This is a genomic window from Bradyrhizobium sp. P5_C12, assembly GCF_054049735.1.
Map to the genome: position 1 here is coordinate 1 of NZ_JBFULU010000048.1, position 52,858 is coordinate 52,858.

42 protein-coding genes are annotated in these 52,858 nt (G+C 63.6%); 11 read left to right on the forward strand and 31 right to left on the reverse strand.

Translation table 11 applies throughout. The features are described 5' to 3' along the window. From ACXJMY_RS30825 to ACXJMY_RS30835, 3 genes are all read left to right on the forward strand, one after another. The coding region (locus ACXJMY_RS30825; protein ID WP_456623113.1) for an ABC transporter substrate-binding protein at positions 1 to 1,079 on the forward strand (1,079 nt) is incomplete at its 5' end. Between the two features lie 31 nt (positions 1,080 to 1,110). Beyond that, positions 1,111 to 2,052 carry an ABC transporter permease gene (locus tag ACXJMY_RS30830; protein WP_456623114.1) on the forward strand — a complete coding sequence of 314 codons (942 nt, stop codon included), beginning with the start codon at positions 1,111 to 1,113 and terminating at the stop codon, positions 2,050 to 2,052. Between the two features lie 3 nt (positions 2,053 to 2,055). Further along, on the forward strand, positions 2,056 to 2,943 hold the full coding sequence (locus ACXJMY_RS30835; RefSeq protein ID WP_456623115.1) for an ABC transporter permease: 888 nt from the start codon (positions 2,056 to 2,058) through the stop codon (positions 2,941 to 2,943). Between the two features lie 97 nt (positions 2,944 to 3,040). Here ACXJMY_RS30835 and cnbZ read toward each other — a convergent pair whose 3' ends face one another. From cnbZ to ACXJMY_RS30880, 9 genes are all read right to left on the reverse strand, one after another. Beyond that, entirely contained in the window at positions 3,041 to 3,787 is a 747-nt protein-coding gene (cnbZ, locus tag ACXJMY_RS30840) for a 2-amino-5-chloromuconate deaminase CnbZ (RefSeq protein ID WP_456623116.1), read from the reverse strand. Positions 3,788 to 3,796: 9 nt separating this feature from the next. Next, positions 3,797 to 5,047 carry an adenylate/guanylate cyclase domain-containing protein gene (locus tag ACXJMY_RS30845; RefSeq protein ID WP_456623117.1) on the reverse strand — a complete coding sequence of 417 codons (1,251 nt, stop codon included), beginning with the start codon at positions 5,045 to 5,047 and terminating at the stop codon, positions 3,797 to 3,799. Next, the gene (locus ACXJMY_RS30850; protein ID WP_456623118.1) at positions 5,044 to 5,433 is read right to left on the reverse strand and encodes a response regulator; all 390 of its coding nucleotides are present in this window, start codon (positions 5,431 to 5,433) and stop codon (positions 5,044 to 5,046) included. The genes ACXJMY_RS30845 and ACXJMY_RS30850 overlap by 4 nt, the downstream gene beginning before the upstream one ends. Next, the gene (locus tag ACXJMY_RS30855; RefSeq protein WP_456623119.1) at positions 5,430 to 7,475 is read right to left on the reverse strand and encodes a sensor histidine kinase; all 2,046 of its coding nucleotides are present in this window, start codon (positions 7,473 to 7,475) and stop codon (positions 5,430 to 5,432) included. The genes ACXJMY_RS30850 and ACXJMY_RS30855 overlap by 4 nt, the downstream gene beginning before the upstream one ends. A 166-nt stretch (positions 7,476 to 7,641) precedes the next feature. Next, on the reverse strand, positions 7,642 to 10,737 hold the full coding sequence (locus ACXJMY_RS30860) for a MexW/MexI family multidrug efflux RND transporter permease subunit (protein ID WP_456623153.1): 3,096 nt from the start codon (positions 10,735 to 10,737) through the stop codon (positions 7,642 to 7,644). Between the two features lie 75 nt (positions 10,738 to 10,812). Further along, the gene (locus ACXJMY_RS30865) at positions 10,813 to 12,006 is read right to left on the reverse strand and encodes an efflux RND transporter periplasmic adaptor subunit (protein WP_456623120.1); all 1,194 of its coding nucleotides are present in this window, start codon (positions 12,004 to 12,006) and stop codon (positions 10,813 to 10,815) included. Between the two features lies 1 nt (position 12,007). Next, positions 12,008 to 12,709: a TetR/AcrR family transcriptional regulator gene (locus tag ACXJMY_RS30870; RefSeq protein WP_456623121.1), complete on the reverse strand. Its 702-nt coding sequence runs from the start codon at positions 12,707 to 12,709 to the stop codon at positions 12,008 to 12,010. A gap of 134 nt (positions 12,710 to 12,843) precedes the next feature. Continuing rightward, a complete protein-coding gene (locus tag ACXJMY_RS30875; protein ID WP_456623122.1) occupies positions 12,844 to 13,434 on the reverse strand; it encodes a thiamine pyrophosphate-dependent enzyme in 591 nt (196 codons plus the stop codon). Beyond that, complete coding sequence (locus tag ACXJMY_RS30880; protein WP_456623123.1) at positions 13,431 to 13,973, reverse strand: phosphonopyruvate decarboxylase; 543 nt, start codon at positions 13,971 to 13,973, stop codon at positions 13,431 to 13,433. The genes ACXJMY_RS30875 and ACXJMY_RS30880 overlap by 4 nt, the downstream gene beginning before the upstream one ends. 107 nt (positions 13,974 to 14,080) lie before the next feature. On the opposite strand from ACXJMY_RS30880, the gene ACXJMY_RS30885 reads away from it, so the two are divergent. The 3 genes from ACXJMY_RS30885 (at position 14,081) to ACXJMY_RS30895 (ending at position 19,837) form a co-directional block, all read left to right on the forward strand. Further along, positions 14,081 to 15,301 (forward strand): cytochrome P450, encoded by a 1,221-nt coding sequence (locus ACXJMY_RS30885; RefSeq protein WP_456623124.1) that lies wholly within the window; start codon positions 14,081 to 14,083, stop codon positions 15,299 to 15,301. A gap of 176 nt (positions 15,302 to 15,477) precedes the next feature. Continuing rightward, positions 15,478 to 16,692, forward strand: coding sequence for an ornithine--oxo-acid transaminase (gene rocD, locus ACXJMY_RS30890; protein ID WP_456623125.1), 1,215 nt, complete (start codon positions 15,478 to 15,480; stop codon positions 16,690 to 16,692). Between the two features lie 340 nt (positions 16,693 to 17,032). Then, positions 17,033 to 19,837: a hypothetical protein gene (locus tag ACXJMY_RS30895; RefSeq protein WP_456623126.1), complete on the forward strand. Its 2,805-nt coding sequence runs from the start codon at positions 17,033 to 17,035 to the stop codon at positions 19,835 to 19,837. 67 nt (positions 19,838 to 19,904) lie between these two features. Here the strand turns inward: ACXJMY_RS30895 and ACXJMY_RS30900 are convergent, their stop codons facing one another. The 3 genes from ACXJMY_RS30900 to ACXJMY_RS30910 form a co-directional block, all read right to left on the reverse strand. Continuing rightward, positions 19,905 to 21,095 (reverse strand): hypothetical protein, encoded by a 1,191-nt coding sequence (locus ACXJMY_RS30900; protein WP_456623127.1) that lies wholly within the window; start codon positions 21,093 to 21,095, stop codon positions 19,905 to 19,907. Positions 21,096 to 21,166: 71 nt separating this feature from the next. Beyond that, positions 21,167 to 21,490, reverse strand: a complete 324-nt coding sequence (locus tag ACXJMY_RS30905) for a hypothetical protein (protein ID WP_456623128.1) — start codon at positions 21,488 to 21,490, stop codon at positions 21,167 to 21,169. Positions 21,491 to 21,553: 63 nt separating this feature from the next. Further along, positions 21,554 to 23,353, reverse strand: a complete 1,800-nt coding sequence (locus ACXJMY_RS30910; protein WP_456623129.1) for an adenylate/guanylate cyclase domain-containing protein — start codon at positions 23,351 to 23,353, stop codon at positions 21,554 to 21,556. A 227-nt stretch (positions 23,354 to 23,580) separates the two neighbouring features. On the opposite strand from ACXJMY_RS30910, the gene ACXJMY_RS30915 reads away from it, so the two are divergent. Together ACXJMY_RS30915 and ACXJMY_RS30920 are read left to right on the forward strand one after the other, a co-directional pair. Beyond that, a complete protein-coding gene (locus ACXJMY_RS30915; RefSeq protein ID WP_456623130.1) occupies positions 23,581 to 23,781 on the forward strand; it encodes a Spy/CpxP family protein refolding chaperone in 201 nt (66 codons plus the stop codon). A gap of 423 nt (positions 23,782 to 24,204) precedes the next feature. Then, entirely contained in the window at positions 24,205 to 25,896 is a 1,692-nt protein-coding gene (locus ACXJMY_RS30920) for a Spy/CpxP family protein refolding chaperone (protein ID WP_456623131.1), read from the forward strand. Between the two features lie 221 nt (positions 25,897 to 26,117). On the opposite strand, the gene ACXJMY_RS30925 is transcribed toward ACXJMY_RS30920, so the two are convergent. The 16 genes from ACXJMY_RS30925 to ACXJMY_RS31000 all read right to left on the reverse strand — a co-directional run bounded on the left by ACXJMY_RS30925 (position 26,118) and on the right by ACXJMY_RS31000 (position 46,444). Next, on the reverse strand, positions 26,118 to 27,764 hold the full coding sequence (locus ACXJMY_RS30925; protein WP_456623132.1) for an efflux transporter outer membrane subunit: 1,647 nt from the start codon (positions 27,762 to 27,764) through the stop codon (positions 26,118 to 26,120). A gap of 47 nt (positions 27,765 to 27,811) precedes the next feature. Continuing rightward, a complete protein-coding gene (locus ACXJMY_RS30930) occupies positions 27,812 to 28,993 on the reverse strand; it encodes an HlyD family secretion protein (protein ID WP_456623133.1) in 1,182 nt (393 codons plus the stop codon). After that, entirely contained in the window at positions 28,990 to 29,328 is a 339-nt protein-coding gene (locus tag ACXJMY_RS30935) for a DUF3302 domain-containing protein (RefSeq protein ID WP_456623134.1), read from the reverse strand. Before ACXJMY_RS30935 ends, ACXJMY_RS30930 begins: the two co-directional genes overlap by 4 nt. A 361-nt stretch (positions 29,329 to 29,689) precedes the next feature. Beyond that, positions 29,690 to 31,411, reverse strand: a complete 1,722-nt coding sequence (locus ACXJMY_RS30940; protein WP_456623135.1) for a SulP family inorganic anion transporter — start codon at positions 31,409 to 31,411, stop codon at positions 29,690 to 29,692. A 458-nt stretch (positions 31,412 to 31,869) separates the two neighbouring features. Further along, positions 31,870 to 32,211, reverse strand: coding sequence for a hypothetical protein (locus tag ACXJMY_RS30945; protein WP_456623136.1), 342 nt, complete (start codon positions 32,209 to 32,211; stop codon positions 31,870 to 31,872). Between the two features lie 459 nt (positions 32,212 to 32,670). Further along, positions 32,671 to 36,045, reverse strand: coding sequence for an AAA family ATPase (locus ACXJMY_RS30950; RefSeq protein ID WP_456623137.1), 3,375 nt, complete (start codon positions 36,043 to 36,045; stop codon positions 32,671 to 32,673). 42 nt (positions 36,046 to 36,087) lie between these two features. Then, positions 36,088 to 36,486, reverse strand: a complete 399-nt coding sequence (locus ACXJMY_RS30955) for a YybH family protein (RefSeq protein ID WP_456623138.1) — start codon at positions 36,484 to 36,486, stop codon at positions 36,088 to 36,090. A gap of 261 nt (positions 36,487 to 36,747) precedes the next feature. Then, complete coding sequence (locus ACXJMY_RS30960; protein ID WP_456623139.1) at positions 36,748 to 37,611, reverse strand: sugar phosphate isomerase/epimerase family protein; 864 nt, start codon at positions 37,609 to 37,611, stop codon at positions 36,748 to 36,750. Then, positions 37,611 to 38,816: a dihydrodipicolinate synthase family protein gene (locus ACXJMY_RS30965; RefSeq protein WP_456623140.1), complete on the reverse strand. Its 1,206-nt coding sequence runs from the start codon at positions 38,814 to 38,816 to the stop codon at positions 37,611 to 37,613. The genes ACXJMY_RS30960 and ACXJMY_RS30965 overlap by 1 nt, the downstream gene beginning before the upstream one ends. A 10-nt stretch (positions 38,817 to 38,826) precedes the next feature. Then, positions 38,827 to 39,978, reverse strand: a complete 1,152-nt coding sequence (locus ACXJMY_RS30970; RefSeq protein WP_456623141.1) for a Gfo/Idh/MocA family protein — start codon at positions 39,976 to 39,978, stop codon at positions 38,827 to 38,829. Further along, positions 39,975 to 41,372 carry a hypothetical protein gene (locus ACXJMY_RS30975; protein WP_456623142.1) on the reverse strand — a complete coding sequence of 466 codons (1,398 nt, stop codon included), beginning with the start codon at positions 41,370 to 41,372 and terminating at the stop codon, positions 39,975 to 39,977. Before ACXJMY_RS30975 ends, ACXJMY_RS30970 begins: the two co-directional genes overlap by 4 nt. A gap of 226 nt (positions 41,373 to 41,598) precedes the next feature. Continuing rightward, the gene (locus ACXJMY_RS30980) at positions 41,599 to 42,444 is read right to left on the reverse strand and encodes an ABC transporter ATP-binding protein (protein WP_456623143.1); all 846 of its coding nucleotides are present in this window, start codon (positions 42,442 to 42,444) and stop codon (positions 41,599 to 41,601) included. Between the two features lie 151 nt (positions 42,445 to 42,595). Continuing rightward, the gene (locus ACXJMY_RS30985; protein ID WP_456623144.1) at positions 42,596 to 43,588 is read right to left on the reverse strand and encodes an ABC transporter substrate-binding protein; all 993 of its coding nucleotides are present in this window, start codon (positions 43,586 to 43,588) and stop codon (positions 42,596 to 42,598) included. Between the two features lie 62 nt (positions 43,589 to 43,650). Next, the gene (locus ACXJMY_RS30990) at positions 43,651 to 44,460 is read right to left on the reverse strand and encodes an ABC transporter permease (RefSeq protein ID WP_456623145.1); all 810 of its coding nucleotides are present in this window, start codon (positions 44,458 to 44,460) and stop codon (positions 43,651 to 43,653) included. A 228-nt stretch (positions 44,461 to 44,688) separates the two neighbouring features. After that, positions 44,689 to 45,396 (reverse strand): TetR/AcrR family transcriptional regulator, encoded by a 708-nt coding sequence (locus ACXJMY_RS30995; protein WP_456623146.1) that lies wholly within the window; start codon positions 45,394 to 45,396, stop codon positions 44,689 to 44,691. Between the two features lie 199 nt (positions 45,397 to 45,595). Next, positions 45,596 to 46,444, reverse strand: a complete 849-nt coding sequence (locus ACXJMY_RS31000; protein WP_456623147.1) for a VOC family protein — start codon at positions 46,442 to 46,444, stop codon at positions 45,596 to 45,598. A gap of 208 nt (positions 46,445 to 46,652) precedes the next feature. On the opposite strand from ACXJMY_RS31000, the gene ACXJMY_RS31005 reads away from it, so the two are divergent. After that, entirely contained in the window at positions 46,653 to 47,546 is an 894-nt protein-coding gene (locus ACXJMY_RS31005) for a sugar kinase (RefSeq protein WP_456623148.1), read from the forward strand. 19 nt (positions 47,547 to 47,565) lie between these two features. Then, positions 47,566 to 48,483, forward strand: a complete 918-nt coding sequence (locus ACXJMY_RS31010) for a ribokinase (protein ID WP_456623149.1) — start codon at positions 47,566 to 47,568, stop codon at positions 48,481 to 48,483. 150 nt (positions 48,484 to 48,633) lie between these two features. Here ACXJMY_RS31010 and ACXJMY_RS31015 read toward each other — a convergent pair whose 3' ends face one another. Then, on the reverse strand, positions 48,634 to 49,854 hold the full coding sequence (locus tag ACXJMY_RS31015) for an NAD(P)/FAD-dependent oxidoreductase (RefSeq protein ID WP_456623150.1): 1,221 nt from the start codon (positions 49,852 to 49,854) through the stop codon (positions 48,634 to 48,636). Between the two features lie 237 nt (positions 49,855 to 50,091). Between ACXJMY_RS31015 and ACXJMY_RS31020 the strand changes: the two genes are divergently transcribed. Further along, positions 50,092 to 50,886, forward strand: a complete 795-nt coding sequence (locus ACXJMY_RS31020) for an enoyl-CoA hydratase/isomerase family protein (protein WP_456623151.1) — start codon at positions 50,092 to 50,094, stop codon at positions 50,884 to 50,886. Between the two features lie 9 nt (positions 50,887 to 50,895). On the opposite strand, the gene ACXJMY_RS31025 is transcribed toward ACXJMY_RS31020, so the two are convergent. Beyond that, complete coding sequence (locus tag ACXJMY_RS31025; RefSeq protein WP_456623152.1) at positions 50,896 to 52,236, reverse strand: TRAP transporter large permease; 1,341 nt, start codon at positions 52,234 to 52,236, stop codon at positions 50,896 to 50,898. Then, on the reverse strand, positions 52,233 to 52,811 hold the full coding sequence (locus ACXJMY_RS31030; protein ID WP_456623154.1) for a TRAP transporter small permease: 579 nt from the start codon (positions 52,809 to 52,811) through the stop codon (positions 52,233 to 52,235). The genes ACXJMY_RS31025 and ACXJMY_RS31030 overlap by 4 nt, the downstream gene beginning before the upstream one ends. Positions 52,812 to 52,858 lie beyond the last annotated feature (47 nt).

Sequence of the window (52,858 nt, forward strand, 5' to 3'; positions counted from 1 at the left end):
ACTCGCACTCGCCGCTGATTGCCCAGCTCACCGACCGCTCCGGCATGATGGTGTCGCCGAAGGCTGCGAAGGAGGCTGGCGACAAGTTCGGCCTGCATCCGGTTTGCGCCGGCCCCTACAAATTCGTCGAGCGCGTGCAGCAGGACCGCATGGTGTTCGAGAAATTCGCCGACTACTGGAACAAGGACAACATCCACATCGACCGCGTCGTGTTCCTGCCGATCGTCGACGCCACGGTGCGCCTTGCGAACCTCAAGTCCGGCGGGCTCGATTTGATCGAGCGCGTGCTCGCCACCGACATCAAGGACGTGCGGGCCGATTCCCGGCTCGTGCTGTCGACGGCGCCGGAGCTCGGCTATCTCGGTCTGACCGTCAATATCGGTAACGACAAGACCAAGGGGCCGCTGAGCCAATCGGCGAAAGTCCGTCAGGCACTCGATCTGTCGATCGATCGCGAAGCCCTCAATCAGGTCGTGTTCAACGGTGAGTTCACGCCCGGCAATCAGTGGGTCAGTCCGACGCATCCCTATTATCAGAAGGCGTTCCCGGTTCGGGGACGCGATATCGCGAAGGCGAAGGCGCTGTTGAAGGAAGCGGGCGTCACCTTGCCGGTGACGGTGGATTACATGATCCCCAAGGGCGCGGAGAACGAAGCTGTCGCCCAGGTCATCCAGTCGATGGCCGCGGAAGCGGGCTTCGACATCAAGATCCGCGCCGTCGAATTCGCAACCACCTTCAAGCAGGCCCAGGCCGGCGAGTTCCAGATCTTCCAGATCAACTGGAGCGGCCGCATCGATCCCGACGGCAACTCCTACATCTTCATGCGCAGCAAGGCACCGCAGAACGATGGCGTCTATTCGAATCCGGACGCCGACAAGCTGATGGAAGACGGCCGGCTGACGGCCAATGTCGATGAGCGCAAGGCGATCTACGAAAAGCTGACCAAGATCCTGCTCGACGATTTGCCGATCATCTACATCTACCACCGCAAGCTCCTGATCGCGCATACGACCAAGCTCCAGGGCTACAGGCAGATGCCCGACGGACTGGTGCGTGTGGTCGGGCTGAAGTTCAAGTGATCGCGGCATCACCCGGGAAACGCGTGGGGCCATGCTGAACTTCCTTGCACGCCGCATCGTTCAGATCGTGCCGACGCTGTTCTTCGTGTCGGTACTGATCTTCTCGCTCCAGCAATTGCTGCCCGGCGATCCGGCGCTGGTGATGGCCGGCGAGGAACGCGATCCCGCCGCGATCGAGCAGATCCGGCAGCAGTACAAGCTCGATCAGCCGATCCCCGTGCAATACGTCTATTGGCTCAAGGGAGTTCTCACCGGCAATTTCGGCGAGTCCTTGCGCAACAAGATGCCGGTGCGCGAGCTGATCGCGCAAAAGCTGCCCGTGACGCTCCAGCTCGGCTCGATGGCGATCCTGATCGCGTTCCTGATCGGCATTCCCGCCGGCATCGTCTCCGCGGTGAAGAAGGGCACGGCGTGGGACTATGGCGCCAATTTGTTCGCGCTCTGGGGAATCTCGACGCCGAATTTCTGGCTCGGAATCCTCATGATCTTCCTGTTCTCGATCGAGCTGGGCTGGCTGCCGGCTTCCGGCTATGTGCCGCTCACCGAGAACTGGCGCGCGAGCCTGGCTGCCACCATCATGCCGGCCTTCGTGCTCGGCAACGCGATCTCCGCGATCCTGATGCGGCACACCCGCAGCGCCATGCTCCAGGTGCTGGAGAGCGACTATGTCCGCACCGCGCGCGCCAAGGGCCTCTCGGAGCGTTCCGTCATCCTCAAGCACGCGATGCGCAACGCGCTCACGCCGATCATCACGCTCGGCGCGCTCGAGCTCGGCACGCTGTTGTCCGGCGCGGTGCTGACCGAGCAGATCTTCTCCATTCCCGGCTTCGGCAAGCTGATCGTGGACGCGGTCTTCAACCGCGACTATGCGGTCGTGCAGGGCGTGGTGCTGGTGACGGCCACGGTCTATATCACGCTGAACCTCGTTGCCGACGTCGCCTATATCCTCGTCAATCCACGGCTGCGGGGCTGATCCATGACCGACGCCGCCCTGCCCGCCGTTCCCGTCATGCAGGCTGACGAGCTGGACAGCCCGGCGCGCCGTGCCCGACGACGCTTGTTCAAGCGCAAGGCAGCGGTATTCGGCCTCATCGTGATCATGCTGTTCATCGGGCTTGCGCTGCTCGCACCGCTCGTCGTGCCTTATGATCCCATCGCGACGAGCTGGAGCCTGGTACGCAAGCCGCCCACCGCGGCACACTGGTTCGGCACCGACGAGCTCGGCCGCGACATCCTCAGCCGCGTCGTTTACGGCGCACGCGCGTCCCTGCTCGCAGGCCTCATCTCGGTCGCGATCGCGCTCGGCATCGGCGTGCCGCTCGGCCTGCTCGCCGGCTATCGCGGCGGATTTGTCGATGCGCTGATCAGCCGGATCACCGACGCCATGCTGGCCTGCCCGTTCCTGATCCTGGCGATCGCGCTTGCGGCGTTCCTCGGTCCGAGCCTCGGCAACGCCATGATCGCGATCGGCATCTCGGCAACCCCGATCTTCGTCCGCCTGACCCGCGGGCAGGTGTTGAGCGTCAAGGCCGAGGACTATGTCGAGGCCGCACGCGCGCTCGGCAATCCGCCGTGGCGGATCGCGTTCTCGCATATCCTGCCGAACATCCTGCCGCCACTTCTGGTGCAGGCGACGCTGTCGATCGCGGCCGCCATCATCGCCGAAGCCGCATTGTCGTTCCTCGGCCTCGGCCAGCAGCCGCCGGCGCCGTCATGGGGCAGCATGCTCAACGCGGCACAACGCTTCCTGACCCAGGCGCCGTGGATGGCGATCTGGCCGGGACTCGCGATCTTCCTGGTGGTGCTGTCACTGAACCTGCTCGGCGACGGCCTGCGCGACGCGCTCGACCCCCGCCAGCGCTAAGCCCTGACGGGATGAGCCTCGACTTGCGCCCCGACGAAGGTGCGTTCCCTCCCCCCTTGTGGGGGAGGGAACGGAGAGAGCGCCGCTGTCGAGGACTTCAAATCACCACTTCGCGCATCACGCGGCGGCAATCCATCTCGTATTCGAGATCGACCACCGGCGGCCGGGCGAAGTGCCAGGTCAGGCCGGAGCGCAATGCGCCGCGGCGGACCAGCTCGTCGACCAGCGCGTGGTGGAAGTCGTGCACCGAATAGGCCTGCACGCCCGTGGTGTCCTTCCAGCCGAAACCGAACGCCGTCATCCGGTTCTCCATCTGCGAGGTCGTCGTGAATCGCACCTTCTCGCGCAAACCGTCCGGGCTGAGGTCGCGGTAACGCACGGTACGCTCGACGTAGCTACCGCTGCCTTCGCGCGCTTCGGCGCCGCCGGCGATCACGAACGACGGAGCCTTGGATCCTGTCGGGCGCGTGAAGGAGAACGCATAGAACGACGGCTCGGACGGCGGATCGATCTCGGGACAGACATTGCTGCGCGCCACCGGATTGGTGGTGCCGTCGAAGATACCCCATTCGGAGAGTGTCTTGACGTAATGCAGGTTGAACGCGCGAAAGCCTTCCTCGCTGAAGGCCGCCGGCGAGCGCAGCTCGCAGGCACAGAACGCCGTGATCGGACGCCCCGCTTCCTGGATAAACTTCGCCGCCAGCGCAAAACCCTCGGCGAGCGGCACGAGACGGTCGAACCGGACACGCTCGATCTCGTAGCCGTCGTCCGCCGCAGCACCCGCCGAATACTGGAACACGGACGGAATGAAACGATAATTGCCGGCGGAAAACTCACGAATCATGACGAACTCCTATTCCAGTTGCATGCGAATGCCCTTGGCGCCGTTGAGCAGCCGCCTCAGGTGAAAGCCGGCCAGCGCATCATCGGCGTGCATCCCGACCAGCGCGGCAAAGGCGGGCATGGCGGCGGCATCGCCCGCCTCCATCTTGGCGAACGCTTCGGAGTACCGCGCTGTCGCCGGCGCTTCGAATTTGGCCTGCGGCAACGGCTCGAACGCGCGCAGAGGTTCGCTGCGTCCGCGTAGCATCAGCTCGCCCACAGGGCGGCCCCGAAAATTCTCAGCCGCTTCCGCAATGCTGGAGCTGACGCAGATACGCGTCCCCAGATGCTTGTTGGCGGCCTCCAGCCGCGCCGCGATGTTGATGCTGTCGCCATAGGCGGTGTAGTCGAAGAAGCGGTTGCCGCCGAAATTCCCGACCAGCGCCGGCCCGGCATGGGCGCCGATGCGGGTGGTGCCGAAATTCACACCCCTCACCCTCCAGCGCGCGCAGAAATCCTCGGCCCAGGCGTCGAGATCGTGCGCGCAGGCCACCGCACGCGTCGCATAGTCCGGCTGGTCGCCCGGCGCGTTGAACAGCACCTGGATCGCATCGCCGATGATCTTTGCGACCGTTCCCTCGTGCGCGAAGACGATCTCGGTCATGCCGCCGACATATTCGTTGAGGAGCTCGCCGAGCGTCTCGGGCGCCGCGCTCTCCACCAGCGAGGTGAAACCGGTGATGTCGGTGAAGATGGTGGCGACGTCGCGCCACTGCGCCTCCATGCCGTCGCCCTCGACATCCGCCGCCAGGCGCCTGGCGATCTCCGGCGAGAAATAGCGCGACAGCGACGCGTGCGCGCGCTCGGCTTCGATCTGGCGGCGCCGCGCCTCGCGCAGCATCTCGACATGGCGGATGGTCTTCTGGATCGTGGTTTCCAGATCGGCGAAGTCGATCGGCTTGGTGAGAAAGTCGAACGCGCCGCGGTTCATGGCGGTGCGGATGTTGCTCATGTCGCCATAGGCCGAGACGATGATGGTCGACTTCTTGTCCTCGGCCTCCTGGAGCTTCGCCAGCAGCGACAGCCCGTCCATCCGCGGCATGTTGATGTCGGCGACCACCATGTCGACATGCGGATGCCGGTCGATCGACTCCAGTGCATCGAGGCCGTCGCGCGCGAACATGAAGTTGACCAACCCCTCGCGAAGCTGCCTGCGGAACTTTTGCAGGATCAGGGCCTCGAGGTCCGGCTCGTCATCGACGAAGAGGATGGTCGGAATCATGCCGCCTGCTCGAGTCTCGTATCGATTTCCTGGCGCAATTGCGCAAAGTCGATCGGCTTGGTCAGGAGCGCGACGGCGCCGCGCTCGATCGCCTTCCGGCGCGTCTCGGCGTCGCCATAGGCCGTGATCATGATGACGGGAACGTGCGGATGGTCGGCGCGCACATGCGGCAGCATGTCGAGCCCGCTCATCCCGGGCATGTTGATGTCTGACAGGATCAGGATCAGCGAGGGGTCGCGGACCTCGGCGGCGCGCCTGAGCGCATCGGGCGCGGAGGGTGCAAACTCCATCTGGAAGCGGCCGGCGCGCAGGTCGCGCCGGAACTGCTGCCGGAACAGCGCCTCGACGTCGGGCTCGTCATCGACGACCAGGATGTAAACGTTCAACTCTTGCCTCCGGTCGTGTCCCCTGCTGCCAGCGCGCGAGGCAGCGTAATGATGAACTCGGTAAATACACCGGGTTCGCTGTTCACGTCGATCGTGCCGCCATGCTGCTTCACGACGATGTCATGGCTCATGGAGAGGCCGAGCCCGGTGCCTTCGCCGGCCGGCTTGGTGGTGAAGAACGGATTGAACATCCTCTCCTTCACCTCCGGGAGGATTCCGACGCCGTTGTCGCGGATCCGGATCTCGACCCTGCTGCCGAGATTTTTCGTCGTCGCGCCCAGGGTCGGCTCGAATCCGTCGCCGGCCCCCTCCTTGCGCTTGATCGCGGCATAGAAGCCGTTCGAGATCAGGTTGAGCAAGACCCGCGTGATCTCCTGCGGATAAACATCGAGAGTGCCGGCGGCCGGATCGAAGTCGCGCTGGAGCGTGACGTTGAATCCAGGCCTTTCGGCGCGCGCGCCATGATAGGCCAGATTGAGGCTTTCCTCCACGATCGCATTGATGTCGACGGCACGATGCTCGCCGGAGCCCTCGCGAGAATGCAGCAGCATGTTCCTGACGATGGAATCGGCGCGCTTGCCGTGCTGCACCACCTTTTCCAGATTACTCTTGAGCATGCCGGTCAGCTCGTCGACCTCCTCCTTCGTCTTGCCGTCGAGCGCAGCCGCTTGCAGGGTCTCGTTGAGCTCGTCGATCAGCTCGGTCGAGACCGCGGAGAAATTGTTGACGAAGTTGAGCGGGTTCTTGATCTCGTGGGCGATGCCGGCCGTGAGCTGGCCGAGCGAGGCGAGCTTCTCGGTCTGGATCAGGCGATCCTGCGCGGCGCGCAGATCGTTCAGGGATTGCCTGAGTTCCGCGGTGCGCTGCTCGACCCTCTTTTCCAAATCCGCATAGGATTCCTGCAGCCGCGCGCCCATATCGTTGAACTGGTCGGCAAGCCCCTCGAGCTCGTCGCCGGTCCTGATCGAGATGCGCTGGGAGAAATCGCCGCCGCCGATCCGCTCGGCGCCGCTGCGCAACGCCTGGATCGGGCCGACCATGCGGCGCGCCAGGAATATCCCGGCGAGCACCGCGAAAATCGACGCCGCAAGCAACACGATCGCAAGCCGCTGCAACGAGCCATAGAGCGCGGCATAGGCTTCCTCGACCGGCAGCTCGACGAACATGGTCCAGTGCAGCGGCGCGATCGGGGCCGATGCGGTCAGCACCTTCTGCCCCTGGATGTTGAGCGCCTCAGGAAGCGTATCGGGCATCGCGCCACCGGCGGCCTGCGCGGCACGCACCTGCGCAAGCCCCGACATGTCGGTGTTGCGCAGCACGAGGCTGATATCGGGATGCGCGATCAGACGCCCTTCGGGACCGACCACATAGGCGTGTCCGTGCTCGCCGACCTTGATCTGCGACACGACGTCCCAGATCAGCTTGAGGTTCACCTCCGCGATGCTGACCCCCGCATCCTTGCGCGCCCCGGCCAACGCCAGCGTCATGTAGGGCTCGGATTCCCGGCGAAAATAGACCGGCCCGTAATAGACCTTGTGCGCGACGGCCTCGGTGAATTTTGGATCGCCCGAGAGGTCGGCGCCGCTGTCGATCGCGTCCATCGCCAGCCGCGAGACGCGCAGGCGCTCCTTGCCGGTCGGGTCCACTTGCGCGAGTTCGGTGATCGCGGGCACCTGGCGCAGCAGCCGCAGCGCATCGAACCGGCGCTGCTCGATCGAGCCCGCCGACCATGGCAGCTGCGTGGTCCAGCCGAGCTGGCTCTCGATCTCCTTGACGAACTGGCTGATCTTGGCGGCGGCCGCCTCGGCCTGCTCGTGCTGGACCCTGATCAGCGACGCCTTGTGCTCGCGATAATAGAAGAAGACCTCGAACAGGCCATTGGCCAGCAGCGCGACCGCGACGACGGCCACGAACAGCGCGACATATTTAGTGAACAGCCGGGTCCTGATCCCTCGCCCCGTCACACCGGGGACGACGCCATCCGCGGCCGCGCTGGGCAGCGTCCTGGCTTGCGGGGTGCCGGAATGGAGGGAAAGGCTCATCCGGCGGAACCTAGCAAGAAGACGAGACCTTGTCTCATGCGAGCATGGCAAAGGGCCCGCCCGACGGCCGCGGCGACAGCCGCATCATCGCCAGCGGCCAGGGCACAACGAAAAAGGGCGGCAGCGGATTGGCCGCTGCCGCCCTCTGATTCGCTTGCTTCCAGCCTCAGGTCGGCCGCAGGGCCTTGGAGCCGAGGTCGAGATCGGCGACCTGCTTGTTCCGCTCGGAATCGGCCGCCGCGCGATGGTCGGTCGCCAGCACCACGTAGACCGCGGGCAGCACGAACAGCGTGAACAGCGTGCCGATCGACATGCCGGCGACGACCACGAGGCCGATCGAGAAGCGGCTGGCCGCGCCCGCGCCGGTCGCGGTCAGGAGCGGAATCAGGCCAGTCACCATCGCGGCCGTCGTCATCAGGATCGGCCGCAGGCGGATGCGTGCGGACATCTCGATGGCCGACCGGCGGTCGAGCCGCTCGTTGACCTGGAGCTCGTTGGCGAACTCCACCATCAGGATGCCGTGCTTGGTGATGAGGCCAACCAGCGTCAGCAGACCGACCTGGGTGTAGATGTTCATCGTCGCCGCGCCGAAGAACAGCGGGATCAGCGCACCCACGATCGCCATCGGCACCGAGATCATGATCACCAGCGGGTCACGCAAGCTCTCGAACTGCGCCGCCAGCACCAGGAAGATGATGATCAGCGCGAAACCGAAGGTGATCGCGAGCTGGTTGCCTTCCTGCACGTACTGCCTGCTGTCGGCCAGATAGTCGTGGCTGAAGCCTTGCGGCAGTTTCTTGGCCTCGCTTTCGAGGAAGTCGACCGCAGCACCCACGGTCACGCCGGGCATCGGCACGGCCGAGAAGGTTGCCGAATTGAGCTGGTTATAGTGCGTCAGCGAATTCGGGTCGGTCCTGGTGTCGATCGACACCACCGTCGACAGCGGAAGCTGCTGACCGGTGCTGGTCGTCACGTAGTAGCCGCCGAGCGAGTCCGGCGAGAGGCGCTGGCCACGCGGCACCTGCGGAATGACCTGGTAGGAACGGCCCTCGAGGTTGAAGCGATTGACGTAGTTGCCACCCAGCAGCACGGCCAGCGCGCTGCCGACGTTCTGCATGTTGATGCCGAGATCCTGGGCCTTGGTCCGGTCGATCTTCACCGTCACAGTCGGCTGGTTGTAGGCGAGATCGCTGTCGGAGACGATGAACATGCCGCTCTTGCGCGCGGCGTCCTTCAGCTTCTCCATCTGCTCATAGACCGTCTGGAATCCGGCGGTGGAATTGATCACCATCTGCACCGGCAGGCCGCCCGGCCCGCCCGGCAGCGGCGGCAGGTTGAACGCGAAGGCCTGCACGCCCTCGATCTTGGAGAGCTCGGCCTGCACCAGCGGCTTCAGCTGGATCGACGAACGCTTGCGCTCCTCCCAGGGCTTGAGCAGCATGCCGGCAATACCGCCCTGCGGGCCGTTGATGCCGTTCAGCACGAAGCGCAGATCGGTCTCGGCGAATTTCTGGAATTTCTCGTCGAGCTTTTCGCCGTAGAAATCGACATAGTCGATGTTGGCGTATTTCGGCGCCTTGGTCACCGCAAAGACGATGCCCTGGTCCTCCTCCGGCGCCAGCTCCTTCGAGGTGTGCATGTAGAGGAAGCCGACCAGCCCGAGGATCGTCACCGCGAACAGACCGGTGATGGCCTTGTAGTCGAGCGAGCGGTCGAGCCTGCGGCCATACCAGCGCGTCAGCGCGCCGAACACCCTGTTCACCAACTTGGCGAAGCGGCCCTCTTCGGTGTTCTTCAGCAGCACTGAGCACATCATCGGCGACAGCGTCAGCGCGATCACGCCCGACACGATCACCGAGCCCGCGAGCGTGAAGGCGAATTCGCGGAACAGCGAGCCGGTGAGGCCGCCGAGGAAGCCGATCGGCGCGTACACGGCCGCGAGCGTGATCGTCATCGAGATGACGGGACCGACGATTTCGCGCGCGCCTTCCAGCGACGCCTGTACCGGTGTCTTCCCTTCCTCCAGATGGCGGTGGATGTTCTCCACCACGACGATGGCGTCGTCGACCACGAGGCCGATCGCCAACACCATCGCCAGCAGCGTCAGCAGGTTGAAGCTGAAGCCCAGCGCCAGCATCAGCGTGCAGACGCCGATCATCGATAGCGGGATGGTGACGACAGGAATGATGACGGAGCGGAATGACGCCAGGAACAGGAAGATCACCACGATCACGATGATCACGGCTTCGCCCAGCGTCTTCTCGACCTCGTCGATCGAGGACTGGATGAACTTGGTGGAATCGTAGGCCACCTTCATCTTCATCGACGGCGGCAAATTGCGTTCGAGCTCGGGGAACAGCGCGCGCACGCCCTTGACCAGCGTCAGCGGGTTGCCCTGCGGGGTCGCCTGCACGCCGATGAAGATCGCGTGCTCGCCGTTGAAGGCGACGCTCGCGTCCGTGCTTTGGGCTGCAAGCTCGACGGTGGCTATGTCCTCCATCCGCACGAAGCCGCCGTCCTTGGCCTTGACGATCATCTTTCTGAACTGATTGACGTCTGTCAGGCCCGTATTCGTCGAGACGTTCGAGACGATCAGATAGCCCTTGGTCTGGCCTGCCGCGGACTGGAAGTTGTTGGYGGCGATCGCGGCGGCAACATCCCCGGGCGACACGTTGCGGCCGGCCATCTTCACCGGATCGAGCCACAGCCGCATCGCGAAGTTCTGGGCGCCAAGGATGTCGGCAGAGGCCACGCCGTCGACGGTCGACAGCACCGGCTGCACCACGCGCGTCAGATAGTCCGAGATCGCCGAGCCCGACAGCTCCTCGGAGGAGAAGCCGAGATACATCACCGCAGTGGTCTGGCCCGTCGTCTTGGTGACGATCGGGTCGTTGGATTCCTTCGGGATCAGGTATTTGACCGAGTTCGTCTTGGCCAGCACCTCGGTGAGCGCCTGGTTCGGATCGAAGTTCAGCTTGATGTAGACCTGGATCGTCGAGGTGCCGAGCACCGACGACGAGGTCATGTAATCGACGCCTTCGGCGGACGCGACCGCCTGCTCGATCGGCGTGGTGATGAAGCCCTGGATCAGGTCCGCGGATGCGCCGGGATAGACGGTCGTGATGTTGATGACCGTGTTCGACAGCTTCGGGTATTGCCGGATCGGCAGCACCATCGCCGCGCGCAGGCCGATCAGCAGGATCAGCAGGCTGACAACGACCGACAGGACCGGGCGTTTGATGAAAATATCAGTAAAGCGCATCGCGGCGATCTCGATTTCGTTGACTTGCACGAACATGATCCGGCCGTGCCGGATCATGCTGCGACGTTTGCGGTATCAATAGCGCGGCGGCTGCGCCGGGATCTGCGGGGCCGGGTCGGTCGAAATCGACACCGCCGCGCCCGATTGCAGCTTGAGCTGGCCGACTGCGACAACCTTGTCGCCCGGCTTCACGCCCTTGATGATTTCGACGCGACCCTCGACCCGGTTGCCGGTCTGCACGAACGTGCGCACGGCGCTCAGGCTGGTCTTGCCGTCCTCTTCCTTCTTCTCGGTGATCACGAACACGGAGTCGCCATACAGCGTGTAGTCGACCGCGGTCTCCGGCACGGTGATCACCGCCGGCTTGTTCGGCAGCACCACCGTGGTGGTCACGAACATGCCGGGCTTCAGGATCTTCTCCGGATTGGCGACGGTCGCCTGCACGCGGATGTTGCGGGTGTCGGTCGAGATCTGCGGCTCGATCGTGGTGATCTTGGCGTCGAAGGTGCGGCCAGGATAGGCGTCGACCTTGAGCCGGACCGGCTGGCCGACCTTGAGGTTGCCGGAATCCTTTTCCGTCACGGTGAAGTTGGCCCACAGCTCCGACAGATCGGTCAGCGAGACGATGGCCGTGCCGGCCGTCAGGTACTGGCCGACCTCGACCTTGCGCACGCCGAGATCGCCGGAGAACGGCGCGCGCACCAGTTTCTGCGAGATCACGGCCTCGGTTTTGGCGATGCCGGCCAGCGCCTGATCGTAGGCAGCCTGCGCGTTATCGACGGTCGCCTGCGGACCGAACTGGCGCGAGGCCAGCTGCTTGGCGCGGTCGAGCGACAGCTGCGCGACGGTCGCCTGCGCCTTGAAATTGGCGAGGTCGCCCTGCTCCGGCATGTCGAAGAACTGCACCAGCGGTGTGCCGGCCTCGACATGCGTGCCCGGCTCGAACTTGATCTCGGTGACGCGGCCGTTGACGTCGGCGCTGACGTCGACCTGGTGCACGGCGGCAAGCCCGCCGACCGCGGTCAACAGGTTCGGCACCACTTCCGACTTCGCCTCGGCGGCGCTGACCGCGACCGGCGGCGGCTTGTTGCTGGCGAAGAACTGCTTGATCATCTGGCCGCGGAAATAATTGAACCAGACGAGACCACCGACGAGCACGCCCAGCAGCGTGCCGACGATGATGAACCACAGCACCGGCCGAACCGGACGCTTGGGAGCCTTGTTGTCGATCGGTTCGCCCGAAATCTTGTGTTCGGTTACGATGTTCATGTCATGCGCTTTCTGCAATCGCCGTCTTGCCCGCATCCGCGGCCTGATCGCGGCCCAAATGCGAAGCAATTGCGGCGTCGTTAAGTCCGATACCCCTCAGGAGAAACTCACAGAGCTGACGCCCCAGGTCGTCCGCCCCGTCGTAAGCGAGGCAAGGCGTGGCCGGCAGCCTGGTCAACGCAGCGGTCATCACCGAATGATGCGCAAACCAGAACAGATTGAGCGGCTCGCCGGTGCACGGGCGCGCATCGCCGGCGGCGACAGCGCGCTCGAGCGAAGCGACGAAGACCGCCCCGATCAGCTTCTCGATCTTGGCATATAGCAAACGCGCGAATTCGCCATCATCCAAATGGCTCGTGGCCATCAGTCGCAGGCGCTCCGCCTCTTCCTGATCGGGACCGTCCGCGATTTGCAGGAAATGCTCAACCATACCGCGAATCAATTCGACCAGGGTGGCAGTCGAGGGGTCCCGCTCCATGAGATCCATCAGCGCCGGATCGGCCTCGCATTCATCGCTGAGGATTTCGGCGTAGAGCGCCGCCTTGGACGGGAAATGCTTGAACAGCAGCGCCTCGGAAATGGCAGCGGCGGCCGCCACGCTCTTGGTCGTGGTGCCGGTATAGCCGTGCCTGGCAAAGCAGCGCTTTGCGGCGCCGAGGATTAATTGACGCCTCAGGTCGCTCGTCATTCGCAGTGAGCTCATGTTAGTGAGTAAGCACTCACCCACGCAAAAGTCAAGCAGAATGCTGCATCGCAACCTAAATGGGTGCAAATTCGTTGGAAATTGGCCACACGCCGCGGGGGCGGAGGTGCGGGAGAACTGCTTCCCGGCTGGCGTCAGATCGGCTGGAAGCCGAGATCGCCGCGGATCCGGTTGACGATATAGGTCCCGTCCCGGCTTGGCAGAGTCCGCTCAACGTTGGCGCTGCCGATCTTCACATTGGCAAACCGCGGCCCCGCCGAGACGTCCTGGACGGCTTTGGCGAAGGCCTCGACCTCGGCCATGGTCGAGATCGCGCAGGCGTCCGGGATGCCGCAGGCCCTGGCGACGCCGACAAGGTCGGCCGCCGCGGATGTGTGGCTGGTCTGGCCGCCGGTCTCGCCATAGGCCTCGTTGTCGAGCACCACGACCGAGAGGTTGGACGGCTTCTGGAGGCCGATGGTGGCGAGGCTGCCCATGCCCATCAGCATCTCGCCGTCGCCGGTGATTACCAGCACCGGCAGTTTCGGTTGCGCCAGTGCGAGCCCCAGCCCGATCATCGCGGCGCCGCCCATGCCGCCCCAGAGATAGAAGTTGCGCGCGTGGTCGCCGGCGGCGGTGATGTCGTTGGTGGAGGCACCCAAGCCGCCGATCGCAACCACGTCCTTGCGGTCCGCAAGCAGCGTGGACACCACCTGACGGCGGTCGAGGAGATTGGCCTTGCTCATTTGGTGAAAACCTTGGCGCCGATCAGGCGCTGCGACAACAGGACGGCGGTCGGCGTGAGCGCGTTATAGGCCTGAGCTGCGGCCGCCTCTAACACAGCCGGCACCTCGGCCGCATTGGAGGCGCGCAGCACCTTGATGCCGGAGAGCTCGAACACGCCTTGCGTGGTCGATCCCATCGGCACCTGCCACGGATTGAACTCGCCCCACTCGCCGCGCATGGTCACCAGCGTGAGGAACGGAAAGCGCAGGATCGGGATCAGCGAGAACATGTTGATGCAGTTGCCGACCCCGCTCGACTGCATCAGCAGCACGCCGCGCTGCCCGCCGGTCCAGGCCCCGGCCAACAGCGCCACGCCCTCCTCCTCCGTCGTCAGCGGAATGCCGCGCATCGTGGAGGAGGCGAGCACGCGCTGGATCAGCTTCGAATGGCCGGCGTCCGGCACGTAGGGCACCTGCCGGACGTCGAAGCGTTGCAATGTCGCGAAAATATCGTCGGGCCAATTCGGGGCCGTCTCGGCTGCGTCAGCGCGGGCGTGCATTTTCCTGTCCGGTCGGCTAGCAAATGACGGCGCGACTGTAGACGGTGACCCGCACCGCTCGAAAGAGCGAAAACGGCATATCGGTCTCAACCAGCGAGTATGGCGGCATGAACGCAGATGCGAAAGAACTGGCGGCCAGGTTCGATCTCGAGAAGCTGACGGCGGAATTCTACGACAATCCGTACCCGACTTATCGTGCACTGCGGGAGAACGAGCCGGTCAAGCGCCTGCCCAACGGCACCGTGTTCCTGACCCGCTACGACGACCTCGTCGCCACCTACAAGAATACGAAATCGTTCAGCTCGGACAAGAAGCGCGAGTTCGCGCCGAAATACGGCGACACCCCGCTCTACGAGCACCACACCACCAGCCTCGTCTTCAACGATCCGCCGGCGCATACCCGGGTGCGGCGCCTGATCATGGGCGCGCTGTCGCCGCGCGCGATCGCGGGCATGGAGGGCGATCTCATCACGCTGGTGGACGGCCTGCTCGATGCGATCGCCGCCAAGGGTCATTGCGAGCTGATCGAGGATTTCGCCGCCTCGATCCCCATTGAAGTCATCGGCAACCTGCTCGACGTTCCCCACGACGAGCGCGCGCCGCTGCGCGACTGGTCGCTGGCGATCCTCGGTGCGCTCGAGCCCGTGGTGTCGCCGGAAGTAGCTGCGCGCGGCAACAAGGCGGTGACGGATTTTCTCGCCTACCTTCAAACGCTGGTTGCGCGCCGGCGCGAGAAGCCCGGCAATCCCGAGCGCGACGTGCTGACGCGGCTGATCCAGGGCGAGGAGAATGGCGAGCGGCTGACCGAGAAGGAGCTGCTGCACAACTGCATCTTCCTGCTCAATGCCGGCCACGAGACCACCACCAATCTGATCGGCAACGGCCTCGTGGCGCTGCACCGGAATCCGGACCAGAAACGGCGGCTGATCGACAATCCGGACCTGATCAAGACCGCCGTCGAAGAGATGCTGCGTTACGAAAGCTCGAACCAGCTCGGCAACCGCATGACCACGGAGCGGGTCGAGCTCGGCGGCGTCATGCTCGATCCGGGCACGTCGATCACGCTGTGCATTGGTGCAGCCAACCGCGATCCCGCGCAGTTTCCGGATCCGGAACGTTTCGACATCGCGCGCACGCCGAACCGGCATCTCGCTTTCGCCACCGGCGCGCATCAATGCGCCGGCATGTCGCTGTCGCGGCTCGAAGGCGCGATCGCGATCTCGCGTTTCCTGGCGCGCTTCCCGAACTATGCGGTGAGCGGTCAGCCGGTGCGCGGCGGACGGGTGCGGTTCCGCGGCTTTTTGAGCGTGCCCTGCGCGATCGGTTGAGGCCCGAAAACAAAAAAGTCGCAAACAACCCCATGCAAAGTAGCGGCGGTTGGCGCAAGATTGCCTTGGTGGATTCGCGTAACCATTTGACAAGGGGAGGCAAATCAGCGGCATCGCGCACCTCGCTGAGGCCCCGATCAATTCGAGCGCGGCACGCAGCAATGGAGTGACGAAAGATGAGTTCGTCCGTCATTGATTTCCTCGCAACCGAAGCACGCTTTGGCGCCCATAATTACGAGCCGATCGGGGTCGTCCTGTCGCGCGGCGAAGGCGTCTGGGTCTGGGATACCGACGGCAACCGTTATCTCGATTGCCTCTCCGCCTATTCGGCGGTCAACCAGGGCCACTGCCACCCCAGGATCCTGGCGGCGATGGTGGAACAGGCGCACCGGCTGACGCTCACCTCGCGCGCCTTCCACAACGACCAGCTCGCCCCGTTCTACGAAGAGATCGCGGCGCTGACCGGCTCCCACAGGGTGCTGCCGATGAACAGCGGCGCCGAGGCGGTCGAAAGCGCGATCAAGTCGGTGCGCAAATGGGGCTATGAGGTGAAGGGCGTGCCGGACGGCCACGCCGAGATCATCGTCTGCGCCGACAATTTCCACGGACGCACGCTGGGCATCGTCGGCTTTTCAACGGACCCTGAGACACGAGGACACTTCGGGCCGTTCGCGCCGGGCTTCAGGATCATCCCGTTCGGCGATGCCGCGGCGCTGGAAGCAGCGATCACGCCGAACACGGTCGCCTTCCTGGTCGAGCCGATCCAGGGCGAAGCCGGCGTCATCATTCCACCCGACGGCTATTTCACCAGGGTGCGGGAGCTCTGCACCGCCAACAACGTGATGCTGGTGCTCGACGAGATCCAGACCGGGCTCGGCCGCACCGGCAAGCTGCTCGCCGAACAGCACGAGGGCATCGAGGCGGACGTGACGCTGCTCGGCAAGGCCCTGTCCGGCGGCTTCTATCCGGTGTCGGCCGTGCTCTCGAACAACGAAGTGCTCGGGACATTGAGACCCGGGCAGCACGGTTCGACCTTCGGCGGCAACCCGCTTGCCTGCGCGGTGGCGCGCGCGGCGATGCGCGTGCTGGTCGAGGAAGGCATGATCGAGAACGCCGCCAGCCAGGGCGCGCGCTTTCTGCAAGGCTTGAAAGACATCCGTGCCAACACGATCCGCGAGGTGCGCGGGCGCGGCCTGATGCTGGCGGTCGAGCTGCATCCCGAGGCCGGCCGCGCACGCCGCTACTGCGAGGCGCTCCAGGGCAAGGGCATCCTCGCCAAGGATACCCATGAGCATACGATCCGCATCGCCCCGCCGCTGGTGATCACCAGCGACCAGGTCGACTGGGCGCTGGAGCGGTTCGCCACGACGCTGACGCAGGACTTCTCTTGAGGCTGCCTGCGGCGGAAGATCGCAATGCCGGCCGCGGCCGACGACGAACCAGTCCGCCACCTGTGCGCTGAAGGTTGATCACCAGGCGCGTACTCATAAATCGAGCTTGTTTGGTGCAGGCTTGCCGGCGGTCGGGCGCGCAATCGCGCCCCATTCGGCCGGCCGTTCTGCTTGCAGGTTGCAAACACGCCGCCTCCATGATGAGGCCATACCAGCTGGAACGGCTATCGCGAGATGCCGGCATGGAGTAGAATTCATCGACAACGACGCCAGGCGCAAGCGCGCACACCATTGAGCTCCGTCACAGTGTGACGGGCGCCTCAAGCAGGAGGGGTGGCAGATGGCAGATGAAGTTGCTCGCGGACCGCGCGATTCAGCGGAGTGGCGTCCCAGCAAATATGCGCTCTGGAGCGAGCGCTGGGGCGACGCGGCCAACGCACCGACTTCTATTTTGCTGCGTCATCCAACGGCTCCGTTTCTGAAAACCGTCGACGCAATTGATGATCGTCACATGCAGCGTCTGGGCAATGAATACCTCAAAGCGGTGACGAGGAATTCCAAGATCGATCCGCGAATCCATCTCCCGTCAGTGCACACGACCATCTCGAACGCATCGATCAAGCCTCGTTCAGGCTTCTTCCGGTGGTTGCCCCTTGGCTGGCCCCCCGCGAAGCCGGACGACGACAATGCCGGCGACCCGTTCGTCTCGTTCCGAGTTGAGCGTAAGTCGCGGGCAGGCGAGCTTGTCGATCAGACCGTGATTCTGGTGGCTTCCGAGTGGATTCCCGACAAGCTCAAACCGCCCGGCCATTTCCTGGGCTCCGGGTTCGGCATCCGCGTGGTTGTGCATGTGCGGCCGAAGAACGGAAAATACGAAACACGCATTACCGGGATGACCGCGTCACTTCCGTTCGGCCCTTACAGCACCCCCCGAGTATTCAATTTGGTAGACAAGGACGAGTTCGCGCCGATCTTCAATCCGGACAGGCTTTTTCATGTCAAGACCCAGATGTCCAAGCAGCTTGGCTTGAAAAATCAATCCGTGTCCATTCGAGGCGCCCGGATCGCCGCCGCATCCGACGGAACACGGGACGGAACACCGCGTGTCCAGTGGCAAGCCACGAGCAAGCCTGAGACGGAGGGCGGCCGAACCAGGGCTACGCCGTATTCGTTCGTGTTCTCGGGGACGCCGACAGAGGCTGGGGCTCTTGTCAGCAAGGTTGAGCTCGTCGCCGATGCGATGACGCCTGGGCACGCGTGGGTGTTTCCGCTTGATCCTGCGTCGCAGGAGGCGCCGACCGATCTTCGCAAGCGGCGCCCGACACGCACCGAAAAAGAACTCGAGCACTATCGCGACGATGAGGAAATCACCGCGCATCAGGCGGATCCGTTGATTTACCCGGAACCGCCCTATCCAGAGCCAGCCGGATTCATCGAAGATGTAAGGGTGGTGGTTTGCCCCGGATTTGTCCTTGCCGACGGTCCTCCCCCTCCCCCTTACCCAGGAGATCCGAAGACGGTCGATCTACCCGACACGTCCGCGCCTCTCGTTCGATCGAACGACTTCGCGGCAATCAGCGCGTACAACAATGTCCGGCAATTCTTCGAGCGGCTCGATGCGTATGGAATGAGTGCGGTTTCGTACTTTCGGATCGCCAGCCTGCCGCTCAAGGTCTTTTATCGCTCCGGGGTGCGGCCAGGCCCCGGCAAGGACGGCCAGACCGTCAATGCGCGTGTTCTTCCGGAGGGCTGGCTGGTCGACTACGTCGGACCGACCAAGCTCAGCGATCGTCCGATCCTGCAACTGCATTTGGCGCTGGCCGACCTTTCGACCCGGGCGCGCAAGCCATGGGACGGAAAAACACGCTCGCCAGCTGAGCCACTTGGCATCGCGGCCGACGCGCGCTGGATCTGGCATGAGATCGGGCACGTGCTTCTGATGTGCTCGGTCGGTGAGCTGGAATTTCGCTTCGCCCACAGCGCCGGCGACGCGCTCGCGGCGATCGTCTCGGACCCGCAATCGCAACTGGCCGGAGATGCCAATTGGCGCGGCGCGACATTCCCGTGGGTGTTTGCGCCGCGTCGCCACGACCGATGCGTGTCGCATGGATGGAGCTGGGGCGGCTCGTTGCACTATGCGATGTCCCAGGTGCCCGATTCAACGCCGCCCCGACGCAAGGGTTACTGGACCGAGCAGATTCTTTCATCATCGCTGTTCCGGCTGTACCGCGCTATCGGCGGCGACACGAAGGCGGTGGGAATGCAAAACCAGCCTGACCAACTCGCCCGCGAGTCGGCTTCGCACTATTCCGTCTACCTCATCATGAGGGGGATTCAGATTCTGCCGACATCGACCACCGTGTTGGCCAACGAACCGGATCAGCTCGTCTCCGCGCTGATCGACGCCGACATCGGCACCAGTTCCTGGGACGTCCTGTGGGACGTGACCTTTCCTCCGCCACCGTACAGCACCAAATCTTTCTCGTTCCACAGGATCGGTGGCTGTGTGCACAAGGTCATTCGCTGGGCGTTCGAAGTCCAGGGCCTGTATGCCGTTGCCGGAACGATCAGCAACGCGCCAGGCCTTCCACCGCCGGTCGACGTCTACATTCTGGACCGGCGGCCACTTTCGGAAGCCTCGCCCTACGGCGATATCGCGTATGGGCCCGGCAGCTACAATCCGGTCTCGCTCGATTGGGATCCCCACCAGTCCGGTTCAGATGCTCCGCCCTTGTGGCAAGCCGACCAAAGCGCGATCGTCGTGTCGGGCAGCAATATTTCCGTGAAGGTCGGAAACCGCGGCGGTCAACAGGCAACGAATGTTGAAGTCACCGTTTGGTGGCACGCATGGCCCAGTGGCAGTCCTCCGCCGAAATGGAAGGATATGCAGTGGGAACCGTGCACCCGGTCACCAGGCCCCGGCCAAACCATTGACCCAGGTGCGCCGCCTGTTGAATTTGATTTCACGTTCAACAACCCACCGCCGTCCAACACCCGCTATCTGGTGCTGGCTATCGCAACCTGCGGGGACGATGCCGCCAACACTGATCCAACGACGTCCTTCCCGTGCAGCCAGTTGCCCACGGAACTCATTGACCTCGTACCCAATGACAACAACCTTGGTCTCATCGTCGTTGGCCCCTAGCGGCAGCCCGATAGTATGACGTGCGCTTCGTTGTTCAGGTCGGCCGGGCAAAAGGGACAAGGCCCGGTCAGGGCCACTTGGTCGGCCACTCGGCGGTTGCGTGGGCGAGCACCGAGTAGAGCGTCGGACAATTGATGCGGCTTGTCGTGTTGTCGTGCAGCAGCGCTCGCCAAATACCGGCTGCAATGTGACGACTTCCAGCCGAGTCGGAAGCATAGTGGACGCCGAGACGTTCGCGGTTCTTGGCGATACGCCCGGCAAGCCAAAGCAGCGGCGAATCAATCTCGCGACGCCCTGCCAGTGGGTTTCGGACAAGTGTTTGTGTGCCCGACTGCGTGCTTCCGAGAGTACTAATGGGAGTAGGCGTAGTGTTGGGGTTCGGCGGAGAACTGGAAATCTGAAAGACACCAGCCACCCCGGTCGTTATCACATAGTAAGTCGTTCCGGGCGTAATCGGCGCCGGAAGCGCGCCACCAGCCGTCGTCTGGAAAAACACCGGGTCGCCGGCGTTTAGCGCCACGTTCCCCGTGACCACAGCGGGGTTAGCCAAAGAAATGGTCACCGTTACGGGTAAACATGGGTCGACTGCCTTGCCCGGCGAACCGTTGTATGGAGCGGCGAACAAGCCGTAGCGCTGGCGAAGCGCCGGTATTTCCAGGAGCAGAAGCGCGATGAAATGACCGATGAAGGAATGCCCGCTGGTAAACGACGGATGGGCGGGAGGACCGAACGGAGGCGCCAGGCCTGGACATAACGTCGATGGGCGAACGCGGCTGAACTGCTGCTTGTAATAAAAATATGCGACGTTACCGATGGCGTACCCGCAGTTGACGAGCTCCATTGTCCACGGGCGCCGTGATTCACTCGTATCGATGAAGGCAGTAATGTAGCCGGCACTGCCATCCGCCTGCTCGATGATTTCGGCCATATAGCGATCGCGATCGTCCTGCATCAACATTTGCAGTTGTTCGATTTCGCCGAGGATCGAGTTGAAGGCCGCGCCCTTCGCCGCGGTCCATCCGGCAGGCGAGGCGCCGGCGTTCGCGTTAGGATTTTGAGGATTTAAAAGGGGATCGGGCTGCCACGCCAGATCGAGGCTCTCCAGCCAGCTTCTCGCCAGCAGGTCAGCCCGACCGAATTGCCATTGATGGGGCTGGCCGCCGAATTCGCGCGCCGCCATGATTGACGGTCGAGAAGGATCGACGGCCTTCAGCCATTGAGTGAGATGACGGTCGTATGGAAGCGTCCAGAACCGCAATGCCGGGTCCCAATCATCGGTCGTCCATTCGAGGAACGCATCCTGCCCGGTTGCATCGACCYGATAGGGATCTACAGTTTCCTGCCACGGATACGGCGGATTCCCAGCATCATCAGGAGTAAAGTCGAGTGCCCAAGGTCGAAAGTCCAGGTCCGAGGGGGTTGCGTAAAAACTGCGCCCCGTGCCCGGCCCCGCTTCGGCACTGTACGCCGCACCGGCTCCTGCGCCCGCTCCAGCACCTGCACCCGCTCCAGCACCTGCACCCGCTCCAGCACCTGCGCCCGCTCCAGCACCCGCTCCAGCACCTGCGCCCGCTCCAGCACCCGCGCCCGCTCCAGCGCCTGCGCCCGCTCCAGCGCCTGCGCCCGCTCCAGCGCCTGCGCCCGCTCCAGCACCTGCGCCCGCTCCTGCTCCAGCTCCCATAATAAGCCTCCCAGGTGCTTGAAATTTGTATTTGGCTATTCCGGCAACCCCGCGGCGCGCAATCCCTTCGCGAAACGATCCAGATCATCCTTCCGCAGCGGATACCAGGAAACGAAAGTTGAGACTCTAAACGATGGTTCGATTTCGAGAAGCTGTCGAGCCGCCAATTCAGCTCCAGCTTCGTCACCCGAAAGTGCAAGCGCGGCGGCCAGAGTTCGTACACAGGGACGAAAAAGTAGATTTGCCCGCCGTGACCTGTTCAGGTAAACGATCGCTTCATCGTATCGCCCAGCGACGAATTCGGCAATTCCCGCCACGATCCAAAAATAGAAGTTCAAGGGATCAAAGGGATTGAGACGCCATACGTTCTGCAATCGCTCCAGCGCTTCGTCGGGCCGCCCCAAATAGGCGAGCGTCAAGGCGCTCAAACCCCATGCGAACGCCAAGTTCTCGTTGAGGGCGAGCGCCCGCCCAAAAAGCTCCATCGCTTCTCCCGGTGATTTTCCCATGAAAGAGAGGATGTGCCCGGCCACGGCCAGCGCAAACGGATCGTCGGGGTCGAGTTCGATGGCGCGCCGCGACACGATGAGGGCGCGCGCCCGGTCGCCGTCGGGATCCAGCGACCAACCTTCGCCAAACTGGAAGTTCAGCCACCACGCAAGGTAGGCATGGGCCTGCGCATAGGACGGATCGAGCACGATCGCCCGTTCCAGCAGTTGACCCGCCTCCCGGTGGCTTTCTTCGGTGAGGAGATACAGAAGCGACATCGCGCGGAGGACGCAGTGGAATGCATCCAAACTCTCGGTCGGGCGGTCAGCGACGCGAGCCGTCTCAACCGCACGGACGCGCGGCTCAATGGAGGACAGTATGCTTGAGGCAATACGATCCTGAAATTCGAACAGGTCGTCGGTAGATCCCTCGTACTTCTGGGCCCAGATCGCGACATTCCCCAAAATGTCGGTCAACTCCGTATTGATTCTCAGTCGCGTGCCCTGGCGTTGCACGCTGCCGTCGAGCAGGTAACGAACATCGAGCTCAGTGGCGATCTGTCGCAAGTCTTTTCCCCCGGCGCGATAACGAAGGGTAGAATTGCGCGCAATGACGTAAAGTGACCGATTTTTGGAGAGGCCGGTAATGATCGAGTCTGTGATCCCCTCACCGTAATAGTTGTCGTCGTCGGTACCGCTAATCGTGCGGAACGGCAGCACGGCGAGCGTCGGCCTCGACGCCCATTGCAGGTATGGCTGCGCGAGCTGGTGGTCTTTGTCTCCCTCGGTCCATTCGACGGAATATACATGAACGGTTCGCATGATATTTTTCATCACAGGCGCGCCGAGGTGATGAAATGTCAGTGGCAATCGATTCATGACATAGTCGCGGACCGCCGCCGTGACGACTATTTGGCCGGGCTGCGCGGCCTGGTGGATACGAGAAGCAACGTTAACGCCGTCCCCCTGCAATATTCCATCCTCGTCGATGATATCGTCGACGTTGATGCCAATGCGAAGATGCAGCGCGAATGGATCCTTGTCGCCGACGGCGCGCTCTTGAACACGCTGAACGTCGGTAGCCCAACGCACCGCGTTCACAACGCTCGGGAATTCGACCAGCACTGCGTCGCCTGCGATCTCGGCGATCCGTCCACCGTGCCGAGCCATGTGAGGCTCCATAATCTCGGTCCGCAACGCTTTCCAGCGCATGACGGTATCGACGTCCCTCAGACCCATGAGCCGGGAAAAGCCGGCTACATCGGCAAAAGCTATGGCAGCAAGCCGCCTCGTAATGATTGACGGCGCGATGGATGGCGCCTCTGTCGCTTGCTCAGCCTGATTCATGCGCACATTGTCATTTTAAAGGACCAAGTACCCCGGCACCTTCCGAGCAGTGACGCGCGATCGCGGAACACTACAACATTCGGTTGACCCGCGCGACCATCATTGAGCTGGCGTCTCGTTGTCCCGCCAGTGTCTTGCGACACGAAGCCCGGAACCACGAGGTGGTCCTCAAACCAGACTTGACGTCCGTCCCCCGCCCCCAAAAGAGCCGGCGTCACCCTACAGAAATGCCAACATCCGCCTCGGGTCATTCGCGACCGGGTCGAGCCAGCAGCAATTCCGACCAATGTCCGCTCGGAAGTCAATTCAGAGAGGCCACGCTGACGACCGCCAAGCTGGTCGAACTCGCCCTGGACGAGTTCTATGCCACGCTGAGCAGCGAGCAGAAGGCGCGCTTCAACACGCTGCAGCAGGTCGCGAGCCCGTGAGGGCAGCACTCGTGGGAGTTGCACCGCTGTCCTGTGCCGCTCGATGCAGGTGCGTAGCACCTCGACCATCGACTTGCCCCACCAGTCGATGAAGAGGATCTCGATCTCTCAATAGCCGGATTTCTCTTGAGGCTGCCTGCGTCGGAAGATCGCAATGCCGGCCGCTGCCAACAACGAACCATTCCGCCACCCGTGCGTTGAAAGTTGTGGGCGATTTCGAGTTTGGGAGCGAGGATCATGCTTCCGCGTGGCGTTTGCCTGACGGCTTTTTTGGTTGGTGTCTCGATGCTGGCGACGAGCGTCGGCGCGTCCGCCCAGGGACCAGGCCAGGGACACGGAAGGGGTGGACCAGGGCCGGCGGCAGCGCCGGCGGCCCGGCCGGCACCACCACCTGCCATGGCTCGTCCGGCAGCACCACCTGCCATGGCGCGGCCCGCCGCGCCGGCGTTCCATCCCCCTTCCATGCCGCAGCGACCGACCATGGCGCCGCATCCGGCGCCGCACATCGCCTCACCACCGCCGCGCCCAACTCCCCACTTCGCTGCGCCGCCGCCGCGAGCCGCCCCGCATGTGGCGGCGCCGCGGCCTGAATTCCATCGGGCACCGGCCGCGCCGCAACGTCCGGCGATGGCACCGCGACCGGCGCCGCAGATCGCCGCCCCGTCACGGCCAAACGCACCGCCGGCCGTGAGCGAGCGGCTGTCGCGACGGGAGCAGATCGACCAGCGCGCGCAACAGCATCAGCAGCAGATCCAGCAGCGCCAGCAGATGGTGCAGCAGCGGCAGCGCGAGGTGCTGTCGCGCCAGACCGCGGAGCGCCAGACCCGGATCGATCGCCTGCAGCAGCGCGTGCAGCAATTGCAAACGCAAAAGCCGGAAGGCGCGCGGGCGCAGCGCGAGCAGCAACGGATGCTTCAGACGCAGAACCGCCTGCTGCAACGCGAGCAGCGCACGCAGCAAACTGATCTGGCGCGCCAGCAGCGGCTGGGACTGCAGGCTCCCACTGCAACCGCTGCGGCAACCGCAGCGGCGGCCGCCGCGCGAGCCGCCGAGCGCGGGCGGTTTGCCGGGCGCTTCCGCGAGCAGGCAACTGCGCAAACCCAAGCGGCCCTCATCACCCGCCAGAGCGGCTGGGCGCCCCGGCAGGCCTGGCGACACCGCCATCCCGCGGTGTTCGTGGCGTGGCTTGGGCCGGTGTTCTGGCCTTACGCCTATTCCGACATTTTTGACTACACGTTCTGGTCCTATGCTTACGAGCCGGGCTATTGGGCGTACGCGTATGACGACTTCGTCGACACCGTGTTCTGGGGTGGTGACAGCCCCTATGCCGCCTATGCCAGCATCAACCCGTACGACTATCCGCAAGCCGGCGGCGGCTCCCGCCCGCGCCAGCGCGCCAGCGCGAGCCCGCAAACGCTGCAGCAATTGTGCGGCACACCGGACAAGGGCGTCACCGCCTGGCCGCTTGCCGATATCGCGCGGGCGGTGCGGCCGACGCCGGAGCAACGCGCGTTGCTCGACGCATTGAAGACCGCGGCGGCCAACGCGGCCGGTGCGTTCAAGGACTCCTGCGCGGAGACTTATGCACTGACCCCGCCCGGCCGCTTGCGCGCGATGATGAACCGCGTCAGCGCGACGCTGGAAGCCGTCAAGATCGTGCGACCGGCGCTGGAGAATTTCTACAACTCGCTCAGTGACGAGCAGCAGGCCCGCTTCAACGCGCTCGGCCCCAATATCGGCGAGCGCTCGCCGCCGCAGCAGCAGGAAGCCGGTACGCAGGAAGCCCGCGCCGAAGCCTGCGGCGATCCGAAGTCCGGCCTGACCCAGTTGCCGATCCAGAGGATCGAGTCTGCGCTCCATCCCGCGGGCAAGCAGAAGGAGGCGCTCGACCGCCTCAGCGAAGCGACGGCGAAGGGCGTTGAGGGCCTGCAGGCGGCCTGTCCGAACGAGGTGCCGCTGACGCCGGTCGGACGGCTGGAGGCGATGCAGCGCCGGCTCGAGGCCATGCTGACGGCCGCCAGGCTGGTCGAGCCCGCCCTGGACGAGTTCTATGCCACGCTGAGCAGCGAGCAGAAGGCGCGCTTCAACACGCTGCAACAGGTCGCGAGCCCGTGAGGGCAGCGTCCGCGGGAGCTACACCGCCGTCTTGTGCCGCGCGACGCAGGTACGCAGCACGTCGGTCATCCCGGTCCTAAACCAGCGCAAGTGTATCGGGTGCAGTCCCGGTAAACACCCTGACACTCGAACGATGGCAACTGGTTCAGACGACGACAGTCGCGATTACGTGCACGACAGGTGTTTATGCATTGCTGCTTGGCCATCTGAGCGGGCGACCATCACCACTCCGGAAGCCGGATCGTCGGTCCGATATCCTCGGGACCCGGCAGGCCCGGAGCCGGCGGTCGCGGCTCGTTCGCAGGCGGAAGCAAATTGCCCCAGTCCGTTCGCGCTCGCATCTGGTCAACCGTTGCCGGGCTGACGAAGTTGCCACCCTCACGTATCTGCCACCCGCCCCCGAGCGCCCGAAACACCGCAGTGAGGCCGAGCGGAACGTTGGCCGAGGCGCCGGCCAGGCTGTTCTGCGCTTGAAGGAGATTCTGTTCGGCGGTCAGTACGGTGGTAAATGACGTCGCGCCCTGCTCATACTGCTCAAGTGCGATCCTGAGGGCACCATTTGCCGCCTCAACGCTGCGGCGAAGATACGCGGCCTGGTTCCGGGATTGCAGATATGTCGCAAGACCGTTGTCCACCTCCTGCTGGGCACTCAACACGGTGTTCTGATAGTCGATCAGCAATTGCTGGAGCTTGGCATCCTGCAAACGAATGTTGTTGGTGATCTGCCCGTAGTTGAGGAGATTCCATTGAAACGACGGGCCCGCAGCATACGCCACGCCCTTCCAACTGACGACTTGACCGAGGTTATGGCCGTTGGCGGTACTGGCCGAGCCGCCGAACGTGCCCGTAATGCTGATTGCCGGATAGAGTTGCGTCGTGGCGATTCCGATCTGCGCGCTCTGCGCCAGCGCGGCGAGTTCGGCGGCGCGGACGTCCGGTCTCCGGCGCAGCAGATCCGCAGGTATGCCAACAACGACGGAGGCGGGCGGCAACGGTATCCTGCCAGCAGATCGTGAAAGCAACATGCCGAGCGACTGCGGCGGAACGCCGAGCAGGACGCAAAGCGCGTTTTGTCCCTGCTGCAATTGTATCGTCAATTGGGGTATTGCCGCACGGGTCTGCTCGAGGACGTTCGTCGCCTGGAAAACATCAAGCTCCGACGTCCCGCCGCCCGTGAACTTTGCCTTTGCGACACTAAGCGCCTGCTCCTGCCTGCGGACATTGGCCCGTGCAATTCCGATCAACTGCTCCGTTGTGCGGATACCGATATAAGTTGCGGTCACATCGGCCAGAAGCGACACCAGAACGCCGTCATAAGTCGCAATCGACGCCAGGTACACGGCATCGGCGGATTCAACTCCGCGACGAAACTTGCCCCAGAAGTCCAGCTCCCAGGCTGCCTGCGCAGCAAGAGCATCGGTCCAGAAATATGAAGGCGTCGCGTTTGGTCCTGCCAGCGGCGTCGCCGCGCTGGTCCGATTGTAAATTACCGACCCCACTCCTTGCTGCACCTGCGGATAGCTTATGCCGATGGCTATTCCCAGCACCGCACGTGCTTGCAGCACCCGAGTCCCTGCGCTCTCCAGCGTCAGGTTTTGGTTGTACGCAATCTGGATCAGCTTGTTGAGGGTCGGATCGCGAAAGCCTTCCCACCAATGTTCGTACTCACGCGGGCCGGATTTAACCGAGCGATTGTCTGCGCCACGAAATTTTTCGGCAAGCGGAGCGACAGGCGCTGTAAAATTCGGCCCAATCGTACATGCCACGGTTGGCAGGAGAAGTGCAGCTACAAGCAACCCACGAATTGACCAGCCAACGGCGCCGATATTTTGCCGCTGCCCAAACGGTGCTTGATGCTGCGTCTCCAAGGCTTTCTCCCCCGCGCGTAGACCCAACTCGTGTGTACCCCTGCAGGTTACGATGACGGCTTTTCCACAGAGGGCATCACGTACAACAGCCACTTCTTCATCCGGATCGTGACCTTCGAAATGACGTGCGTGRCCTTGCCCTTCTGCGTGTAGATCGCTGCCGATCCACCTGATCCGAGCGACAGCTTGCGGGCCACGGCATCGTCGCTGAAATTGATCCGCACTGCATAAAGCCCGTCAGATCCGATACGCGCCGCGTTCGGGATTGTGCCGCTGGTTGTGAATTGCCCACCACCCGTTGCCGGGATGACATAGTCCACTTTCCCCAGGAACAGGCGGCCCGGGTAAGGGTTGAGCACCATTTCCACATCGTCGCCCGGCTCGACATTCGAGAGCCAGTTCTGCGGAAACACCGCGGCGACGGCGGTATCGGACACGTTGACGAATGTTCCGGCCGCAGCAAGCGGCATCGGCACAAGCATGGTGCCGATCTGCACCTGCCAATTCGTGACGTATCCATCACCCGGCGCCGTCATCTTGCATTGCGCGAGGTTAAAGCGTGCGTCGTCCAATTGAGCTTCGATCGCGGGAACATTGCTCTGGGCCGTCCGCAAGGCCGCGGCGGCCTGTTGAGCCGAAGCTTGCGCTTGCGCTAGACCCGCTTCAGCCTGTTGAACAGCGGCGTCCGCTTCCTGGCGTTCTTGCGCAGCCTTGGCCACGTTAAGCTGGCTAATGGCAGCTTTGTCCGCACGCTGAATGTTGAGGGCAATTTGTTCCTGGGTCTTGGCTAGTTCGTCCGCGGCCTTCGCCTTCGCGAGGATGGCCTGCGCATTCGGTATGGCCGTCTTTGCGGTCGCCAGCGCGGCTTCGGCTTGTCCTACGTTGGCCTTCGACGCAGCCAACTGCGCCTCGACCTGGTTCACCGTGTACTGATACGGCGCCGGGTCAATTTCCAGCAGCAAGTCACCCTTCTTCACCCGTTGATTTGCCTCGGCGTGGATCGTCTTGACCTGCCCTTTGACGTAAGGGACAAGCTGCACCACGTACTGGCTGGTCACCATCTTGTCCGTAATCGGCGCCGACTGCGTCCAGACCACCACGACGCCACCGATCATGAATAYGCCCGCGACGATCATGGTCGCGATTATGTAAGCCGTGGGCTTGATGCGCAGGACCTTGAACAGCACGAGAACCATTGCAACGTAGACAATGATCAGGATTGCGATCACGGTCGCATCTCCTTGTCTCCTGCGAGCTGACGCAATGCCGTTACACTGTCACTCCTCTCGGGTTCGACGCCATGCGGCTGAAGTTCGTTCTTTGCTGATTTCATTCCAGACGGCGTTGTAAACGCCCATATGAATGCCACCGGCCACAGCAACCCACCGGTCGCGATCCCGATCCAGCTCATGGCATTGATCGCGCTGGCCTGCGGATGATTCCATTTGCGCGCGAGTTGACCCGGAAGTTTGCCCAGATTGACGACGATGATTACGCCAACAAAGATCAGAACAGCGAACACTGCGAACGCAAACGCATCCAACGCGCCGAATGAAGAATCCATTGGCAGGACTCCATGTGAAGCGCGGTATATTCCGCGCAGGCGCTCGCTGCTCAGTCTATTCCATTCAAGATAAGGGCTTCTGCTTCGCAGACTAAGGCAGAGTTACCTTCGGGTCTATGCGATTCCAGGCAACCATTGTCCGTTTTGGGATTTGGCGGTGCAAAAACTCAAAGCGGCGCAAGGGCGGTGGTGCATCGAACGACGAGGTCCGCAACGGGTCAAAAGCGCCGTTTTGCGAAGGCGGCCAGTCACTTCCGGTCCGCCCCGATAAGCGGACCATTTCGGAGGCCGCTCGGACTTCTCATCAGGGCCGGGATCGGAAGTCAATCGGCATACGTATTCATGCCCGGCATGCCACTTCCTAACGTTTGGCTTGGTCCTCCCAGTCCTCCCACTCTACGTCGTTGATTTCCAGGTAACTGGAAACGGCTGCGCCGATCGTTGGAAAGAAATATTGCTCGCCAAGCTGCGAGAACAGTCCAAATCTCTTCAGCTTGTCCTTGACTGGATCTTTCAGTTCGGCAAAGCAGAACTCGATACCCCGCGCGTGCAACGCCTCGTCCAATTCGGCGACTATATCGCCGGCGGAGACGTCCACGCTGGTGACAGGCTCCGCCGCAACGACCAGCCAGCGTACGGGCGTCGGCGATTTCGCCACGGCGTCCAGTACGCGCTCTTTGAAGAATTCGGCGTTGGCGAAGAACAGCGGCGCATCCCACCGAAACAGGACCAGCCCGGGGATTTGGCGTGCATCCGGATATCTTGTGATGTCGTGATAACCTTTGACGCCATGGGCGCGCCCCAACACGGCGGAGTGCGGGCGCCAACCGTCCCACAAGAACTCGGCGATGGCGATTGCAATTGCCAGACCAATTCCTGGAATCACTCCGAGCACCGCCACGCCGACAAAGCAGACCATCGATAGCCAGAACTCCCACTGCTGAATCCGATAGATTCGCTTGAGGTCGGTGACCTCAAACAAGCCGATCGCAGCGGCGATGACGACGGCCGCCAATGCGGCGGTGGGCAAATGCTGAAGCAGGTTTGGTGCCACCAGCAGAAGGACGGCGATGGCAAGCGCGCCGACGACGCTGGTCAGCTGGGTATGGGCGCCGGCGGCTTCTGCAACGGGAGTGCGCGAAGCGCTGCTGCTGATCGGGAAGCCCTGAAAAAAGCCGGTTGCCAGATTGGCCGCGCCAAGCCCCACCATCTCCTGGTTGGGATCGACATGAGTGCCCAATCGTGCGGCGTAGGCGCGCGAAAGCACGCTGGTGTCAGCGAATGATACCAGCGCGATTGCGCAGCCGCCGACCAGCACCGGGACGATATCGCCGTAGGTGATCCAGGGGATCGCGAAACCCGGCAGGCCCTGCGGAAGAGGACCCAAGACCGCCACGCCGTAACGAGTCCCAAGATCAAGCACGCCGACGATGGCAGTCGCCCCGACGACCGCAATCAGAATGCCTGGCAGCCGCTTGTTGTCCCGGAGCAGCAGGATGACCACCAGCGTGCCGAGCCCAATCCCGAGTGCGGCCCAGTTTGTCTTTCCTTCAAGGATTGCATCGGCGAACGCCCATAGGCTTCGTAAAGGTCCTTCGCTCCCGATCGAGAAGCCGAAGAGCTTTGGCAGTTGGCTGATCAAAACGGTCAATGCAATTCCGTTCATGTAGCCGTACCGTATCGGCTTGGAGAGCAGCTCGGTCACAAAACCCAGGCGCGCGATGCCGGCTAGAATGCACACCGTCCCCGAAACGATCGCCATCATCGCGGCGAGCGTTGCCGCGCGAAGAGGATCGCCACCAGACAGTGGGACGACAACGCCGAGGATGACGGCTGCCAGCGCCGAGTCAGGTCCCAGCACGAGGATGCGGCTGGGGCCGAACACCGCGTAGACCAACAGCGGTACGATCGTTGCGTACAGACCGTAGATGCCGGGCAAGCCCGATGCTGCCGCGTAGGCAATTCCGACCGGGACCAGCATCGTCGCCAGGACGAGTCCAGCGAAGATATCGCGCGGAAGCCACGCCGCCTCATATCGGCGGAGGGTTTCGATGGCCGGCAGCCAGTCGATCCAATGCTTCATTGGCGGTCACTTCCAGACCCGGCCGGGCGCTTGGCCACGCTCACGCATTGGCCGCGATTGGCCCAGCTGGAAGCCAGTCTAGGCTGTTGCGTCCCTCGGCAAGTGGAAAAATGTCACATCTCCGCTCATTCGCGCCAATTTTGCCAGGTCCGCGCCACGTCCGTTTTGGGGTCATTCGCGACCGGGTCGAGCCAGCAGCAAGTCCGACCAACGTCCGTTCTGCCAGGAAGTCAATTCAGTGGGGCCATGCCGACGACCGCCAAGCTGGTCGAACCCGCCCTCGACGAGTTCTACGCCACGCTGAGCAGCAAGCAGAAGGCGCGCTTCAACACGCTGCAACAGGTCGCAAGCCCGTGAGGGCAGCATCCGTTCGTTGCAATTGCGCAGCGGCGCGGGTCCGGGTCGCTCCTCCCTGTGAGACGTGCGGCGGTACGGAATGCAAACGACAGCCGCCGACCTCACGCAGCGGAACTCGTCCCCTGTCGAGTCTCATCCGTGTTGGTGATCGCCTGAGGCGGCGCTATCTCATTCGAGCCGGCGGCATTGCATTGCTGGAAGTGAGCGGACAGCTCAAGATCGGCCAGGTGATCCCAGTATTCTGCTTCCGCGAGCAGCTTCCATTTGTTCATGCTGTTGTACGCGGCCTGTTGACGGCACAACGAACTCATCGCACGCAAGCGTCGCACCTTGTCCACTGCGAACCTCCCTTCGCGCTTGCTTGTTTGCAAGCGCATTTGTGTTGTCGCAATTTCGCAGATTGAATTGACGAGTGATAGTCCGGTGTTTGACGGTGAATCCATGACAGCGCAATCGTCTGACTTTTCAGCGAATAGTCGAGCCGAATGACGCCGGCATTGACGGCAGTAGAAGTCCCCAGCCCTGCCACGCCGATCACAACAATGGCCCCGACGAGTGCACGTCGGGGCCATTCAAGATCATCAGGCATGGGTACATCCGCCGTGCCTTATGATCGTTGAGGCCACGATTACCGCATCCGATCTGGCGCAGACTGTGGCGAGGCTGCGGCATCGGGGTGATGTTATTCTGCCTGAAAGCCGATGGCTGTCCACGTCTCGTTGGTGGTACTCCCACCAGCTCACTCGCCCGCACGAGCTGCCCGCTTCATCGGGGGCCGGTGCCCACCAACGCCACTTTGATTTTCGAGATTGCTCGAGCCTCAGCAGGGCAAGCTTCGGTTCACTGGAAGCGCCAGACCTGCGGCCTAGATGCAAGTGCCTTATGCATCACAAACGACGCCATTAAACCTCAGCAAGTTCCTGCATGAGTAACTTGGCGGAACGAAGGTCTGTTGTTTCGAAGCCTTCCGTAAACCAGCCGTAAACGGAACCAAGGAGGCTTCGCGCGTCGGCGATCCGGCCCTGGTCGCGCCAAAGCCGAGCCAGACTCATGGCCGCACGTAATTCAAAGGATCTCGCGCTTTGGCTTTGGGCAATCTTGAGCGCAGCTTGCAAGTAATTCTCAACCTCCTCAGCCGGAGCACCGCGGATGCGATGCAGTTCGCCGTCAATGCAAGCAAGTTCCGCCTCCCACATATGTTCTTCGTTGCGCGCAGCAATGGCCTTCGCTTCGGCCAGGGTTTCCAGCCCCTTTTCGTCGTCACCCAACTGGTGGTACATCGCCGCGAGCATCCACAAGTACCGGACCTGGTACCAACTGGCTCCGAGCCTGGCCCGCTCGTTCAGACTGAGGCGCATGAGCGCCAGGCCGCCCTCCACGTTACCTTCCTGCGCCATTGCCCAACCCCGCAGGATGAGGCCGCTCAAGCGCCAGTAGTTCAAGCTGTGCTGATCGGCGAGATCGATGATGGCTTCGGCGTGCACATGCACAGCCGCCATGTCACCCATCAGCTCCGCAGGCCCCGCTCCGCCATAGACCTGCACGTGCGCGGTAAGGTTCGTCTGATTTAGCTCCGCAGCGTATTCAAACGCCGCGCGGCTCGTCCTCTGGGCCTGTTCGGGGTAGCCAAGTATCCAAAGCACAATTGCCAGGTAGGGTAACGCCGAGGCCTTCGGGTCATGTACATAGTGAACTGGCGGCGGCCGATGCGTGTCCGGCCGATAACGACTCAGGATCGTTTCGAACTCCGAGCGAGCCGTAAGAAAGTCGCCGGCATGCATGGCGGTGAGCGCCGCCAAACGATGTGTAGCTAGTTCAAGTGCCGTGTCGCCGGTCCGCTCGGCGGCGCGCTGCGCCTCGGCAACAAGGGTCTGCATGGCACCAAAGTCGCCGCGCACGAAGTGGAAAATGAACTTCCCGCTTAGAGTAGCGAACAAGGCACCCGTGTCATCGAGTTCATAACAGAGCGCGTGAGCCCTGCTGAAGGCAGTGCCCAGTTGCGGAGCCGTGTATCCGTGAATGGCGATCAGCGGACCTCCGATCGCCGTTTGCAGCGCGAGTTCCTGGCGATCGCGCTCCGGTCCTTGTGGATTGGACTTGAGTGCCTCCAGTCCCCTTGTGAGGTGAGTGATCGCATCGAGATTGGCGGAACGTCCCGCTGCGATCCGGCCGGCTCGCAGCCAATAGCCGACTGCCTTTCCCGCCAGCCCACCCTGCGTAAAGTGCGAAGCAATCGTCTCCGGCTCCGCCTCCGCACGGGCAGGATAGTGTTCTTCGAGAGCCGCAGCGATGCGGGCATGGATCTGCTGCCGCTTGCTCTTCAAGAGGCTCTCATGCGCGATGTCTTGGACCAGCGCGTGTTTGAAGCTGTAGCCAATATCCGGCGGTGCTCCACGCCGGAATATGAGCTCGGCTGTCAATAGCTCATTGAGAGCACGCTGGAGCGCGTGTTCGTCGAGCGCCGTAACCGATCGCAGAAGGTCGTGCCCGAATTCGCGCCCAATGCAAGCTGCGATCTGGGCGACTTCCTTGACCGGCGCCAACCGATCGAGGCGCGCCATCAACGAGTCCTGCAGCGTCGTCGGGATCGCCAGCGGCGGCAACGGGCCTATCAACTCATAGCGGTTGCCCAGGTCTTTGAGCAGCCCGGATTCAATGACCGCCTTGGTGAGCTCCTCGACAAATAACGGCACGCCATCGGTTTTGGCCAAAATCTGCTCAAGCACCTCTTGTGGAAGTATTTTGCCGCCCGTGACCCGGTCCACCACGGCCGCCCCTTGCCTCCGGCCGAGTCGGCTCAAAGAGAGCGCTGTCACGTGTCCATGGCCTGTCCAGCGCGAAACGAACTCCGGCCGGAAGGTGATAATCATCAGAATCGGAAGTCGCTGCACCTCGTCGACAGCCCGGTCGAGGAGTTCGAGCATGGTAGGATCTGCCCAGTGGACATCCTCGTACACGGCAAGCAGCGGCTGCTTTGCCGACAGACCGTGTATCTGCTCCAGGAGGGCCTGGAACGTTCGCTCTTTCTTCTGGTGTGGACTAAGCGCAAGTGGCGGGTATCTCCCACCTGCCGGAATTGCCAAGAGGTCGGCAAGAACCGGCGCGCTCTCATGCACGTCGTTTGTAGCGAGAGCGAGCATGGCCTCGAGTTTATCGAGCTGTTCTTCGGGAGCGTCCTCCCGTCGTATTCCCGCGGCCCGTTCAAGAAGGCCAATAATGGGGTACAAGGCGGTGTTGGGATGGAACGGCGAACAGAAATGGCTCAGCGGCGTGTGCGGCACACCTGCGAGGTGATCGCGCAGGGCCCGCACGAGTCGTGACTTGCCGATCCCTGCTTCGCCGCCGAGCAGCACGATCTGTCCCTCGCGCTCTTTTGCGCGCTCCCACCGGTCCAAGAGCAATGCAAGTTCTTGGTCTCGTCCGACCAGCGTGGTCGTTGCCATGCCGTGGTGCTGGGCGTCGAATCGACTCTCGGCTGCGCCCTCACCCGTGACGAGCCAGGCCTGTACCGGTCCAGGAAAGCCCTTGAGAGGCACCGTGCCGAGGTCGCGGTACATGAAAGCTTCGCCGAGGAGGCGGCGCGTCGACTCGGCAATCACGACGTCGCCGGGCTCGGCCAGACCCTGCAGGCGTGCGGCCAGGTTCGGCGTCTCACCGATCACAGCGCGCTCGCGAGCCTCTCCCTCGCCCGTCAGCTCGCCGACCACGACCAGACCAGTTGCAATGCCGACGCGAGCGGCAAGCGCCAAGCCGCCCGGCCCGGTAAGGGACGCGACCGCCTTGGTCACCCGAAGTCCAGCCCGGATGGCACGCTCCGCCTCATCTTCATGCGCCCGCGGCCAACCGAAATACGCGAGAACGCCGTCGCCGAGGAACTTGGCTATGTGGCCTTCGAACCGGGCGATCTCGCCCGCGACGGTGTTGTGGTAGGCCTGCATGAAGTCACGCACTTCCTCAGGATCGCGTCCTGAGGCGAGCGCGGTCGAACCGACCAGGTCGACGAACATGACGGTAAGCTGCCGACGGTCCGCCTCCGACGGCAGTGCCGGCCTTATCTGTCCAGCTGGCTCACCAGCATCAATGGGGGCGGCAGCGATCGATGATGAGCGCGCTTGAATCGCCTTCAGCACGGTCTTCCGCGGGCCGAGCGGCAAGCCCAGTTCTCGCAGATCGGCTTCAGTCAGCTCTTGCAGGACATCAGGCGTGACTTCGGCTTCCTGGAAAGCCTGAGTGTAGCGCTCCAGCCCAAGACCGCGAAGCCATTCCGCTATATCCACGCGAAGTCTCCTCGCGCGGCGCCAAGCGATTGGACGGCGAGCTCAGTTGAAAGTATGCAATCTCAGCTTCAGTGAGCCGTCCGCTTGACGCTCGAACACGTGGGTGGCAATGCCGCCGACGCTTTGGCGGCTCCCATCCGGTCCCTTGCCGTCGGCCGTCCATTTTGCGGTACTGAAGACGACCTTCTCGTCTCCACCCGCGTCTATGATCGTTAGTTTGTGACCAGTGAATCCACCTGAAAACAGCCCAGCGAAGAACTCTTCGATTTCTTCCGGACCCGATATGACCTGATGCGTTGGTGGTAGCACTTTAGCGTTTGAAACATAGGCTGCGGCGACCGCTCTCGAGTCAGCTTTGTTGAACGCCGAATCCCAGGCGGCATAAGCTCCAGTAATTTCGTCTCTGACGTCGAAGCTTGTCGAGGGCGCCAAGTTCGTCATGATTCCCTCCCTCAGGTTTTGCCTTGTTGACCGCCGCATCCTATCACTGCTGGGCAGTGCGGGTAATCGGGAACGTGTGGGAACCGGCGTGCTATTCTAATTGGACCGAGGATCTAACGAGGTAGGTCCATATTTCCGCGGAGGATCATTCGCGGACGGGTCGAGCCAGCAGCACGTCCGACCATTGTCCGTTCTGCCGCCGAAAGCGGGCGCAAAGTCAGAGGGGGCCATACTGACGGCCGCCAACAGCGCGCGCGGGACCTACACCACAGTCCGGTGCCGTTCGATGCAGGTGCGCAGCACCTCGTCCATCGGCTTACCCCACCAGTCGTTGGAGAATATCTCGATCTCGGAATAGCCGGCATAGCCTTGCGCCTCGACCGCGGCGCGCACGGATTTGATGTCGATCACGCCGTCACCCATCATGCCGCGATCGTTGAGGATGTCCCTGGTCGGAACCAGCCAGTCGCAGACATGGAACGCCAGCAGCCGGTCCTGGCCGGCGCGCGCGATCTGGCCCATCAGGTCCGGGTCCCACCAGATGTGATAGACGTCGAGCGCGACGCCGAGCATGCCGGTGCGGCCGGGGTCGAGCCGGTCGCAGATGTCGAGTGCCTGTTTTGTCGTATTCACACAGGCGCGGTCGGCTGCGTAAGCCGGATGCAACGGTTCGATCGCCAGCGGCAGCTTTGCCTGCCTGGCGTAGTCGAGCATGTCGGCAAGGGCCTCCTCGACCTGCCCCCGTGCCGCCACGATGTCCTTCGATGTCTCGCTGCCCGGCCGCGAATATTGCGGCAGGCCGCCGGCGACGAGCACGATGCAGGGCGCACCCAGCGCCTCGGCTTCGTCGACACAGCGCCGGTTGTCGTCATGCACTTCGGCGCGGCGCGAAGCATCGGAGGTGAACATGCCGCCGCGGCAATAGCCAGAGAGATCAAGCCCCGCGTCACGCACCGCGCGCGCCGCGCGATCGAGGCCCACGGCGGCGACCTGATCGCGCCAGGGATCGATGGCGCGAATGCCGTGCTCTGCACAGGCATCAACGATCTGAACGAAGTCACCCTGCTTGCGGACAGTCGCCGTGTTCAGCGACAGCCAGCGGTGGTCAGACGAAAAATCACGCATCACGATTCGATTCCGTGCGAAACCATGACGGCCTTCATGCGCCGCGTCGCCAGTTCGGGATTGGCCAGCAGCCCGGCCTGATCCGCCAGCCGGAACAGTTCGGCCAGATGCAGCGTCGAACGCGTGCTCTCCTGGCCGCCGACCATGGTGAAATGGTCCTGATGGCCGTTGAGATAGGCCATGAACACCACGCCGGTCTTGTAGAACCGCGTCGGCGCCTTGAAGATGTGCCGCGACAGCGGCACGGTCGGCCCCAGCACGTCGTGGAAGCCGGCCTCGTCACCGGCAGCCAGCCGCGACAGCGCGTAGGACGCCGCCGGCGCGATCGCATCGAAGATGCCAAGCAGCGCGTGCGAAAAACCCTGCTCGTCGCCGGCGATCAGCTCCGCGTAATTAAAATCGTCGCCGGTGTACATCTTGATGCGCTTGTCCAGACGCCTGCGCATGTCGATCTCACGCTGCTTGTCCAGCAGCGACACTTTTACGCCATCGACCTTGGCGGCGTTGCCGTTGATGATGGCCACCGCGGTGTCCATCGCCTTGTCGAGATCTTTCGTGCCCCAGTAGCCCGTCAGCGCCGGATCGAACATGTCGCCGAGCCAGTGGATGATCACGGGCTCCCGGACCTGCGACAGCACGCGGTCATAGACCTTTGCGTAATCATCGGCATTGCGGCCGAGTTTTGCGAGAGCGCGCGACGCCATCAATATGATGCGGCCGCCGACCTTCTCGACCGCCGAGACCTGCTCCTCATAGGCGCGGATCACGTCGTCGAGGTTTTTGGCGTCCTCGACCGCGAGATGGTCGGTGCCGGCACCGGAGAACACCAGCGCATTGCGGCGCCTGGCGGCGGCGACCGAGCGCGTGATCAGCTCCAGCGAGGTCGGCCAGTCCAGCCCCATGCCGCGCTGCGCGGTGTCCATGGCCTCCGCAACGCCGAGGCCGAGGTCCCAGATATGCTCGCGGAACGCGATGGTCTTGTCCCAGTCGACGGCGACCGAGAGCCAGGGATCGTTGTCCGCGAAGGGATCGGCAACGGTGTGCACGGCGGAGAACGCGATGCGATTCAGCGTGCCTTCAAGCCTCGCGGGAAACGTTCGCGAGGCCGCGAGCCGGTAGGTCTCGATCGACCGGTCGGCTTTCGGCAGTTTGAGCGACAAGGACGACATTGAAGGAGCAGGCTTGGGCAGGACGGGCTTGTTCATCGTTGCCTCCTTAGACCTTGATCGGCGCGACGTCGATCCAGCGCCGCTCCTTCCAGCTCTTCAGCGCGCATTCGGCGAGCTGCACGCCCTTGGCGCCTTCGAGCAGCGTGAACTTGTAGGGTGCATCCTCGTAGACGTGGCGGATGAACATCTCCCACTGCTCCTTGAAGCCGTTGTCGTAGCTGACGTTGTCCGGCAGCTTCTGCCAGTCGCCGTAGAAATCGTGCAGCCGCTTCTCGTCGGGATTCCACACCGGACGGGGCGTCGCCTGCCGCGCCTGGATCATGCAATCGGAGAGGCCCGCGACCGCCGAGCCGAGCGTGCCGTCGACCTGGAAGGTGACGAGATCATCGCGGTAGACGCGCGTCACCCAGGACATGTTGATGTGGGCGATGACGCCGCCCTCGAGCTGGAACGTCGCGTAGGCGGAATCGTCCGCAGTCGCCTTGTACTTCTTGCCCTGCTCGTCAAACCGCTCAGGAATGTCGGTATTGCCGATGCAGACCACGCTCTGGACGTTGCCGAAGAGATTGTCGAGCACGTAGCGCCAGTGGCAGACCATGTCGAGGATGATGCCGCCGCCGTCCTCGTCGCGGTAATTCCAGGACGGCCGCTGCGCCTCCTGCCAGCCGCCCTCGAACACCCAATAGCCGAACTCACCGCGCACCGAGAGGATGCGGCCGAAGAAGCCGGAATCGCGCAGGAACGCGATCTTCTTCAGGCCGGGCAGGAACAGCTTATCCTGCACCGTGCCGTGCTTGACGCCCTTGGCGTTGGCGAGCTTGACGACCTCAAGGGCCTCTTCGAAGTTCGTCGCGATCGGCTTCTCGCAATAGACGTGCTTGCCGGCATTGATAGCCTGGGTCAAAAGGCCCGGCCGCGCCTGCGTGGTCGCGGCATCGAAGAACATGGTGTCGTTCTTGTCGGCGAGCGCAGCATCGAGGTCGGTGGTCCAGCGCGTAATGTTAAACCGCTTGGCAAGCCCTTCGACCTTCTCGGCGCTGCGGCCGACCAGGATCGGATCGGGCATGATGCGGTCTCCATTCTTCAAGCGGACGCCGCCCTGGTCGCGGATCGCGACGATCGAGCGGATCAGATGCTGGTTGAGCCCCATGCGGCCGGTGACGCCGTTCATGATGAGGCCGAGGCGTTGCGTGGTCATGCCGATTTCTCCAAGAGTGACTTTGGCTGTTCGAGCGGGGCGAGCGCCGACCAGTCCGGATGGACCGACGTCGCAAAGCCCGCTGCATGAAGCGATCCCGTCAGGAGATCGCCGTTGTGAATGTGGAGGCGGATGCCCTGCCCGGCATCGGCATAGAGATCGGGATGCGCGGCCGCGAAGGCCTGGGCTTCTGCGAGAGGCGTCTCGCCAAAACCGTCGACATAGTGATGGCCGTTGCGCTCGGCATGGGCGATGCCGAGGAAGGCGCCGAGCGCGAGGTCCTGCTGCACGGCAAGGCCGGCCTGGCAGGTCAGGTCCTCGCTGGTCACGAAGAACTTCTCTCCGCCCACACTCCACTTCGCCGCTCGCGTGGCGTTGACGACGGACTTGTAGAGCGCCTTGCAGGATTTCGAGGAGATGCCGCGATAGCCGAGTGCCCGCGCCGCCGGAAACGCATCGTAGGAATCATCGGCCTCGTCGATGATGAAGCCGCGCGCCGCCAGCGAGCCGAGCGGCGACCGCCGGGTGATGTCGCGCGGCATCGGCTGCTCGACATAGAGCAGCCGCGAGGCGATCGGTCGCAGCGCGGAATCATGGTCGAGCCGATCCATCAGCGCATGCAGTGCCGCGAGATCGGCGTACTGCTCGTTCGCATCGAGCGTCACCTTGTAGCCGCGCCCGAGCCTATCGAGCTCCTTGCCGATCAGCGCCAGCCGCGCTGCGTCGGCTGCGGGATCGCCCAACAGCTTCAGCTTGAAGTAATGCGCACCGGCGTTCTCGTGCGCGTCGGCGACGCCGCCCTTACCTTCGACCGTATCGTCGAGGCCGACGGTATGCCTGATAGCGACGCGCGGCAGCGGCTTGCGGCCGGCAAGAAACGTTGTGATATCCGTTTCCTTCAAATCAGGCGACAGCCGCGCATCGATGCCGGCAATGTTGCCGGCCATGCCATCGAAAAAGCTGGTCTCAACGACGCGCAGCAGCGCATCGAGGATCGCCTTGTCGATTTCCGCGGGGCCATAAGCCGCCGCAAGCGCCGGAATGTTCTTCTTCGCGCAGGTCGCGATCTGTGCGCCGATGCACGAAGCATGCAGATCGAACGCGGTCAGATATCCGGTCCGCGCCAGATAGAGCCCGCGCGCGATCTGAAGCGACCGCCGCAACCCGTCAACCGTCTGTGCCGGAGAAAACTCCGGACGCTTGTCGAACCATTTCGGCACCAGCAGCTCGGCGCTGGCGCCGATTGCGGTCCCCCTGCCCTCGACCTCGACCTCGACCCGCACAAAGAGCTGCGGCGTCGCGTTGATGGTGATCGCGCCGAAGCGGAACGGCCGCGCGAAACGCACGGGACGTTCGAAGAAGGCGATGTCTCGCAGCTTCAGGCGCGGTGCCATGGTGTTACTTGGTCCCAGAAGTCTGGCAGCGTGGACGGTGCACCTCTCCCGCTTGCGGGAGAGGTCGGCACGTTCCGGGCGATGCGAAGCATCGTCCCGTGCCGGGTGAGGGCTTTCTCCTCTGGGGGGATCTCGCGAGTGGAGACACCCTCTCCCCAGCCCTCCCCCGCAGGCGGGGGAGGGAGCGCACCGTGCATATGGCCCGTTCAGAGAACAGCATGACCACCTAATCCAGTGCCCCTTGCGAAAAGAAATGCTTGCGGATGCGCTGCACGAGCTCGGTGAAGACCGGATCGGCCATCACGTCGAGCGAACGCGGGCGCGGCAGCGGCACGTCGTAGATCGCCGCGATCGCACCGGGCCGCTCGGTCATCACCAGCACGCGGTCGGCGAGGAACACGGCCTCCGGAATCGAATGCGTGATCAGCAGCACGGTCTTCCTGGTCTCGCGCTGGATCCGCATCAGCTCGACATTCATGCGCTCGCGCGTCAGCGCATCGAGGGCACCGAACGGCTCGTCCATCAGCATGATTTTTGGATCATGCACCAGCGCGCGGCAGATCGAGGTGCGCTGCTGCATGCCGCCGGAGAGCTGCCAGGGCAGCTTCTTCTCGAAGCCTTCCAGCCCGACCAGCTTCAACAGCGCCTTGGCGCGGTCGAGATATTTTTGCCGCGGCAACCGCTTCATGTCGATCGGCAGCATCACGTTGGAAAGGATGTTGCGCCATGGAAGCAGCAGCGCGTTCTGGAACACGATGCCGACATTGCCATGCGGCTTCGTCACCTTCTCGCCCTCGACCAGGATTTCGCCGGCCGACGGCGGCAACAGCCCGGAGATCAGCTTGAGCAGCGTGGACTTGCCGCAGCCGGATGGACCGACCACGACGAAGAACTCGCCCTCGTTGATGTCAAAATCGAGCGGCCGCAGCGACGGCACGTCGCCGTCGCGCGTCCGGTAGGTCTTCGACACGCCTGACAGCTTGATGCCCGACGCCTCGCCGGCGGCCCGGTCGCTCACCAGTCTCAGATGCGCGGCCGGCTGTGCGTCGATTGGTTTGGTCGCAGGATTCATCGCAACCCTCTCCGCCCGTCGTCCCGGCGAACGCCGGGACCCATACGCCGTGCYGGCGCGTTTGGGCACGCGGCGAGAGACCTTCCGTAACAAGCGTGGACGGTGGTTATGGGTCCCGGCCTTCGCCGGGACGACAGCGGATATTTGTCGCTCACGAGCCGCTCTTCGGCAGGTAATCGCTGGTGTAGAAGGCTTTCGGGTTCTCCTTGGCCTTGGCGTCGAGCCCGCCATATTCGACCATCAGATTGACGGAGTCCGTCATGTTCTGGTCGGTGACCTGGAACGGCCGCTTGCTCTTGGTCTCCGCCGTCCGGTAGAGCGGAATGGTCAGCTCAAAGCCCTGCGTCAGCGTCTCGATCTTGCCGCCCTTCGGGTTGGCATCGAGGATCGACTGCGCCGCCGCCTTCGGCTCCTTCTCGGCGGCTTCGACCGCCTTGGTCGTCGCCGACATGAAGCGGCGGACGAGATCGGCATTGGCCTTCACATAGTCGGAGTTGGCGATGATGCCGGAGGAGACCATGTTGATGCCGTAGTCGGCGAACTTGATCGGATAGACGTCCTTGCCGGTGGCGTCCTTGATCTTCATCGACTGGTCCATGACGTAGCCGAGCAGCAGATCAGCCTGGCCGTTGATGACCGCGTTGAGCTTGGTCTGGCCGTCGCCCGCGACCGTCTGGAAATCGCTTTCCTTCAGGCCGGTCTTCTTCAGGAACAGCGGCCAGATCTGGGTCATGGAGTCGGCCGGCGTGATCGCCACCGTCTTGCCCTTGATGTCCTCGGGCTTCCTGATGTTCTTGTCAGCAAAACCCATGGCGGACATCGGTGAGGTCTGGAGCAGCACGCCGGTCGCGATCACCGGCGCGCCCTTGATCGCGGCGCGCATCATGGTGGGCACGTCGACATAGCCGAAGTCGGCGGTCTTGGCGGCGACCGCCTGCGTGGTCGCAGCCGAGCCGCGGCCTTCCTGGATCTCGAGGTCGATGCCTTCGGCGGCATAAATGCCCTTGGCCTTGCCGTAATAGAACGGCGCGTGCTCGCCATAGACGTACCAGTTCAGCATCAGCACGACCTTGTCGGCTGCCTGCGCCGGCATGGCCGCGAACACCATCAGCGCCACTGATGCAGCTCCTATCCACCGCTTCATCGTTTCTCTCCCTTGCCCTTGTTGCGTCGGCCGTTGGTGGCCGTTCGTTGCTTTGGTTATTGCTAAGAGGCGAAAATCACGTCCTCGCGCTGGCTGACATGCCAGGGAATGACCAGCTTCTCGATCCGGTCCACGATCCAGAACAGCACCACGCCGAGCAGCGCCAGGATCACGAGCGCCGCGAACATCGTCGGCAGGTCGAACGTGCCGATCGAACGCTGCATCACATAGCCGATGCCGGAATTGGAGCCGACGAACTCGCCGACGACGGCGCCAACCACGGCAAGGGTCACCGACACTTTCAACCCTGAGAAGATCGCCGGCAGCGCATGCGGCAGGTTCACCGCGCGGAACACCTGGAAACGGCTGCCCTGCATGGCGCGGGCGAGATCGACCATGTCGGGGTCGACCGATTTGAAGCCCTGCACCGCCGAGACCACCACCGGGAAGAATCCGAGCAGGAAGGCGGAGATCACCTTGGGAATGATGCCGAAGCCGAACCAGACCACGAACAGCGGCGCAATCGCGATCTTCGGCACGGATTGCGAGAACACCAGCAGCGGATAGACGTAGCTCTCCACCGTCTTCGAGCCCGCGATCAACATCGCGACGGGAATGCCGAACAGCGCCGACAGCAGGAAGCCGCAGACCGTCGCATAGGTCGTCGGCCAGGACTGGCGCAGCAGTTCCGGCCATTCGGTGCGCAGCACGGCGACGACATCGAGCGGAGCCGGGATCTGGTAGGCGGGAATCCTGAACACCCGGATCGCGAGATCCCAGGCCACCACGATGAAGACCAGGAACAGAAACGGCCGGATCCAGGCCGCGTTCAGGATCTTCGACACCGCACTTTGCGGCTTCAACTCAGCCACGCCTCACTCCCGGTCGTCTTGTTCTTCGGGGAAGAAATTAACCCGTTGGATAAATACTGTCCAGAGCTTTCCCTGTGACGTTTTGCGCGGGGGGCCGGGTTGGCGGGGGACCGTGGCAGAACGTACCGCCCCTCCACACATTCGGTGTCGTCCCGGCGAAGGCCGGGACCCATAACCACAGGGAGAAATTTGGCGAAGATTGGTCGTTCGGGATTGGCACTGCGAGGACTACACCGTCTGCACCACCGCCGCGCGCTTCTTCGGCGCCTTGACCATCTCCAGCAGCGCCGCCGACTGCCCCGTCAGCGCCGCCAGCACCAGGCCGACCATGTGCGCCAGCCGCTCGTCCTTGGCGTCCTTGGCGAGCAGATCGCGGCCGAAGATCACGCTCAGCGTCGCCGAGTTCGAGAGATAGAAGAAGCAGAGCGCGGCGATCGAGATGTAGAGCTGGACGGGATCGACCGCGACCTGGAAGTCGCCGCTGTCGACGCCGCGCCGCACCACGGTGCGGATCATCTCGACGAAGGGCGAGTGCATCGACTTGACCTTGGTCGAGCGCTTCAGGTGCTTTGCGCGCGCGAGGTTCTCGGTCTGGAGCAGGGACAGGAATTCGGGGTTGCGCAGGAAATAGTTCCAGGTGAATTCGATCAGCCGCCGAATCGCCTCGGGCGGGTCGAGATGCTCGAGATCGAGCCCGCGCTCCTCGCTGCGGATCTTGTCATAGGCGCCTTCGAGCACCGCGAGATAGAGCTCGTCCTTGTTGCCGACGTGATAGTACAGCATGCGCTTGTTGGCGCCGGCCTGGGCCGCGATGCGGTCGACGCGGGCGCCGGCCAGGCCGTGGGCCGAGAACTCCTGCTTGGCGGCTTCGAGGATGCGCAGCCGCATCCCCTCGGGATCGCGCTGCCATCTCAGAGTTTGCTTTGCCTTCGCCAAACCGGTTGCTCGCTGGGTGCTCACAGGTCAGCGTGTAACACGCGAGCGGGCGTTTGAGAACGATCTCGTGCCCAGCAGTTTCGTAGGGTGGGCAAAGGCGCACTTGCGCCGTGCCCACGTCTTCTCACCAAATAGGCAGGACGTGGGCACGCTTCGCTTTGCCCACCCTACGGGAGTCTTCGAGAGGAGAGACCGCCCCTCATTCCACCGGCTTCGGCGAGCGCTCCAGCAGCACGGTCTGGATGCCGCAGGTGCCGTTCCGCACCGTCATGATCCGCGTGCCCGGCTTGCGGCCGTTGCGCACCTCGGTGACGTCGAGTCCACCAGCGATCAGGCGGGCGCGCGTGGCGTCGATGTCGGCCACCCGCCAGCTCAGGCCCCAGAGGCGGTCATGCAGGGCGTCGCCGCCCGCAACGGGACGGCGCACCACCTCGACGACGAGGTCGCCGCAGCGGAAGAACATCAGCTGGCCCCACTCCTGGTGCGAGCGGTCGAGCGCCAGATCGAGCCCGAGCCGCGCGCCGTAGAGCGCGGCGGCGCGCTCCGAATCCTCGGTGGTGATCACGACGTGATCGAGCGCGTCGATCGGTGCGATGTCGGTCGCGGCCGAAAGCGGACGCTGTTCGGCAAGCTCGAGGAAGAACATGCGCACGCCCCGCGTCAGCTCCGTGGCGGCGCGCGTGCGCTTCCAATGCAGGGCCGCTCCGGTTTCGGCATCGCTGCTTTCCACCTCCGCGACCGGATCCGGCCTCAAGGCCACCCGCTCCAGCCGGCGGTGCATCCTGCCCATGTCTGCGACACGAAAGCACAGGCTGGCGAGCACGCCCTCGCGGTCATCCAGCAGCGCGCGCATCCGGTCCGCCGGCAGGCTGAAGCCGCTCGGCGCCATCAGTTCGATCGTCATGTTCGCGAGCGTGAACAGCACCCGGTCGGCGCCCTCGCCGGAATTCTGCCAGGCCGGCGCACGCCCCAGCAGCGTCTGATAGGCCGCCTTGGCCGCACCGATATCCTTGACCAGAGCGACGACGTGATCGAGGCCGGTGATCATATCCCCCCCTTTTGTCGGCCCGGAACACGGGCTGAAGACACGGCATTGGTCCGGGCTTGGCATTGCCCAGCGATGGTCGTATTCCGGCACCAGGCTGACCTCAAGCGCTTCGGGCGGCAGTTTTGCGAATAATTTCAGCGTCCCCCGCGCGGAACCGGTGCTAGAGTAAGCCCGCCGGCCGGGACCACAAGCGCATCACGGACAAGCAATGCAGGCTCTCTTCATCGGACAGACCTATATCGACGTCGTCTTCATCACCGACCACATGCCGACCGGCGACGAGAAGCACGTGGCCTCGGACTACGCGGTCTCTTTCGGCGGCAATGCGGTCACGGCGGCGTTCTGCTGCGCCAAGCTCGGCATCGTGCCCGATCTGATCGCGACGGCGGCCAATGACTGGCTGGGGCGCATGTTCCAGGACATGTGCGCGAAATACGCGATCTCGTTGCATGCGCGAAAAGTGAACCAGTCCTCGCTCTCCTTCATCATGCCCAAGGACGGCAAGCGCGCCATCGTCCGCTGCCGCGACGACACCCACATCCATCCGTTCCCGATGCTCAATTTGGGCGGCTGCCGCGCACTGCACATCGACGGCCATCAGCCCGATGCCGCGATCCATTATGCAAAAGTCTGCCGCGAGGCCGGCATCTTGACCTCGCTCGACGGCGGCGGCCTGCGCACCAACACGCATGAGCTCCTGGAATTCATCGACGTCGCGATCGTCGCCGAGCGCCTGTGCGAGCAGATGGATCTCACGCCGGAGAAGATGCTGGACTATCTCAAGAGCCGCGGCTGCAAGATCGGTGGCGTCACCATGGGTGAGAAAGGCCTGCTCTGGTACAACGAGACCGGCGCGGTCGAGACCATGCCGGCGATGCCGATCCCGCGCGAGCGCGTGATCGACACCAACGGCGCCGGCGACGTGTTCCACGGCGCCTATGTCTATTCCTATCTGGCCCATCCCGGCAAAAGCTGGCGCGAGCATTTCGACTTCGCCCGCGCCGCCTCGACCTTCAAGATCCAGCGCCTCGGCAACGAGGCCGGCCTGCCGACCCTCGTCGACATCGCAAAGGTCCGGCACGAGTTCGAGGTCAGGGCCTAGACTTCGTTAAGGGCATATCATGGGGCGCGTCTTCATCGCCGGCAGCATCAACATGGATGTGGTGGCGACGGCCGACCGCCATCCGAGGGTCGGCGAGACCGTCGCCGGCAAGCAGGTGCTGTATTTCCCGGGCGGCAAGGGGGCGAACCAGGCCGTTGCCGCGTCGCGGCTGGGCGCGCGGACCACATTGATCGGCCGGCTCGGCAAGGATTCCTTCGGCGCCGAGCTGAAGGCATTCCTCGGCGACCAGGGCATCGACCTCGGCTACGTCCAGGAGACCGCCGAAGCGCACACCGGCACCGCCATCATCACGGTCGCCGAGGCCGACAATACCATCGTCGTCATTCCCGGCACCAATGCGCTGGTCAGTGCTGACGACGTCAGTGTCATCCCGCTGCTGAAAGGTGACGTTGCCGTCAGCCAGTTCGAGATTCCGCTGCCGACGATTGCCGCGTTCTTTCAGCGGGCGCGATCGGCTCGAGCGATAACGCTGCTCAACCCGGCACCGGCGAAAAAAATTTCTCGCGAGCTGCTCGAGCTCGTCGACATCCTCGTGCTGAACGAGAGCGAGCTCGGCTTCCTCGCCAGCACAGAGCTCTCCGAGAGCGACACCGCGGCGCGGATCATCGAGGTAGCAGGACAGCTTCAGGCGCGCGAGGACCAGACCATCTGCGTCACGCTCGGCAAGCGCGGCGTGCTCGCGCTCGCCGGCCGCCAGGAATTTGCAGTGCCCGGCCGCGTCGTGAAGGCGGTCGACACCACGGGCGCCGGCGACTGCTTCGTCGGCGCGCTCGCGGCGCAACTGACCGACGACGTGCCGCTACGCACGGCGCTCGCCTTCGCCAACGCCGCCGCCTCGATCAGCGTGCAGCGGATGGGCGCGGGGCCGTCGATGCCGACGGCGGAGGAAGTCGCGTCTGTCATCAAGGCGGGCTGATGCCGTTCTTACCTCGCCCCGCTTGCGGGGAGAGGTCGGATTGCGAAGCAATCCGGGTGAGGGGGTACAGGTCTCGCGATCATCTCATCTGCGGAGAGAGCCCCTCACCCCGACCCTCTCACCGTAAGAACGGGGAGAGGGAGAAGATGATCACGCCAGCGCGCTCTTCAGATCAAAGCCCTCGTCCGCCGCCTGCTCGGGCGTGATCGAGCGATCCATGGCCTGCAATCTGCGGCCGAACATGTGATCGCCGGCGCGGTTGATCGACTCGATGCCGAGCAATCTGTCGCCCTTGTAGCAGAATGCCGAAAACGCCTTCTTGGCGGGGTCGCCGCGCAGCACGACGCGGTCGTAGCCGGTGGTCAACCCCGCCATCTGGAGCTTGTCGTCACCCTGGTCGCTCCAGAACCAGGGATGACCGTCATAAGCCTTCCTGTCGCCGGTCAGCCGCGCCGCCAGGCAGCGGGCGTGGTCGGTGGCGTTCTGCACCGACTCCAGCCGCAGCGATCCGCCGAAGCGCGGGCTTGCGAACAGCGCGCAGTCACCGATCGCCGAGATGTCGGGATCGGAGGTCGAGAGATATTCGTCGACGACGATGCCGGCGGCGACCGACAGCCCCGCCTCGGCCGCAAGCTCCTTGTTCGGCAGCACGCCGACGCCGACCACGATGAGATCGGCGGGCAAGTGCCGGCCGTCGCTCAAGGAGACGCCGGTGACCTTGCCGCCCTCGGCCTCGATCGAGGTCGCCTGCACCCCGAGGTGAATGCGGATGCCGGCCTCGCGATGCCGCTGCTGGAAGTAATCCGAGACCTCCGCCGTCACCGCGCGCGCCATCACGCGTGGGGCAAGCTCGAGCACGTCGACCTCAAGTCCCTTGATCCGTGCGGTCGCCGCAAACTCCAGGCCGATGAAGCCCGCGCCGATCACCACCACCCGCGTCTTCGACGGCATGATCTGGCGCAGCGCCTCGCTATCGTCGAGGATGCGTAGATATTTCACGTCCGGCAGGTTGGCGTTGGGCAGATCGAGCAGGCGATTGCGCGCGCCCGTGGCCAGGATCAGGTGACCGTAGGCAAGCGTCTCGCCCGAGGCGAGGTGCACCTTGCGGCCCGCGCGGTCGATCGACGCGGCGCGGCCCGCGATCAGCTCGATCTTCTGGTCCTGGTAGAATTTCTCCGGCCGGAACATCAGGCTCTCCGGCCCGGCGGAACCCTTGATGTAGGCCTTCGACAAAGGCGGCCGCTGATAGGGCAGATGCGCCTCGTCGTTGATGAGGCAGACGCGGTCGGAAAACCCCGCCTGGCGCAACGATGCGGCGCCCTGGTAGCCGCCATGGCCCGCACCGACAATGATCACCGGACCGCCCGTCATCGGAACAGCCCACTTCCGGAGACACGAGCGTTACCCATGTCGTCTCCTCTCGCGCTGATTTTGGCTTGTGGCCTAGGAGGAGCCGGCGCTCGTGTCCGTCCCTAAACGAAGGCAGTGCATTTGACCCTATCGTTCCGGCCGACGCAAGAGCCTCCACCGGCCGCTCGCGCCGGGGATTGTCACCCCTCGCCTTCTGCGATTTAGTTGCAGAAATGACCTCCTGCCGGGGATTTTCCAATGACCGCTCCCGTCTCCCGACCCGATGATCCCGCTTTGCTGCGGATCGACGGCCCGATCGCAACCATCACGCTCAATCGGCCCGCCGCGTTCAACTCGATCAACCTCGCGATTGCGCAAAAGCTCGAACAGCTCGCGGCCTATATCGAGGGCGCCGACAACATCAGGGTCGTGGTCCTCGAGGGCGAAGGCCGTGCCTTCTCGGCCGGCGGCGATTTGCAGACGATCGGGGCTGCCGCCGAAGCGGGCACGGTGACGCCGGTGGTAGGCCAACTGCTGAAGCACTATCACGCCTTCATCGAGACCATCCGGCGCATGCCAAAGCTGTCGCTGTCGAGCGTCCACGGCTCGGCCGCCGGCGCCGGCATGGGCCTCGCCTTCGTCACCGACCTCTGCATCGCGGCCGACGATGCCAAATTCACGCCGGCCTATGCCAAGATCGGCGTCTCGCCGGACGGCGGCTCTACGGTCGGCATCGTCGGCACGGTCGGCTCCCGCCGCGCGCTCCAGATCTTCCTCTCCGAGGACAATTTTACCGCGCAGCAGGCCCATGAATGGGGCCTGGTCGCCAGGATCGTTCCCGCGACCGAGCTGAAGGCGGCGACGCGGCAGCTCGCCGAGCGTCTGGCGCAGAACCCGCCGGCGGCGATCGCCGGCACCAAGTCGCTGGTCTACCAGGCCGCGACAACGTCAGTGAGGCAGCAGCTCGATGCCGAGGAGCACAAGATCATCATGGCGATGAACACGGACGAGTTTCGCGCCGCCGTGAAGAAGTTCACGAGCAAGGGGAAGTGAGCGCAACCCTTACTTAGGACAGATGTAGCCGGTGCCCGCCGGCGACTTGAAGCAGCCGACCGACTCCGGCAGCACCTGCTGCGGCAGCCACAGCACGACGCTCGGGAAGTAGATCGCAAACGCGATGGTGGCGAGGAACACGACATAAATCGGCAGCGCCGCGCGCAGCGCCTTGGCGAAACTGATGCCGACGAATTTCGACGCCATCAGCAGCACGAGCCCGTAGGGCGGCGTGATCAGGCCGAAGGCGAGCGTGGCGATCAGCACCACGCCCATATGCACGGCGTTGATATCGCCGGCCTCGGTCAGCGTGTTGACCAGCGGCATGAAGATGATGATGGTCGGCACCGGCTCGATGAAGTCGCCGACCACGGTGAAGAGCAGCACCATCAGCAGCATGATCAGATGCGGATCATTGCCCGCGATCGAGGTGATCATGTCGGCGATGTAGCTGGCACCGCGCAAGTACGCGAGCATCCAGCCGAACGCGTTGGCGGCGCCGATCGTGATCAGCGGCAGCGAGAAGATCAGGCCCGCGAGACAGAAATCGTAAGGAATCTTGCTGAAATGTCCGCGGTTCAGCGCGGGAATGACCACCAGGATGATCCAGACCACGGCGACGACGCCGGCCTCCGTCGGGGTGAACCAGCCGGTCAGGATGCCGCCGAGCAGGATGACCGGAATCATCAGCGGCAAGGCGGCATCGCCGGCAGCGAACACGATCTGCCGCAGCGGCGCGCGCGGCTTGCGCAGGCCCGAGGGGCCGAAGAAATAGCAGTAGATCATCAGGCCGAAGCCGATCATCAGCCCCGGCACCACGCCCGCCATGAACAGGCCGGCAATCGAGACGTTGCCGACCGCGCCATAGACCACGGCGGTGATGCTCGGCGGCACCAGCGCCGCAATGGTCGAGGCGGAGGCGATGATTGCGGCGATGAAGGCGGGCTCGTAGCCCTCCCGCTTCATCGGGCCGCCGAGCGCGCGGCTCATCACGGCGACATCCGCGGTGGTCGAGCCCGACATCTCAGAGAAGAACATGCTGAAGACGACGACGACCTGCGACAGCCCGCCCCTGATGTGGCCGACGAGGGACACCGAGAGGTTGGCTATTCGCACCACCACATTGGCCGAGCTCATGAGCTCGCCGACCAGCAGGAAGAACGGGATCGCCAGCAGCGCCTCGGAATCGACGCCGTCAAAGATCTTCTGGATGATCGCGGCGAGCGAGACGTCCGACAGGATCGCGCCGATGAACACGCCGGCCATCAGCGAGAACGGCACGGGGACGCCGAGATAGCCGAACGACAGGAAGCAGACCGTCATCAAGGTCAGGACGACCGGCGCGCTCATGGCTGCGCCCTCATCTGTGCGTCGGTGATCCCGGGCGTGGCATCTTCGTCCGGCGGCTCGGGATGGTCAAAGCCGTTGCGCAGGCCGTTGACCAATTGCTCGACGGTGAACAGGCCGATCAGCACACCCGACAACGGGATGATCGCATAGAGCGAGGCGATCGGCGTGCCCGAGGGCAGGCGAAAACTGCCGAAGCCGCGCAGATAGTTCTGATAGCCGTACCAGATCAGGCAGAACGCGACGCCGAGCACGACGATCCGGATGATCACTTCGACGATCAGCCGCGCCGTGCCGTGCATCGCCTCCGAGATCGCGGTGAGATAGAGGTGATCGTTGCGCCGGGTCGCGGCCGCCGTCCCAACGAAGATCGCATAGATGAACAGCGTCGAGGTCGCCTCCTGCAGCCACAGCCAGGGATGACCGATGGTGCGGGTGACGATGTCGGCAGTCACCGACAGCGAGAAGCCGAAACACAGCACGCCGCAGAGAAGCATGAGCGCGACTTCGAGCCAGTCGAGCCAGCGCCATTTCAGATGGCGCTGGCGTTGAACGAGCAGCTTGTCGGAAATGGTCATCCAATCCCCCGTCGTCCCGGCGAAGGCCGGGACCCATAACCCCAGGC

Excerpts from the sequence above, each read along its gene's own strand:
- ACXJMY_RS30970 (WP_456623141.1), bottom strand. The coding sequence starts at position 39,978 with ATGACCACGCAACGCCTCGGCCTCATCATGAACGGCGTCACCGGCCGC.
- ACXJMY_RS30895 (WP_456623126.1), top strand. The coding sequence starts at position 17,033 with ATGGCAGATGAAGTTGCTCGCGGACCGCGCGATTCAGCGGAGTGGCGT.
- ACXJMY_RS30955 (WP_456623138.1), bottom strand. The coding sequence starts at position 36,486 with ATGACGAACTTGGCGCCCTCGACAAGCTTCGACGTCAGAGACGAAATT.
- ACXJMY_RS30915 (WP_456623130.1), top strand. The coding sequence starts at position 23,581 with ATGCCAACATCCGCCTCGGGTCATTCGCGACCGGGTCGAGCCAGCAGC.
- ACXJMY_RS31000 (WP_456623147.1), bottom strand. The coding sequence starts at position 46,444 with ATGATCACCGGCCTCGATCACGTCGTCGCTCTGGTCAAGGATATCGGT.
- ACXJMY_RS30985 (WP_456623144.1), bottom strand. The coding sequence starts at position 43,588 with ATGAAGCGGTGGATAGGAGCTGCATCAGTGGCGCTGATGGTGTTCGCG.
- ACXJMY_RS31025 (WP_456623152.1), bottom strand. The coding sequence starts at position 52,236 with ATGAGCGCGCCGGTCGTCCTGACCTTGATGACGGTCTGCTTCCTGTCG.
- ACXJMY_RS30855 (WP_456623119.1), bottom strand. The coding sequence starts at position 7,475 with ATGAGCCTTTCCCTCCATTCCGGCACCCCGCAAGCCAGGACGCTGCCC.
- ACXJMY_RS31015 (WP_456623150.1), bottom strand. The coding sequence starts at position 49,854 with ATGACGGGCGGTCCGGTGATCATTGTCGGTGCGGGCCATGGCGGCTAC.
- ACXJMY_RS31020 (WP_456623151.1), top strand. The coding sequence starts at position 50,092 with ATGACCGCTCCCGTCTCCCGACCCGATGATCCCGCTTTGCTGCGGATC.
- ACXJMY_RS31010 (WP_456623149.1), top strand. The coding sequence starts at position 47,566 with ATGGGGCGCGTCTTCATCGCCGGCAGCATCAACATGGATGTGGTGGCG.
- ACXJMY_RS30845 (WP_456623117.1), bottom strand. The coding sequence starts at position 5,047 with ATGATTCCGACCATCCTCTTCGTCGATGACGAGCCGGACCTCGAGGCC.
- ACXJMY_RS30980 (WP_456623143.1), bottom strand. The coding sequence starts at position 42,444 with ATGAATCCTGCGACCAAACCAATCGACGCACAGCCGGCCGCGCATCTG.
- ACXJMY_RS30875 (WP_456623122.1), bottom strand. The coding sequence starts at position 13,434 with ATGAGCAAGGCCAATCTCCTCGACCGCCGTCAGGTGGTGTCCACGCTG.
- ACXJMY_RS30865 (WP_456623120.1), bottom strand. The coding sequence starts at position 12,006 with ATGAACATCGTAACCGAACACAAGATTTCGGGCGAACCGATCGACAAC.
- rocD (WP_456623125.1), top strand. The coding sequence starts at position 15,478 with ATGAGTTCGTCCGTCATTGATTTCCTCGCAACCGAAGCACGCTTTGGC.
- ACXJMY_RS30935 (WP_456623134.1), bottom strand. The coding sequence starts at position 29,328 with ATGGATTCTTCATTCGGCGCGTTGGATGCGTTTGCGTTCGCAGTGTTC.
- cnbZ (WP_456623116.1), bottom strand. The coding sequence starts at position 3,787 with ATGATTCGTGAGTTTTCCGCCGGCAATTATCGTTTCATTCCGTCCGTG.
- ACXJMY_RS30910 (WP_456623129.1), bottom strand. The coding sequence starts at position 23,353 with ATGAATCAGGCTGAGCAAGCGACAGAGGCGCCATCCATCGCGCCGTCA.
- ACXJMY_RS30960 (WP_456623139.1), bottom strand. The coding sequence starts at position 37,611 with ATGCGTGATTTTTCGTCTGACCACCGCTGGCTGTCGCTGAACACGGCG.
- ACXJMY_RS31030 (WP_456623154.1), bottom strand. The coding sequence starts at position 52,811 with ATGACCATTTCCGACAAGCTGCTCGTTCAACGCCAGCGCCATCTGAAA.
- ACXJMY_RS30920 (WP_456623131.1), top strand. The coding sequence starts at position 24,205 with ATGGCGCGGCCCGCCGCGCCGGCGTTCCATCCCCCTTCCATGCCGCAG.
- ACXJMY_RS30965 (WP_456623140.1), bottom strand. The coding sequence starts at position 38,816 with ATGAACAAGCCCGTCCTGCCCAAGCCTGCTCCTTCAATGTCGTCCTTG.
- ACXJMY_RS30835 (WP_456623115.1), top strand. The coding sequence starts at position 2,056 with ATGACCGACGCCGCCCTGCCCGCCGTTCCCGTCATGCAGGCTGACGAG.
- ACXJMY_RS31005 (WP_456623148.1), top strand. The coding sequence starts at position 46,653 with ATGCAGGCTCTCTTCATCGGACAGACCTATATCGACGTCGTCTTCATC.
- ACXJMY_RS30830 (WP_456623114.1), top strand. The coding sequence starts at position 1,111 with ATGCTGAACTTCCTTGCACGCCGCATCGTTCAGATCGTGCCGACGCTG.
- ACXJMY_RS30880 (WP_456623123.1), bottom strand. The coding sequence starts at position 13,973 with ATGCACGCCCGCGCTGACGCAGCCGAGACGGCCCCGAATTGGCCCGAC.
- ACXJMY_RS30870 (WP_456623121.1), bottom strand. The coding sequence starts at position 12,709 with ATGAGCTCACTGCGAATGACGAGCGACCTGAGGCGTCAATTAATCCTC.
- ACXJMY_RS30885 (WP_456623124.1), top strand. The coding sequence starts at position 14,081 with ATGAACGCAGATGCGAAAGAACTGGCGGCCAGGTTCGATCTCGAGAAG.
- ACXJMY_RS30975 (WP_456623142.1), bottom strand. The coding sequence starts at position 41,372 with ATGGCACCGCGCCTGAAGCTGCGAGACATCGCCTTCTTCGAACGTCCC.
- ACXJMY_RS30940 (WP_456623135.1), bottom strand. The coding sequence starts at position 31,411 with ATGAAGCATTGGATCGACTGGCTGCCGGCCATCGAAACCCTCCGCCGA.
- ACXJMY_RS30945 (WP_456623136.1), bottom strand. The coding sequence starts at position 32,211 with ATGGATTCACCGTCAAACACCGGACTATCACTCGTCAATTCAATCTGC.